42 protein-coding genes, 2 pseudogenes and 1 CRISPR repeat array (2 of these 45 running past the window's edge) are annotated in these 57,671 nt (G+C 64.1%); of the genes and pseudogenes, 28 read left to right on the top strand and 16 right to left on the bottom strand.

The annotated features are described in order from the left end of the window. The 5 genes in view from cas7e to cas2e are tightly spaced (at most 2 nt apart) and all read left to right on the top strand, a layout consistent with a single transcriptional unit that may run on beyond the window. Positions 1-619: the 3' portion of a type I-E CRISPR-associated protein Cas7/Cse4/CasC gene (cas7e, locus tag CATRI_RS12215; protein ID WP_290217973.1), read on the top strand. The gene continues 515 nt to the left of window position 1, outside the view; only the last 619 of its 1,134 coding nucleotides appear in the window; its start codon lies off the left edge, out of view; its stop codon occupies positions 617-619. A 2-nt stretch (positions 620-621) separates the two neighbouring features. Beyond that, positions 622-1,320: a type I-E CRISPR-associated protein Cas5/CasD gene (gene cas5e, locus CATRI_RS12210; RefSeq protein ID WP_290217971.1), complete on the top strand. Its 699-nt coding sequence runs from the start codon at positions 622-624 to the stop codon at positions 1,318-1,320. Beyond that, positions 1,317-1,967 carry a type I-E CRISPR-associated protein Cas6/Cse3/CasE gene (gene cas6e, locus CATRI_RS12205; RefSeq protein WP_290217968.1) on the top strand — a complete coding sequence of 217 codons (651 nt, stop codon included), beginning with the start codon at positions 1,317-1,319 and terminating at the stop codon, positions 1,965-1,967. The genes cas5e and cas6e overlap by 4 nt, the downstream gene beginning before the upstream one ends. 2 nt (positions 1,968-1,969) lie before the next feature. Further along, entirely contained in the window at positions 1,970-2,914 is a 945-nt protein-coding gene (cas1e, locus tag CATRI_RS12200; protein ID WP_290217966.1) for a type I-E CRISPR-associated endonuclease Cas1e, read from the top strand. Further along, the gene (cas2e, locus tag CATRI_RS12195; protein WP_290217964.1) at positions 2,911-3,246 is read left to right on the top strand and encodes a type I-E CRISPR-associated endoribonuclease Cas2e; all 336 of its coding nucleotides are present in this window, start codon (positions 2,911-2,913) and stop codon (positions 3,244-3,246) included. The genes cas1e and cas2e overlap by 4 nt, the downstream gene beginning before the upstream one ends. Positions 3,247-3,319: 73 nt before the next feature. Continuing rightward, a CRISPR array of direct repeats spans positions 3,320-16,102; the repeat unit is 28 nt; unit sequence GTGCTCCCCGCGCCAGCGGGGATGAGCC. A gap of 104 nt (positions 16,103-16,206) precedes the next feature. On the opposite strand, the gene CATRI_RS12190 is transcribed toward cas2e, so the two are convergent. After that, positions 16,207-16,338, bottom strand: coding sequence for a hypothetical protein (locus CATRI_RS12190; protein ID WP_290217961.1), 132 nt, complete (start codon positions 16,336-16,338; stop codon positions 16,207-16,209). A gap of 461 nt (positions 16,339-16,799) precedes the next feature. On the opposite strand from CATRI_RS12190, the gene CATRI_RS12185 reads away from it, so the two are divergent. Continuing rightward, entirely contained in the window at positions 16,800-17,225 is a 426-nt protein-coding gene (locus tag CATRI_RS12185) for a pyrimidine dimer DNA glycosylase/endonuclease V (RefSeq protein ID WP_290217959.1), read from the top strand. Between the two features lie 12 nt (positions 17,226-17,237). On the opposite strand, the gene CATRI_RS12180 is transcribed toward CATRI_RS12185, so the two are convergent. The 5 genes from CATRI_RS12180 to CATRI_RS12160 all read right to left on the bottom strand — a co-directional run bounded on the left by CATRI_RS12180 (position 17,238) and on the right by CATRI_RS12160 (position 23,423). After that, a complete protein-coding gene (locus tag CATRI_RS12180) occupies positions 17,238-19,193 on the bottom strand; it encodes an ABC transporter ATP-binding protein (protein ID WP_290217957.1) in 1,956 nt (651 codons plus the stop codon). Beyond that, positions 19,190-20,923: an ABC transporter ATP-binding protein gene (locus tag CATRI_RS12175; RefSeq protein ID WP_290217955.1), complete on the bottom strand. Its 1,734-nt coding sequence runs from the start codon at positions 20,921-20,923 to the stop codon at positions 19,190-19,192. Before CATRI_RS12175 ends, CATRI_RS12180 begins: the two co-directional genes overlap by 4 nt. Positions 20,924-20,988: 65 nt before the next feature. Continuing rightward, positions 20,989-21,399, bottom strand: a complete 411-nt coding sequence (locus CATRI_RS12170; protein ID WP_290217953.1) for a hypothetical protein — start codon at positions 21,397-21,399, stop codon at positions 20,989-20,991. Positions 21,400-21,462: 63 nt separating this feature from the next. Next, the gene (locus CATRI_RS12165) at positions 21,463-21,939 is read right to left on the bottom strand and encodes a hypothetical protein (RefSeq protein WP_290217951.1); all 477 of its coding nucleotides are present in this window, start codon (positions 21,937-21,939) and stop codon (positions 21,463-21,465) included. A 104-nt stretch (positions 21,940-22,043) separates the two neighbouring features. Next, the gene (locus CATRI_RS12160; RefSeq protein WP_290217949.1) at positions 22,044-23,423 is read right to left on the bottom strand and encodes an FAD-dependent oxidoreductase; all 1,380 of its coding nucleotides are present in this window, start codon (positions 23,421-23,423) and stop codon (positions 22,044-22,046) included. 324 nt (positions 23,424-23,747) lie between these two features. Between CATRI_RS12160 and CATRI_RS12155 the strand changes: the two genes are divergently transcribed. The 10 genes and pseudogenes from CATRI_RS12155 (at position 23,748) to CATRI_RS12110 (ending at position 34,042) form a co-directional block, all read left to right on the top strand. Next, positions 23,748-25,454: a nitrite/sulfite reductase gene (locus CATRI_RS12155; protein WP_290217947.1), complete on the top strand. Its 1,707-nt coding sequence runs from the start codon at positions 23,748-23,750 to the stop codon at positions 25,452-25,454. Continuing rightward, positions 25,451-25,711: pseudogene (locus tag CATRI_RS12150) on the top strand (hypothetical protein). The gene CATRI_RS12155 and the pseudogene CATRI_RS12150 overlap by 4 nt, the downstream one beginning before the upstream one ends. Continuing rightward, a complete protein-coding gene (locus CATRI_RS12145; protein ID WP_290217945.1) occupies positions 25,708-26,472 on the top strand; it encodes a phosphoadenylyl-sulfate reductase in 765 nt (254 codons plus the stop codon). Before CATRI_RS12150 ends, CATRI_RS12145 begins: the two are co-directional and overlap by 4 nt. Beyond that, positions 26,469-27,386, top strand: coding sequence for a sulfate adenylyltransferase subunit CysD (cysD, locus tag CATRI_RS12140; protein ID WP_290217943.1), 918 nt, complete (start codon positions 26,469-26,471; stop codon positions 27,384-27,386). The genes CATRI_RS12145 and cysD overlap by 4 nt, the downstream gene beginning before the upstream one ends. Continuing rightward, a complete protein-coding gene (locus CATRI_RS12135; RefSeq protein ID WP_290217941.1) occupies positions 27,386-28,663 on the top strand; it encodes a sulfate adenylyltransferase subunit 1 in 1,278 nt (425 codons plus the stop codon). The genes cysD and CATRI_RS12135 overlap by 1 nt, the downstream gene beginning before the upstream one ends. Then, entirely contained in the window at positions 28,660-29,379 is a 720-nt protein-coding gene (locus CATRI_RS12130; protein ID WP_290217939.1) for a sirohydrochlorin chelatase, read from the top strand. Before CATRI_RS12135 ends, CATRI_RS12130 begins: the two co-directional genes overlap by 4 nt. A gap of 8 nt (positions 29,380-29,387) precedes the next feature. After that, positions 29,388-30,314 carry a sulfite exporter TauE/SafE family protein gene (locus CATRI_RS12125; RefSeq protein ID WP_290217938.1) on the top strand — a complete coding sequence of 309 codons (927 nt, stop codon included), beginning with the start codon at positions 29,388-29,390 and terminating at the stop codon, positions 30,312-30,314. A gap of 137 nt (positions 30,315-30,451) precedes the next feature. After that, on the top strand, positions 30,452-32,065 hold the full coding sequence (locus CATRI_RS12120) for an AbgT family transporter (RefSeq protein ID WP_290217936.1): 1,614 nt from the start codon (positions 30,452-30,454) through the stop codon (positions 32,063-32,065). A 20-nt stretch (positions 32,066-32,085) separates the two neighbouring features. Further along, complete coding sequence (locus CATRI_RS12115; RefSeq protein ID WP_290217934.1) at positions 32,086-33,447, top strand: M20 family metallopeptidase; 1,362 nt, start codon at positions 32,086-32,088, stop codon at positions 33,445-33,447. Positions 33,448-33,466: 19 nt separating this feature from the next. Then, a complete protein-coding gene (locus CATRI_RS12110) occupies positions 33,467-34,042 on the top strand; it encodes a nucleosidase (protein ID WP_290217932.1) in 576 nt (191 codons plus the stop codon). 9 nt (positions 34,043-34,051) lie between these two features. Here CATRI_RS12110 and CATRI_RS12105 read toward each other — a convergent pair whose 3' ends face one another. Beyond that, positions 34,052-35,428 carry an AI-2E family transporter gene (locus tag CATRI_RS12105; protein WP_290217931.1) on the bottom strand — a complete coding sequence of 459 codons (1,377 nt, stop codon included), beginning with the start codon at positions 35,426-35,428 and terminating at the stop codon, positions 34,052-34,054. 8 nt (positions 35,429-35,436) lie between these two features. Beyond that, complete coding sequence (locus CATRI_RS12100; protein ID WP_290217929.1) at positions 35,437-38,853, bottom strand: proline dehydrogenase family protein; 3,417 nt, start codon at positions 38,851-38,853, stop codon at positions 35,437-35,439. Positions 38,854-39,310: 457 nt separating this feature from the next. Between CATRI_RS12100 and dnaK the strand changes: the two genes are divergently transcribed. From dnaK to exaC, 5 genes are all read left to right on the top strand, one after another. After that, positions 39,311-41,164, top strand: coding sequence for a molecular chaperone DnaK (dnaK, locus tag CATRI_RS12095; RefSeq protein ID WP_290217927.1), 1,854 nt, complete (start codon positions 39,311-39,313; stop codon positions 41,162-41,164). Beyond that, entirely contained in the window at positions 41,164-41,811 is a 648-nt protein-coding gene (grpE, locus tag CATRI_RS12090; protein WP_290217925.1) for a nucleotide exchange factor GrpE, read from the top strand. Before dnaK ends, grpE begins: the two co-directional genes overlap by 1 nt. 129 nt (positions 41,812-41,940) lie before the next feature. Continuing rightward, on the top strand, positions 41,941-43,125 hold the full coding sequence (gene dnaJ / locus CATRI_RS12085) for a molecular chaperone DnaJ (protein WP_290217923.1): 1,185 nt from the start codon (positions 41,941-41,943) through the stop codon (positions 43,123-43,125). A 23-nt stretch (positions 43,126-43,148) separates the two neighbouring features. After that, the gene (locus CATRI_RS12080) at positions 43,149-43,592 is read left to right on the top strand and encodes a heat shock protein transcriptional repressor HspR (protein ID WP_290217921.1); all 444 of its coding nucleotides are present in this window, start codon (positions 43,149-43,151) and stop codon (positions 43,590-43,592) included. 260 nt (positions 43,593-43,852) lie between these two features. Next, complete coding sequence (gene exaC, locus CATRI_RS12075; RefSeq protein ID WP_290217919.1) at positions 43,853-45,373, top strand: acetaldehyde dehydrogenase ExaC; 1,521 nt, start codon at positions 43,853-43,855, stop codon at positions 45,371-45,373. A gap of 56 nt (positions 45,374-45,429) precedes the next feature. Here exaC and CATRI_RS12070 read toward each other — a convergent pair whose 3' ends face one another. Beyond that, positions 45,430-46,593, bottom strand: coding sequence for an alpha/beta hydrolase (locus CATRI_RS12070; protein WP_290217917.1), 1,164 nt, complete (start codon positions 46,591-46,593; stop codon positions 45,430-45,432). Then, positions 46,593-46,850: a hypothetical protein gene (locus CATRI_RS12065; protein WP_290217915.1), complete on the bottom strand. Its 258-nt coding sequence runs from the start codon at positions 46,848-46,850 to the stop codon at positions 46,593-46,595. The genes CATRI_RS12070 and CATRI_RS12065 overlap by 1 nt, the downstream gene beginning before the upstream one ends. Positions 46,851-46,941: 91 nt before the next feature. Between CATRI_RS12065 and CATRI_RS12060 the strand changes: the two genes are divergently transcribed. Next, complete coding sequence (locus CATRI_RS12060) at positions 46,942-47,745, top strand: carbon-nitrogen hydrolase family protein (protein WP_290217913.1); 804 nt, start codon at positions 46,942-46,944, stop codon at positions 47,743-47,745. On the opposite strand, the gene CATRI_RS12055 is transcribed toward CATRI_RS12060, so the two are convergent. Continuing rightward, on the bottom strand, positions 47,731-48,912 hold the full coding sequence (locus tag CATRI_RS12055) for an FAD-binding oxidoreductase (RefSeq protein ID WP_290217911.1): 1,182 nt from the start codon (positions 48,910-48,912) through the stop codon (positions 47,731-47,733). The two genes, CATRI_RS12060 and CATRI_RS12055, sit on opposite strands and share 15 nt — an antisense overlap. A gap of 124 nt (positions 48,913-49,036) precedes the next feature. Here CATRI_RS12055 and CATRI_RS12050 point away from each other — a divergent pair, with 124 nt between their 5' ends. From CATRI_RS12050 to CATRI_RS12035, 4 genes are read left to right on the top strand one after another with little or no spacing between them, the layout of a single operon-like run. Continuing rightward, complete coding sequence (locus CATRI_RS12050; protein ID WP_290217909.1) at positions 49,037-49,843, top strand: ABC transporter ATP-binding protein; 807 nt, start codon at positions 49,037-49,039, stop codon at positions 49,841-49,843. Next, entirely contained in the window at positions 49,840-50,478 is a 639-nt protein-coding gene (locus tag CATRI_RS12045) for an ABC transporter permease (protein WP_290217908.1), read from the top strand. The genes CATRI_RS12050 and CATRI_RS12045 overlap by 4 nt, the downstream gene beginning before the upstream one ends. Beyond that, positions 50,475-51,122, top strand: a complete 648-nt coding sequence (locus CATRI_RS12040; RefSeq protein WP_290217906.1) for an ABC transporter permease — start codon at positions 50,475-50,477, stop codon at positions 51,120-51,122. The genes CATRI_RS12045 and CATRI_RS12040 overlap by 4 nt, the downstream gene beginning before the upstream one ends. Then, complete coding sequence (locus tag CATRI_RS12035) at positions 51,119-52,030, top strand: ABC transporter substrate-binding protein (protein WP_290217904.1); 912 nt, start codon at positions 51,119-51,121, stop codon at positions 52,028-52,030. Before CATRI_RS12040 ends, CATRI_RS12035 begins: the two co-directional genes overlap by 4 nt. Here the strand turns inward: CATRI_RS12035 and CATRI_RS12030 are convergent. The 3 genes from CATRI_RS12030 to CATRI_RS12020 are packed head-to-tail and all read right to left on the bottom strand — an operon-like array spanning position 52,027 to position 53,968. Continuing rightward, complete coding sequence (locus CATRI_RS12030) at positions 52,027-52,422, bottom strand: VOC family protein (RefSeq protein WP_290217902.1); 396 nt, start codon at positions 52,420-52,422, stop codon at positions 52,027-52,029. The genes CATRI_RS12035 and CATRI_RS12030 overlap by 4 nt on opposite strands. A gap of 19 nt (positions 52,423-52,441) precedes the next feature. Next, positions 52,442-53,437 (bottom strand): helix-turn-helix domain-containing protein, encoded by a 996-nt coding sequence (locus CATRI_RS12025; protein WP_290217900.1) that lies wholly within the window; start codon positions 53,435-53,437, stop codon positions 52,442-52,444. 30 nt (positions 53,438-53,467) lie between these two features. After that, on the bottom strand, positions 53,468-53,968 hold the full coding sequence (locus CATRI_RS12020; RefSeq protein WP_353959750.1) for an alpha/beta hydrolase fold domain-containing protein: 501 nt from the start codon (positions 53,966-53,968) through the stop codon (positions 53,468-53,470). A 44-nt stretch (positions 53,969-54,012) separates the two neighbouring features. Here CATRI_RS12020 and CATRI_RS12015 point away from each other — a divergent pair. Continuing rightward, positions 54,013-55,254: pseudogene (locus CATRI_RS12015) on the top strand (IS3 family transposase). Here the strand turns inward: CATRI_RS12015 and CATRI_RS12010 are convergent. Then, positions 55,241-55,825, bottom strand: coding sequence for an alpha/beta hydrolase (locus tag CATRI_RS12010; RefSeq protein WP_290217898.1), 585 nt, complete (start codon positions 55,823-55,825; stop codon positions 55,241-55,243). The pseudogene CATRI_RS12015 and the gene CATRI_RS12010 overlap by 14 nt on opposite strands. A gap of 359 nt (positions 55,826-56,184) precedes the next feature. Between CATRI_RS12010 and CATRI_RS12005 the strand changes: the two genes are divergently transcribed. Further along, the gene (locus CATRI_RS12005) at positions 56,185-56,649 is read left to right on the top strand and encodes an ASCH domain-containing protein (RefSeq protein WP_290217896.1); all 465 of its coding nucleotides are present in this window, start codon (positions 56,185-56,187) and stop codon (positions 56,647-56,649) included. Here CATRI_RS12005 and CATRI_RS12000 read toward each other — a convergent pair. After that, positions 56,646-57,671: the 3' portion of an HNH endonuclease signature motif containing protein gene (locus CATRI_RS12000; protein WP_290217894.1), read on the bottom strand. 336 nt of this gene lie beyond the right edge of the window; the window shows 1,026 of its 1,362 coding nt (coding positions 337-1,362); its start codon lies beyond the right edge, outside the window — the gene reads right to left on this strand; its stop codon occupies positions 56,646-56,648. The genes CATRI_RS12005 and CATRI_RS12000 overlap by 4 nt on opposite strands.

The raw sequence follows: 57,671 nt of genomic DNA, 5'->3' as shown, positions 1-57,671 counted from the left end.
TCGCATGGTGGCCGATGAGCCTGCCTACAATGTTGATGCATCCGTCCAGGTTGCACACGCTATTGGCATTCATGAGTCCGAGCCGGAGTTTGATTTCTTTACGGCGGTCGACGATGTCGTAGAAGACCGGGATGAGGTCGGTGCCGGCATGATGGGCACCGTGCAGCTCATGTCGTCCACGTTGTATCGGTTTGCCACCGTGGATCTTGATTCCCTCTCTGAGAACCTGGGAGATCGGGAAGCTGCAATTACTGCTTCCCTGGCATTCCTTCGTGCCTTCATCACCAGCCTGCCTACGGGAAAGCAAAACACTTTTGCCCACAATACGGTACCGGAGCTGGTCTACATCACTGTCCGTGATGGTCGATCAATTTCTCTAGTCAACGCTTTCGAATCTCCCGTCAGTGCTTCCGCGAACGTCGGACGTCGACAGGCCGGAGCGCAGGCGATGGCCGAAGAGGAAAAGTTCATCGAGTCTGAGTATGGGTTCAGTCCTTCTGCCGCCTTTGTGCTTGGTCATGGTGATTTGACCGGAGCATTCGAGTCTATTGCGACAAAGACGACGCTGCCGAGCCTCGATGATCACGTCCGTAACGCAATTTCCGGGTCGGGTGCCTAGCCATGCCCCATTCCCTTCTCTTGCTGCTGAAAGGCCCCATGCAGTCATGGGGTGATTCCAGCCGCTACAAACAGCGAACCACCGGACAGGTACCGACCAAGTCCGGAATCATTGGCCTTCTGGCTGCCGCCGAAGGACGCCGTCGCACTGATGCTGTTGAGGACTTGGCGGAGTTAACACTCGCAGTACGGGTTGACCAGCCCGGAAGCCTGCTGCGGGACTATCAGACGGCGCAAGCAGAGTCAGCGAAGCACGCAAGCCTGGTCACTCGCTACTATCTCTCCGATGCCACTTTTGTCGCTGCCGTGGAGAGCCCTCACCGTGAGATTCTTGATGGGTTGGCTGCGTCACTGCGGAATCCGCGCTACCCTCTTTACCTCGGTCGACGAAGCTGTCCCGCACCAGCGAACTTGGTGTTGAAGGTAGTTGATCAATCTGCGTCGGAGGCTTTGCGGTCAGAACCATGGCACGCCTCCGACTTTCACAAAAAGGCGCGAGCTAAGAACGTGGAACTTCCGATCTATCGGGATGCACTTCCCGGCGAAACCGGAGTTGCGCGTCAAGATGTTCCAGTCTCCTTTTCTCAGGAACACCGTATATATAGCTGGAGGGAGGTCATTCTCGAAACTCCGGGAGTGACCTTGTCGAATGATCTGGGCACATCAGTCGATCCGTTTTTTGAGACGGTGATCTCCGCATGAGTACCTTGACTCGTATCTACCTAAACCCACGGAAGCGGGGAGGTAGAAAGCTCTTGTCCAATCCCGAGGCGATGCATGCCGCTGTACGGTCAGCCTTCCCTCCCGATATTGATACTTCATCGTCCCGTATTTTGTGGAGGGTGGACTCCCAGGGTGACGAGCATGTTCTTTATATTGTCGGTCCGGAAAAACCAGATGCTTTTCATATCGTTGAGCAGGCTGGTTGGGAAACCCGCCCCCCACAAAGTGCTGACTACCAGCGGCTTCAGGATTCGCTTCTGCAGGGTCAACACTGGCGTTTCGGTCTAGTGGCAAATCCGGTGTCGTCAATTGCCGGTGCTCGTGGTACTCGCGGTAAGGTCACGGCGCATGTCACTGCTGATCAGCAACTGGCCTGGCTGGCGCGGAGGGCAGACGGTGCAGGCTTCCGCTTGCTTGACGACGCCGTCGTAGTCGGCCGTGAAAGAGTCACCTTCAAGCAGGTTAAAGGTGACTCCTCCCGAAAAGTCTCCCTCGCGACAGCTCGATTCACTGGGACACTAGAAGTGACCAACACAGATGCTCTTCGGAGGACGCTCACTCAAGGTATCGGTAGAGCTCGGGCTTATGGCTGCGGCCTACTCACCTTGGCTCGGGTTGAAAAATAGCCATGACGACTCCCAGTGAGATTCCCATTGTCCGTAAGGAACTGGCCCGAGTAGAGAGCAGAATCTGCTTCCTCTACGTCGAGCGTGCGGTGGTAAACAGGGAGAACAATGCCCTCACTATCACCGATAGGCGTGGTACAGCTCATGTTCCTGCCACTACCTTGGCTGCGTTAATGCTCGGCCCGGGTACCCGAATAACCTACGCGGCCATGGCATTGCTGGGAGACTCGGGCACTTCAGTGGTTTGGACGGGAGAAAAGGGTGTTCGCTACTACGCTCATGGTCGTCCACCAGCGAAAACCTCGAGGAATGCCGAAGCTCAAGCTGCAATAGTCAGCAACCAGCGACGGCGATTGGCATGTGCTCGAGAGATGTATTCCTTGAGGTTTTCCGGGGAGGATGTTTCAACGAGCTCAATGGCGCAGTTGCGCGGTCGAGAAGGTGCAAGGATGAAGCGCATCTACGCGCAGGAGTCGGAGCGCACTGGAGTCTATTGGAATCGGAGGAACTATGATCCGAACGATTTTGACTCGGCTGATCCTATTAACCGTGCTTTAACAGGGGCGAATGCCGCCTTGTACGGCATCGCGCACTCGGTCATCGCGGCCTTGGGCTTCATCCCATCACTAGGGATTGTGCATAGCGGGACAGATCGAGCATTTGTGTATGACATCGCCGATCTGTACAAGGCACAGATTTCCATTCCTGCAGCTTTTGATGCTGTGGCTGAAGCCAGCTTCGATGCCGTCACACAGGTTAGACGAAAGGTGAGGGAAAAGGTGGTCGAGTTCCGGCTGATGGAACAAATGGTGAGAGACCTGCACAACCTCATGCGGACAGAAGACGACCTGGACAGCATTGATGTCGAGCTGATGCTTTGGAATGAATTGGAGGTCATTGCGGCAGGAGTGAACTGGGCCGAACCCGAAGATGTCGATACTCAATGATCGTTCTAGTGGTGACTGCTTGCCCAGCAGGTCTGCGGGGTGATCTAACGAAGTGGCTAATGGAAATCACTCCAGGGGTCTTCGTCGGCCAGCCATCTGCACGTGTTCGAGATTTGCTCTGGGAGCGAACGATAGATCTTTGTCGGGATGGTCGCGCGTTACTGGTGCACAACTCGAATTCTGAACAAGGGATGGAGTTTCGCACTCACCGACATGATTGGACTCCCACTGACTTCGACGGCATGAGCTTGATGCTCAGGCCTGCCAAGAGAGCCGCTGAGAGACGAACTGGCTGGAGCAACGCTCGTAGGTATCGGAAGAACCGATCGTAACTTGCGCAACCTTCTGATGATAAAGTTAGACCGGCACGGCGGTTTCCTTACGTGAAACCGCAGGTAGGTAAGTGTGCTCCCCGCGCCAGCGGGGATGAGCCGTCACCTTCGATTATGTTGTGACGGTTTTGGAGGTGCTCCCCGCGCCAGCGGGGATGAGCCCTCCCCGGTGCTTGGCCTGGGTGATACTCGTGCGTGCTCCCCGCGCCAGCGGGGATGAGCCCTCTCCCCCGCGGCGCAGTGGCTGTACTTCCTGGTGCTCCCCGCGCCAGCGGGGATGAGCCCTGGCCGCCGACATGATCTTCGTCATCCCCACCGTGCTCCCCGCGCCAGCGGGGATGAGCCGTTGATGCGTTCTTCGATGGCGATGAACGCGGCGTGCTCCCCGCGCCAGCGGGGATGAGCCCCTGAGAAGTCATCTCGGAGAACTTTCACTGTCGTGCTCCCCGCGCCAGCGGGGATGAGCCCTTCCATAGCAAACAAGGGGAGCATGATAACAAGTGCTCCCCGCGCCAGCGGGGATGAGCCCGCTTCTCCATCGCCCCCTACCGGCTGGAAGGCGTGCTCCCCGCGCCAGCGGGGATGAGCCGGCCGTGGAGACTCAAACTGCGAAGGCAAACGCGTGCTCCCCGCGCCAGCGGGGATGAGCCTTGCTCGGTGCGAATGTTCCGGTTCAGATTCATGTGCTCCCCGCGCCAGCGGGGATGAGCCCCGGAGTCAGCGATCCACACCGTGGGATTGTCGGTGCTCCCCGCGCCAGCGGGGATGAGCCGCGCCCATCACGAACCGACTCATAGTTTGTGATGTGCTCCCCGCGCCAGCGGGGATGAGCCGTGTCCATTGAGGTTATGAAAACTCGTCAGGCGGTGCTCCCCGCGCCAGCGGGGATGAGCCGGCCCCAGACCAGGGGATCGGGCAGGCTATTGAGTGCTCCCCGCGCCAGCGGGGATGAGCCCCAATGCTGATCATCCCCGCACCCTGGGCAAGCGTGCTCCCCGCGCCAGCGGGGATGAGCCCTTCGTCACCGCCGTAGCATCATCCTCATTTTCGTGCTCCCCGCGCCAGCGGGGATGAGCCGCCGATGATGGTGCGCTCCCGGCGCGGTGTGTGGTGCTCCCCGCGCCAGCGGGGATGAGCCAGTTCACCACCGTCGGGCATGGTGAATTCTCTGTGTGCTCCCCGCGCCAGCGGGGATGAGCCGGTGAGGTTGTTCGCCTTGGTGCTATCGCGCTGGTGCTCCCCGCGCCAGCGGGGATGAGCCGCTCAAAGCCCTCATCCACTAACCCCTGTGTGGGTGCTCCCCGCGCCAGCGGGGATGAGCCCGAGCGGGAGATCATCGCATGGAAAAACCGACAGTGCTCCCCGCGCCAGCGGGGATGAGCCTTAAAAAGGTCGGCACCGGTGTCCTCTTGGGGGGTGCTCCCCGCGCCAGCGGGGATGAGCCCTCAAAGCGCCCGGACAAAAACCCCGACCCCTCGTGCTCCCCGCGCCAGCGGGGATGAGCCGTCAGCCCCGTGGTCTTGTTCCCAGTCGAGGATGTGCTCCCCGCGCCAGCGGGGATGAGCCCCCCTTCCAGGGCTTCGCCGAGCCACGTGTGAAGTGCTCCCCGCGCCAGCGGGGATGAGCCGAGATCCTCATGGTCGAGGATGTGAGGAAGCCAGTGCTCCCCGCGCCAGCGGGGATGAGCCGTCTTCAAAGACCGGCTGCAGGCGTGCTGACCAGTGCTCCCCGCGCCAGCGGGGATGAGCCCTTCCTTCAACCCGTTTTCACCGCCATCGGCGGTGCTCCCCGCGCCAGCGGGGATGAGCCGGCCCGCAGCGAATCAATTTCGGCACCGTCGAAGTGCTCCCCGCGCCAGCGGGGATGAGCCGCCATGAGCGTGGTCTTTTGGTCAGGCCGTACTGTGCTCCCCGCGCCAGCGGGGATGAGCCCCGGGAGGAGGTCTGAGGCAGTTCTTAGGCCCTCGTGCTCCCCGCGCCAGCGGGGATGAGCCGTGCGGGAACAGGCTGGTGGTGATCCAGTTGGGGTGCTCCCCGCGCCAGCGGGGATGAGCCGATCAAGACCATGCTTACCTACCTTATGCGACGTGCTCCCCGCGCCAGCGGGGATGAGCCCTCCGGAGGCGGCCGAAATTTTGAGGGTTTTTCGTGCTCCCCGCGCCAGCGGGGATGAGCCCCCTTCGGGGGGATGAGGGTGGCGAGCTGGTCAGTGCTCCCCGCGCCAGCGGGGATGAGCCGTCCAAGACCCCCGCAACAAGCCCGGCATTATCGTGCTCCCCGCGCCAGCGGGGATGAGCCCCATGACAGGCCGGGGTTGAGATCTTCGGCGAGGTGCTCCCCGCGCCAGCGGGGATGAGCCCGGCGTGTGGGCGGCCTGGTTGATGTTGAGGCAGTGCTCCCCGCGCCAGCGGGGATGAGCCGGAATGGGGAAATGGAACAGTTGATATAGCTAAGTGCTCCCCGCGCCAGCGGGGATGAGCCGTCGTCCCGCATGACATGCAAGCCACCTACGTGGTGCTCCCCGCGCCAGCGGGGATGAGCCGTGACCTACACCGTAATTGACACTGCAACCCGCGTGCTCCCCGCGCCAGCGGGGATGAGCCCGCATGGTGAAGTGTGTAAGTCAATTTCAAAGGGTGCTCCCCGCGCCAGCGGGGATGAGCCGGTCATTAAGGCCCTTAGGTGAGCGTCCGCCCAGTGCTCCCCGCGCCAGCGGGGATGAGCCCGTTCAAGTTCAAGAATCCGAGCGTTACGAACAGTGCTCCCCGCGCCAGCGGGGATGAGCCCCCGGCTTCGGGTCCGGGCAGGGCTGTTGATGAGTGCTCCCCGCGCCAGCGGGGATGAGCCGCGTTGGAAGGTGAGCTACGCGCCTGGCAATCAGTGCTCCCCGCGCCAGCGGGGATGAGCCCGGAATACCCGCCACAATCGCGGCCACCGTCGTGTGCTCCCCGCGCCAGCGGGGATGAGCCCACGGTGTCGGCGGTGGCGACCTGCAGGGCGGGGTGCTCCCCGCGCCAGCGGGGATGAGCCCGTTTCCATAAGAAGACGGTTCTGGTGCTTCAAGTGCTCCCCGCGCCAGCGGGGATGAGCCCAGGCAGAACGTCACCAATCGCCGCCTTCAGATGTGCTCCCCGCGCCAGCGGGGATGAGCCGTCCTCGAAGAGCAAGTCGGAGCCGAAACGGATGTGCTCCCCGCGCCAGCGGGGATGAGCCCTCAACCTTGCCGATGCCCTTAATTAGGGGCACGTGCTCCCCGCGCCAGCGGGGATGAGCCTACGCCGTCTGTGCTGGAAGATGATTTGTCCTAGTGCTCCCCGCGCCAGCGGGGATGAGCCCCCGTCGGTGGCGTTGGTGGATCCGACGATGATGTGCTCCCCGCGCCAGCGGGGATGAGCCCAGTCTGGGAGAACCTCGGTGATCTACCTGCTCGTGCTCCCCGCGCCAGCGGGGATGAGCCCTCACGGGTCACCGCCTTGCGGTAGATCAACCCGTGCTCCCCGCGCCAGCGGGGATGAGCCCCTCGCTTCAAAATCTTCGCGCGACTCACCATGGTGCTCCCCGCGCCAGCGGGGATGAGCCGGGATCAGCATGATTAAGCATGAGGTTGCGGTCGTGCTCCCCGCGCCAGCGGGGATGAGCCTGGCTGCGATTGAGCGGGCTGTCACTCTCATGAGTGCTCCCCGCGCCAGCGGGGATGAGCCCTCGGGCAGGTGCAGGACACCGTGGAGACGCTGGGTGCTCCCCGCGCCAGCGGGGATGAGCCGACCATTGGCTAGTTGACCTAGTCCTTACCGTCGTGCTCCCCGCGCCAGCGGGGATGAGCCCACCAGCCATCGAGATCCGCGATTGACGCTTTTGTGCTCCCCGCGCCAGCGGGGATGAGCCCGGGTCGCAGCAACACTGAAATTCTGAAAACATGTGCTCCCCGCGCCAGCGGGGATGAGCCGGAGTGCCTCGGTGTAGGGCGAGACACCTCGCTGTGCTCCCCGCGCCAGCGGGGATGAGCCCCAGCCCCAGACCCGCCGCCGCGTCAACTCCCGGTGCTCCCCGCGCCAGCGGGGATGAGCCTGTCTGAGCATCCATAGGCATGGCTCCTTTCTGGTGCTCCCCGCGCCAGCGGGGATGAGCCCGGCGGCCTCAACGGGATCGATGATCGGCGTGTGTGCTCCCCGCGCCAGCGGGGATGAGCCCGCCCTGGCATGAAATTCAAACCTTATCCCAGGCGTGCTCCCCGCGCCAGCGGGGATGAGCCCGTCGAGGTAGTAGGAAATCTGAATGACGCGCTCGTGCTCCCCGCGCCAGCGGGGATGAGCCCGCGCCACCGTAACAGGAAAAGTCCGGTGGGTTGTGCTCCCCGCGCCAGCGGGGATGAGCCCGGCGGATTGTCATCACGGGTAGCGCCCGAGGTGTGCTCCCCGCGCCAGCGGGGATGAGCCGTCTTGTGGGAGGCATTTGAAGGCGGCGCTATAGTGCTCCCCGCGCCAGCGGGGATGAGCCCAGAGTTCACGAACGCTTCGTAAGCGGCGCACCGTGCTCCCCGCGCCAGCGGGGATGAGCCGCACTCATTTCCCTTTTTGTTCACGGCGATTTTGTGCTCCCCGCGCCAGCGGGGATGAGCCCAATGTCACGCGAATTCATGGTGATGCTCCAATGTGCTCCCCGCGCCAGCGGGGATGAGCCCTGAGATGTGGGAGGGCGACGACACCGCCACCTGTGCTCCCCGCGCCAGCGGGGATGAGCCCGACACACCCAGTGAATTTAATAACATGCTCGCGTGCTCCCCGCGCCAGCGGGGATGAGCCGTTATCCGAATCCGCAGGGTACGAATGGTGCTGGTGCTCCCCGCGCCAGCGGGGATGAGCCCGCTTGGAACTTCTCATCGTGGATTTCACGCCAGTGCTCCCCGCGCCAGCGGGGATGAGCCCAGGTCCAGGGATTGGTTGACACAAATCTCGTAGTGCTCCCCGCGCCAGCGGGGATGAGCCCCCCACCCACGGCAAACGCGTGCTTGACGTATTGTGCTCCCCGCGCCAGCGGGGATGAGCCGGTAGTCGCCGACCTCCTGATATACAGCGGCCGGTGCTCCCCGCGCCAGCGGGGATGAGCCTGGGTAGCGTTCAACGCCGCCGCGATCGCCGAGGTGCTCCCCGCGCCAGCGGGGATGAGCCGGATGAGATTGACGGGGTGTTGGACACCACCCCGTGCTCCCCGCGCCAGCGGGGATGAGCCCCCCACCCACGGTAAACGCGTGCTTGACGTATTGTGCTCCCCGCGCCAGCGGGGATGAGCCCAAGGCGAGTGGGAGAACGCTTCAACCACATTCGTGCTCCCCGCGCCAGCGGGGATGAGCCCCGTCCAGAACCACTTGCGAGCGACTTTGACCAGTGCTCCCCGCGCCAGCGGGGATGAGCCTGGTCAGTCGTGCTGGTGGTGCGGTCTACCGATGTGCTCCCCGCGCCAGCGGGGATGAGCCGCCTAGACGCCTTGCCTACAGCATCCGCCGACGGTGCTCCCCGCGCCAGCGGGGATGAGCCCAAATATGAACCAAATTGCTCGCCGTATGCCCGGTGCTCCCCGCGCCAGCGGGGATGAGCCCTAGCCCAAGGACGTCATTGGCGATGCTTGCGCGTGCTCCCCGCGCCAGCGGGGATGAGCCCTAGCCCAAGGACGTCATTGGCGATGCTTGCGCGTGCTCCCCGCGCCAGCGGGGATGAGCCGCAAGCGCAGGGACATGAGCGTGATCACCTTCGGTGCTCCCCGCGCCAGCGGGGATGAGCCCAGCACCTGATCTGACCAGCCAAACTCGGCGGAGTGCTCCCCGCGCCAGCGGGGATGAGCCCGCTCCGAAATTCACTATTGGCACTGCTACATCGTGCTCCCCGCGCCAGCGGGGATGAGCCCCAGCTCACCGGAAAAGCAGCGTTGTCGCTGGTGTGCTCCCCGCGCCAGCGGGGATGAGCCGTCAGCCCCGTGGTCTTGTTCCCAGTCGAGGATGTGCTCCCCGCGCCAGCGGGGATGAGCCCGACAAGCTGTTTGTGTGGGATGTTGACCCCCGGTGCTCCCCGCGCCAGCGGGGATGAGCCCGCTAAGTCGGCGCACTTGGTGTACGCGTCGAGGTGCTCCCCGCGCCAGCGGGGATGAGCCCGTCTCCTTTGGCAGGTCGAAGCACTCATCAAGGTGCTCCCCGCGCCAGCGGGGATGAGCCGATTGTGGTGAAGTTGGTGAGGTCGTCGGTGAAGTGCTCCCCGCGCCAGCGGGGATGAGCCCTCGGAAACACTGATCGAGGCGTTCCTCGTCGAAGTGCTCCCCGCGCCAGCGGGGATGAGCCCGAAAGGACCACTTAATCATGCCCGATGTTTCCGTGCTCCCCGCGCCAGCGGGGATGAGCCGCCGCCGTCGAGACCGCTACCGGGGTGCGGGCGGTGCTCCCCGCGCCAGCGGGGATGAGCCCTGTCACCAGCGGCCTGGAGCATCTCCTCAACAGTGCTCCCCGCGCCAGCGGGGATGAGCCCCGGACAGGAGTGATGTGTGACACATGTCGGGGGTGCTCCCCGCGCCAGCGGGGATGAGCCCCTTGTCCCCGGCTTTGACCAAGATGCCGTCATGTGCTCCCCGCGCCAGCGGGGATGAGCCGAGTGGATCGCGGACAAGTCGAGGTGCAGCGTTGTGCTCCCCGCGCCAGCGGGGATGAGCCGGCTGCGGAAAATAGTCACGGGGTGAGGCCCTTGTGCTCCCCGCGCCAGCGGGGATGAGCCGCCTTGGCCTAGTGCGGCGCCGAGCCCGCCGGAGTGCTCCCCGCGCCAGCGGGGATGAGCCCAATCTCGACGACTTCTCGATCGAACTGCCCCAGTGCTCCCCGCGCCAGCGGGGATGAGCCGGCGAATCGGGCCATCTCATTTGTTACCTAAAGGTGCTCCCCGCGCCAGCGGGGATGAGCCCGCGATCTCATAGGAGTCGGCGCGTTTCATGGCGTGCTCCCCGCGCCAGCGGGGATGAGCCCGAGGTCCTCCATGCGGAGTGGGGGTGGCGGGCGTGCTCCCCGCGCCAGCGGGGATGAGCCGTCACTCACCACATTTTGCGGACGTGGATGGACGTGCTCCCCGCGCCAGCGGGGATGAGCCGGTCCGTGACACGCTCCGACAGCTTGCCAATACGTGCTCCCCGCGCCAGCGGGGATGAGCCCAACCAAACCTCCGGCTGTCCCGCGCGGCCCCCGTGCTCCCCGCGCCAGCGGGGATGAGCCGATGATAGGGACACGTTTGTCACCGTCGAGAGTGTGCTCCCCGCGCCAGCGGGGATGAGCCGGTGCCCGGGCCGATCAAGCTGGTTATCGGTGCGTGCTCCCCGCGCCAGCGGGGATGAGCCCGCCCTGCGGACCCGCCCACTGATAAGGCTTACGTGCTCCCCGCGCCAGCGGGGATGAGCCGTGGTGACGCTTATCAAGGTCCGTGACACGCTCGTGCTCCCCGCGCCAGCGGGGATGAGCCGAGCTCCGCGATGTCCGTGACCCCGGCTTGGCCGTGCTCCCCGCGCCAGCGGGGATGAGCCGAGGTGTTCACCACGCTTGATGTGACCACACCAGTGCTCCCCGCGCCAGCGGGGATGAGCCGGTTCAAGGTCCGTCTGGGACCTCACCGACACCGTGCTCCCCGCGCCAGCGGGGATGAGCCCGCAGGAGCTCGAGGTGAAGAAGATGATCATCAGTGCTCCCCGCGCCAGCGGGGATGAGCCATTGCCTTCAAGCCCGTCAGCGCCCTTTTGTACTGTGCTCCCCGCGCCAGCGGGGATGAGCCGGCCGTCGACGGGACGATGAAGCCAGTCACGATGTGCTCCCCGCGCCAGCGGGGATGAGCCTGCCCCGTGAGCGTGACCATGGAAGACGGCGAAGTGCTCCCCGCGCCAGCGGGGATGAGCCCTATCTGAAGCTAGTGAGGACGGCAATGATTACGTGCTCCCCGCGCCAGCGGGGATGAGCCGGACAGGGCGCATGCGCCGGTGGAGACCACGACGTGCTCCCCGCGCCAGCGGGGATGAGCCCCAGTCGAGTCCGGGGTTGAGGTCTTCGGCGAGGTGCTCCCCGCGCCAGCGGGGATGAGCCCGCTTCGTAAGCGGCACACCGGGCAGGATCATCGTGCTCCCCGCGCCAGCGGGGATGAGCCGTAGATCGCGTACCGCGACACGCAGGCCCTCCGGTGCTCCCCGCGCCAGCGGGGATGAGCCCTCACTGCCTGGTCCCCGCGTGCTCGATCACCCGTGCTCCCCGCGCCAGCGGGGATGAGCCGTGGGGCGACGTACACCGTCGCGGAATTTCGACGTGCTCCCCGCGCCAGCGGGGATGAGCCGGCCATGGACGCGGCGCACCGCCTCGCCACCGCGTGCTCCCCGCGCCAGCGGGGATGAGCCGCGCCACAATCCTGATTGGCGCTTGAACACCGTGTGCTCCCCGCGCCAGCGGGGATGAGCCGTCTTTGCCGCACGCTGTCTGGGCGTCGATCCAGTGCTCCCCGCGCCAGCGGGGATGAGCCGCCCTTCGGCCCGCCGGTGTGGCGGACCAGGGTGTGCTCCCCGCGCCAGCGGGGATGAGCCCGTCCCGTCCGCCCCCCTGGAGGGCGATCACCTGTGCTCCCCGCGCCAGCGGGGATGAGCCCATTGCGGCGCGAAGCCTTCGTTTTAAGATCCGGTGCTCCCCGCGCCAGCGGGGATGAGCCTCCCCCGTACCGTCCCCTCACCATTCGGGGACCGTGCTCCCCGCGCCAGCGGGGATGAGCCCGCTACGCCGCGACCCACACCACCGTCGACCTCGTGCTCCCCGCGCCAGCGGGGATGAGCCCGTTATTTTCGGTGCAGAACTATCAGGGACGATGTGCTCCCCGCGCCAGCGGGGATGAGCCCGCGGGCTACGGTGTCGTCGCCAATATCGTCGCGTGCTCCCCGCGCCAGTGGGGATGAGCCCACCCAGCCCGTTCGTACCCTGGGGATTTGGGTGTGCTCCCCGCGCCAGCGGGGATGAGCCGGAACTAGCGCCATGAGCATCACAGTCGCCCACGTGCTCCCCGCGCCAGCGGGGATGAGCCGCAAGATGAGTGGCCCCCATCGCACGCCCAGACGTGCTCCCCGCGCCAGCGGGGATGAGCCCGGGACGACGCGCCGACCATGCACTGTTTTTGGGTGCTCCCCGCGCCAGCGGGGATGAGCCCGCTCGTAACCCCTAAGCCGTCTGACCTCGCAAGTGCTCCCCGCGCCAGCGGGGATGAGCCCACCCCCTACGTCCACGCAGTCACCCGCAAAGCGTGCTCCCCGCGCCAGCGGGGATGAGCCCAACCGCAAGTCAAAATCCGGTGTCCCCTACGCGTGCTCCCCGCGCCAGCGGGGATGAGCCCCAGGTAAGCGCAGCGGGCACATCGTCTACGAAGTGCTCCCCGCGCCAGCGGGGATGAGCCCCGAACGCTTCATGTACTGGTCCGCCGTCACCAGTGCTCCCCGCGCCAGCGGGGATGAGCCCCGTTCCGTAGTCGAGCAGCGGGCTAAGCAGATGTGCTCCCCGCGCCAGCGGGGATGAGCCCCCCCAAGGCACCATCCAGCGCCGACGGCCCCGTGCTCCCCGCGCCAGCGGGGATGAGCCCGCCTCGGCCATGGCCTTCGTCCCATCAACGACGTGCTCCCCGCGCCAGCGGGGATGAGCCCGGGGCGATCGTCTATTTCCGCACCCGGACGAAGTGCTCCCCGCGCCAGCGGGGATGAGCCCGCTCTCACGTTGACTTGGGGCATGTCGTGGTTGTGCTCCCCGCGCCAGCGGGGATGAGCCCAAGGACACCAAGTAACCATGACTGTTTCTCAGGTGCTCCCCGCGCCAGCGGGGATGAGCCCACGTCCCAGATGCCCTGCTGGCGGGCTTTCGACGTGCTCCCCGCGCCAGCGGGGATGAGCCGGCGCGGAGCCTGGTCGCCGGGGAGCGCAAGCGGTGCTCCCCGCGCCAGCGGGGATGAGCCGGCCGAGGATGTTGCTCGCTGGCAAACCAACCCGTGCTCCCCGCGCCAGCGGGGATGAGCCGGCGCGGAGCCTGGTCGCCGGGGAGCGCAAGCGGTGCTCCCCGCGCCAGCGGGGATGAGCCGGCCGAGGATGTTGCTCGCTGGCAAACCAACCCGTGCTCCCCGCGCCAGCGGGGATGAGCCGCCGAAGCAGGTGTTTTGGACGGTGGAGAAGCTGTGCTCCCCGCGCCAGCGGGGATGAGCCTGGGTAAGACCAAGGACCGCGCTACAGCCCCGGGTGCTCCCCGCGCCAGCGGGGATGAGCCGTGGGGCGACGTACACCGTCGCCGCATTGCTCGGTGCTCCCCGCGCCAGCGGGGATGAGCCCGGCACCGACTACAACGCCCGCACCATCGCCGGGTGCTCCCCGCGCCAGCGGGGATGAGCCCCCACCTCAAGCCCTCGACCAGCTCCCTCACCGGTGCTCCCCGCGCCAGCGGGGATGAGCCGCACTAATCTCAAAGCGTGCGGCCAAATCCGCAGTGCTCCCCGCGCCAGCGGGGATGAGCCCGTCAACCCCTCGGATAAGCGAGCAATTTCAGCGTGCTCCCCGCGCCAGCGGGGATGAGCCCACCGTCCGCGCCAACGGCACCGTCGACGACTAGTGCTCCCCGCGCCAGCGGGGATGAGCCGCAGGCCCCGGCGTTCATGAGCGCCGATGTGGTGTGCTCCCCGCGCCAGCGGGGATGAGCCCTTGTGTGCACGCTCGATCAACTCATATTCGGAGTGCTCCCCGCGCCAGCGGGGATGAGCCGACCCGACACCATGACCAATGACCACGTCATCGGTGCTCCCCGCGCCAGCGGGGATGAGCCCCTGGCACGATCACCACTTCACCGCGATAGCGGGTGCTCCCCGCGCCAGCGGGGATGAGCCAGGACAGGCGAGACGTAGGCGTTCCACAGTTCGCGTGCTCCCCGCGCCAGCGGGGATGAGCCGGTTGACGTTGAATGTAGACCGGGGCGGTGTAGGTGCTCCCCGCGCCAGCGGGGATGAGCCAGCAGGTCGAGGCGCTGGGCCGGTTGCCGTTCAGTGCTCCCCGCGCCAGCGGGGATGAGCCCATGACCCGCAATCTCCGCGACCGCCACAAGGGGTGCTCCCCGCGCCAGCGGGGATGAGCCCCACTGATGACCACCACCACATCGAATAATGCCGTGCTCCCCGCGCTAGCGGGGATGAGCCCCCGAAAGACGGTCTACGACCTGGTGGGCCGCAGTGCTCCCCGCGCCAGCGGGGATGAGCCCGCACGCACGACATCCGCGCGGTCCAAGAATTGGTGCTCCCCGCGCCAGCGGGGATGAGCCTTAGGGGAATTGCCCCCGCCGTTACGTTCGGTGGTGCTCCCCGCGCCAGCGGGGATGAGCCCGCGATGACGGCCAGGACGACGATCATGATGGGGTGCTCCCCGCGCCAGCGGGGATGAGCCGTATCGACCGACCAACCGACCGACGAATGAAACGTGCTCCCCGCGCCAGCGGGGATGAGCCCAGCCGGTCAGGACAAGCGCCGTCGATGCGAGGGTGCTCCCCGCGCCAGCGGGGATGAGCCGGTGAATATCGGGTTGCGGTCAGAACCTCTCAAGTGCTCCCCGCGCCAGCGGGGATGAGCCCATCGTGACCGGGCGGCCTGCGACGCCGATCCCGTGCTCCCCGCGCCAGCGGGGATGAGCCGGCACGGGAATGGGCTTACGAACTCACTCAAGCGTGCTCCCCGCGCCAGCGGGGATGAGCCGTGGCCACGTCAAGACCGAACGGGACGACGCGCGTGCTCCCCGCGCCAGCGGGGATGAGCCGTTCTTGTCCGACTCCACCCAGCCGCCCAGGTCGTGCTCCCCGCGCCAGCGGGGATGAGCCCTGGTACAAGCCCAGCCCGGCGGACGGGCCGGTGTGCTCCCCGCGCCAGCGGGGATGAGCCCGCGGAGAAACGCCTGGAGAATATCACCGAGCTGTGCTCCCCGCGCCAGCGGGGATGAGCCCTCACCGCCGACCCCTGGACAAATGCCCCGGATGTGCTCCCCGCGCCAGCGGGGATGAGCCGGATACTTCCATGTAGACGAGTTCCCAAGCGCTGTGCTCCCCGCGCCAGCGGGGATGAGCCGGATCTGGATCTTATGGAGCTGCCGGTCGCTGAGTGCTCCCCGCGCCAGCGGGGATGAGCCGGATGAGGCCAGCATGTACATCACCTCCTTGACGTGCTCCCCGCGCCAGCGGGGATGAGCCCGGTGGCCACCTCCTCCCGCCTCAACCCGGCTTGTGCTCCCCGCGCCAGCGGGGATGAGCCCGGCCCAAACTCGATGGGCGGCCCCGGAACGACGTGCTCCTCGCGCCAGCGGGGATGAGCCATGATCATTGTCATCGGTGTGCCCAAAGTCGTTGTGCTCCCCGCGCCAGCGGGGATGAGCCCATTCAAACCGCTTTAGTGGCGCGGGGCCCGGCGTGCTCCCCGCGCCAGCGGGGATGAGCCTCGTCGTGCGCTTGCCGAGATACCCAATGGTAGGTGCTCCCCGCGCCAGCGGGGATGAGCCCTGGCCGTGTCCGTCGCCTAGCACCGTAGTGCTGTGCTCCCCGCGCCAGCGGGGATGAGCCGTACGAGGAAGAGCGCTCGAAGCAGGATGATGAGTGCTCCCCGCGCCAGCGGGGATGAGCCCCGCCGCGGCCCGGACTATGACGAAGACAGCAAGTGCTCCCCGCGCCAGCGGGGATGAGCCCGCGCGAAGTGTGAAGAACATCGTTATGGGCCTGTACTCCCCGCGCCAGCGGGGATGAGTCGGCGCGGCGACGAAGAACACCGGCGCTGTTAGTGTGCTCCCCGAGCTAGCGGGAATGGGCCCAATGTCGCATGAGTCCTTAATGCAATTGCGATCTGTAGTGGTGGGATATGATGGGGGCCGGGCCACGACGTAAGCCGTGGCCCGGCGCACCTGCCTATTTCTGCTAGGCAGGTGCGTTAGCGCGCACAAAGTCGCGGCATTCCGACATGGTGCCAACGAACAGCACCACCGTGGCACGGGTAGCGGTATAGCGGACTACCTGCCATGCGGACGCGCGCACATTTTCGATGTGCATGCGATCACCTCCCATCTAGGCCTATCGGCCCCATCAACCCGCCCCAAGTGATCGGCTCATGGGAGCCGCCCCGGCGAACCGGGGACGGCAATGAGGGGCGGGGCGCAAGGTGTGGCCGCGTGCTTTCCGCGTCGGCGAGGTAGAGCATACGAGCGCTTTCGTATCTCCCTTTGGTTCCCAGTGCTCCCCGCGCCAGCGGGGATGCCCTTTCACATGGGCAAGGAATGGATTGATGGAGTTGTCCGGGACAGGGGTCGTCTATCTCCCTGGAATCGAAGATGTTTAGTGGCAGACTACTCGGCCTCTGTGAAATGCGCCTGGTTGCAAGCTTTGGGGCGGGTAGACACTCGCCAGAGAGCTTCTCATGCCAGTCAGGATCCAACGTGTCGCAAGCTGAGGACGCAGCACCCACCCCGACCTCGATGCATAAGTCACTAGCGATATCCGGGTAGTCTCACGGCATGCGCATTTGGTCTTTCCACCCTCGGTATCTTGATCAGAAAGGTCTGGTCGCTTGTTGGCGGGAGACGCTGCTGGCTCAGAAGGTTCTGCAGGGGCTGACCAAGGGGTATACGAATCATCCGCAGTTGGAGCGCTTCCGAGCTCACCAAGATCCGCTGGCAGCGATTGGGGTTTATCTGCAGGGCATTCATGCGGAGGCGGTGACTCGGGGTTATAACTTTGACGGTTCGAAGATTGTCCACCCGGGGCCGGCTGAACTCATTGATGTCACTGACGGCCAGATGATTTTTGAACGTGGTCATCTGCTGACCAAGCTCACCGTCCGTGATCCGGAGCGGGCCGACGACCTCCCGGAGGGTGTGCTGGATGCGCACCCGCTGTTTCGGGTGGTCGTCGGTGGGGTCGCGAGCTGGGAGCGCCCTTAGCTCCAGGAACCTCTAGTCGTCCTCTGCGAATTGTGATTGGTGGAGGCGGTAGTAGGCACCTTCGGCATCGATGAGCTGCTGGTGGGTGCCTTGTTCGACGATGCGTCCTGCCTCCATGACGAGGATGAGGTCGGCGTCGCGGATCGTCGAGAGGCGGTGGGCGATGACGAAGGAGGTGCGGTCAGTGCGCAGCGCGTTCATGGCGCGTTGGACGAGCACCTCGGTGCGGGTGTCCACGGAGGAGGTTGCTTCGTCGAGGATGAGCAGGGCTGGCTGGGCGAGGAAGGCGCGGGCGATGGTGATGAGCTGGCGTTCGCCGGCGGAGAGGGAGCCGCTGTCCTGGTCGATGACGGTGTTGTAGCCGTCGGGGAGGGCATGGACGAAGCGGTCGACGTAGGTGGCGGTGGCGGCAGCGATGACCTCGTCATCAGTGGCGTCGAGGCGCCCGTAGCGGATGTTGTCCATGATGGTTCCTTCGAAAAGGATGGCATCTTGGAGGACCATGCCGGTTTGAGAGCGGAGGGCGTGGCGGGACATGGTGGCAATGTCGACATCATCAAGCAGGATCTCACCAGAGTCGAGTTCGTAGAAGCGCATGATGAGGTTGACCAGGGTGGTTTTTCCGGCGCCGGTGGGGCCGACGATGGCGACGGTTTGGCCCGGTTCGACCTGCAGGTTGAGGTCGTGGATGAGCGGTTCGTCTTTTCTGTAGCTGAAGGTGACGTCGCGGAACTCGACGCGGCCGCGGGCTTGTTCCGCGGGCTCCGGTGAGGTGGTGTCGGGGGTCTGGGAGGGGGCGTCGAGAAGCTCGAAGACGCGCTCGGCGGAGGCGACGCCGGATTGGACCATCTGCAGCATGCCAGCGACCTGCCCGAGGGGCTGGTTGAACTCGCGGGAGTATTGGATGAAGGCGGTGGCGTCGCCAAGCGTCATCTGACCTTGGGCGACGCGGAGGCCGCCGACGACGGCGATGCCAACGTAGGATAGGTAGGAGATGAACTGCATGATGGGCATCATCGTGCCGGAGAGGAATTGCGCGGAGGTGGCGGAGGAGTAGAGGTCTTGATTCCGCTCGTCGAACTCGTCGACCATGACTTCGCTGCGGCCGAAGATTTGCACGATATCGTGGCCGGAGAAGGCCTCTTCGACGTGGCCGTTGAGGTTTCCGGTGGCCTTCCATTGGGTGGCAAAGTGCTTTTGGGAGCGGGTGCCGATCACGGCGATGACCAGCCCAGTCAGCGGCAGGGAAAGGAGCGCGAGCAGGGCCAGTTGCCAGGACACCGAGAACATCATGATGATGATGCCGATGATCATGAGCACGGAGTAGAACAGTTGCGACAGTGCTTGCTGCAGGGCCTGCTGAATGTTGTCGACGTCGTTCGTGGTGCGGGAGAGGATGTCGCCGCGCTGACGGGAGTCGAAGTAGCTTAAGGGCAGGGAGTTGATCTTGTTTTCGACATCGGTGCGGAGGCCGTAGACGACCTTCATCACCAGGTCGTTGAGGATGCGCCCCTCGAACCACATGAATAGCGATGAGCCGCTGTACATGGCGATGACGGCGAGGATGAGCATGCCCAGGCGATCGAAGTCGATGCCGCTGCCGGGGGTGAGCGTCATCGCGGAGGCCATGTCGGCGAAGGTGTTTTGGCCTGCCGCGCGCAGTCCGGCGATGACTTCTTCCTGGGTGGCGCCGGCGGGCAGTTGGGCGGAGATAACGCCGCTGAAGATGACGTCCATCGCTTGGCCCATGACTTTCGGCGCCCAGACGGCGAGAACGACACAGATGATGACGAGGAAGAACACGAACGCCAGCGCTAAACGGTACGGGGAGAGCAATCCGATGAGGCGGAGGGCGGAGGGCCAGAACTGCTTGGCCCGGCGAGGGGAGGAATCGCCCCATTGGGAGGTGCCAACTTTGTCCTCGAGTTCCAGGATCTCCTGGTCGGTCAGTTGCGGTTCGGTGCTCATGGCGCGACCTCCGGTGCGATCTGGGATTCGACGATTTCACGGTAGGTGGGCGAGCTTTCTAGCAGCTCGAGGTGGGTGCCGCGGGCGACGATCCGCCCGGATTCCATGACGAGGATCTGGTCGGCGTGTTCGATGGAGGCGACTCGCTGCGCTACGACGATCATGGTCGCGTCCTTCATCCGCGGCACCAGCGCTTCGCGGAGGTTGGCATCGGTGATGAGGTCGAGGGCGGAGAAGGAGTCGTCGAAAAGGTAGATCTTTGGGTTGGCAACGAGGGTGCGGGCGATGCACAGTCGTTGGCGCTGGCCACCGGAAACGTTGGTGCCGCCCTGGGAAATCGGCATGTCCAGGCCGAGTTCGTGCTCGCGGACGAAGGCGGCCTGGGCGGTATCGAGGGCCTCCCACAGTTCGTCGTCGGTGGCATCGGGGGCGCCGAGCCGCAGGTTGCTGGCAACCGTCCCGGAGAAGAGGTAGGGCTTTTGGGGGACCATGGACACCCGCTCGACCAGGGAGGCCCGGGAGAGGTCGGTGACCTCGACGGCGTCGATAAGCACGGAACCGGAGGTGGCGCGGTGCAGCCGCGGAATGAGATTGAGCAGGGTCGTTTTGCCGGAGCCGGTGGCGCCGATGAGGGCGGTGACCTGGCCGGGGTGGGCGGTGAAGGAGATGCCGTCGAGGACAGGTTGGTCGGCGCCGGGGTAGGTGAAGGAGACGTCGCGGAGTTCGACATCGCCACGCAGGTAGGCGGGCTCGATGGGGTCAACTGGTTCGTTCATCGATGCCTCGTAGTTGAGCACTTCGTCGATGCGGCGGGCGCAGATGATGGCGCGGGGCAGCATCATCGCCATGAACGTGCCCATCATCACGGCGACGAGGATCTGCAGGAGGTATTGGAGGAAGGCAGTCAGGGAACCCACTTCGACGAGGCCCTCGTTGACGCGGTGACCGCCGAACCACAGCACGGCGCCGGTGGAGACGTTGAGAATGAGGGTGATGATCGGCCCCAAGAGGACGAAGAGCCGGCCGATGCGGACGGAGAGATCAGTGATGGAGCGGTTGGCGTCGTCGAAGCGCTTGGCCTCAAAATCCTCGCGGGTGAAGGCGCGGACGACGCGGATGCCGTTGATCTGTTCGCGCATGATGGCGATGATGCGGTCGATGCGCTTCTGCATGCCGGTGAACAGCGGGACCAGGCGGCTGATGAGCGTGACCACCACGACGGCCAGGACCAGCACGGATACCCACACGAGCCACGACAGCCCCGCATCCTCGCGCATGGCCATGACGATGCCGCCGACACACATGATCGGCATCGCGACCATGAAGTTGAGGATCATGAGGTAGACCATCTGCACCTGCTGCACGTCATTGGTGTTGCGGGTGATCAGGGTCGCGCTGCCGAAGTGGCCCATGTCTTCGGCGGAGTAGCCGGACACACGCTGGAAGATGTCGCGGCGGACATCCCGGCCGAGGCCCATTGCGGCGCGGGCACCGAACCACACGGCGATGACGGCAGTGATGACCTGGACGAACGCCACAATGAGCATGATGGCGCCGCGGTCCCAGATGTATCCGATATCGCCTCGGGCCACGCCGCCGTCGATGATTTCGGCGTTGAGGGAGGGAAGATACAGGGTGGCCAACGTTGACACGGTCTGCAGGATGACCAGGATGGCCACGTATCCGGCATAGGGCTTCGAGTGGGAAACAAGCAGTCGAACAAGTTCCACGGTGGTTCTCTTTCGGGCGGAGTGGAGGAACTAAGTCACCTCACTCTAGACCCGAGTACAGACATTTAATAGAAATAGACTGCGGCCCCCTCGCCGCCGGTGCAGCTGATGATGTCCTCGTCAATCGGCGCGCAATGCAGGTCATACTCGTGGCCGGTCACCGGGCTGGTCACCGCGATGCTCTCCCGAAGGTTGGCACGGACGGTGTCATTCGTGGCGTTGAGTCCGGTGATGAGCTCTTCGTGGACCGCGATGACGAACTCGCAGCTGGTATTCGCATTGCCGGCCCAGATGTTGGTACCCCAGCCGTCGCCGTGAATGCAGATGGTGGCGGGTTCGCCGAAGAGAGTGACTTTGGAGCCGACCGGTTCATAGGGAAGTGGCGTCGTCGCCGCTGGCGCAGTCGGTGCCGGGGGTTCTGCGCTGCAGCCGACCAGCACGCTGAGCGCTACGAGGGCAATTCCTATCGTGCGCATCGGTCTCGTCCCTTCAGGTTTCCAGGAGCAAACTAATCCACTGAAACCCGAGTATACGTCAATTTAGATGCAGGTAGGAACCTTGCGAGCCCGCTCGGCGGTGCCCGCCCAATCCACATCGAGGGCCACCGAGCCCTCCCAGGTAGTCACCGGGATGTGCAAGGACAGGAGCTTATCGACGACCGCGTCATGCCTGCCCTGCGTCCGGGGCGCCAGGTCGCCCGCCGCCGCGGCGGCCAGCAAGGTGTCGGTATCGCGGTCCTGCGGGGCGCCGGAGGCGAAAACTATGGCGTCGTAGAACTCCCGAAGGTCCTCGGCGACGAGGTCCGTTCCGAAGTGAACGTTGCCCAGCAAGCGCAGGGGAGCGGTTGCATGGCTGGTGCTGTTGCTGAGCAGCCCGAAGGGTGCGGGGGAGGGGGAGATGAGGTCCACGGCGATGTGGAAGTGCTCGTGGTTGAGCAGCTCTTGCGCGGCGCACATGCCCATGGCCCCGTCGCCGACGACAGCTACGCGCAGTGCGGGGGAGGAGTTCTGGGACATCAGCGTGCGCCCTTTCAATGATTGGTAGACCGTACTGTCTGCTAAAAATAGCAGCGCATAGGGATTTTGTAAAGGTTTTATTCGTTCAGGATGGACAAGTCAGTCTAGGTGGTAACCCCGACGGCGCGAGCATGGGTGACCATCTCGTCCCACTCGACGATCTTCTTGCGCTCACGCCCGGGCACCCCGGAGCTTTCGCCAAGGGCGCGCTCGGCGGCATCAAGCTGGTACCACCCCTCCCACGTCGTGTAGTCCACACCGCGCGAATCCAGCAGCTCGATGATCGCGCTGCTTTCGGCGTATGTCGGAGCAGTGAGCTGACCGGCCGTGGCATCGGCGAGGAGCATGTCTGTGGTCTGCTTGGCATCCGACTTGGTATTGCCAATGAGTCCGATGGGGCCCCGCTTGATCCAGCCCGTCGCATACAGTCCCGGCACCGGGGTTCCGCCCGGGGTGTGGAGAATGTGCCCGCCATCATTGGGAATGACGGCCGCTTCCGGGTCGAAGGGAAGGCCGGGGAGCGGGTCGGACTCGTAGCCCACGGCTCGGTAGACCGCCTGAACCGGCCAGTCGGTGAAAGAGCCGGTGCCCCGGACGTTGCCGGTGCCGTCAAGTTCGGTCCGTTCGGTGCGAAGTCCTACCACGCGTCCTCCGTAGTGAAGGATCTCCACTGGGGACTCGAAGAAGTGGATCTGCAGGGTATGCGGGGCGTCCTTGGGCTCGCGGATCGCGTATTGCTCGAGGATGGTGCACACCAGGTCCTGCGACTTAGAAGCGCGGCGGGCCTCCTCGGAGGCGGCGTCGTAGTCAATGTCTTCGGGACTTACGACGACGTTGATGGTGGGGGAGTGGTCGAGTTCCTTGAGTTCCTGCGGGGTGAACTTTGCCTGGGCCGGGCCGCGTCGGCCGAAGATATGCACCTCCTTGGCGGCGTTGCGGGAGAGGGACTCGTAGACGTTGTCGGAGATCTCGGTGACCAACAGCTCGTCGGCAGTCTTAGCGAGGACGCGGGCCGCATCGAGCCCGACATTGCCGACCCCAATGACCGCAACCTGTTCGGCCGAGAGGTCCCAGTCGCGGCTGAATCGAGGGTTGCCGTCGTAGGAGCCGACGAGATCGGCGGCGCCAAAGGAACCGGTGGTGTCGACACCCGGGATGGTGAGGGGGCGATCGCGTACGGCGCCGGTGGCAATGACGACGGCATCGTAATATTCGCGCAGCTCCTCGATGGTGATGTCCGTGCCGATGGTGACGTTGCCCAGCAGGCGAATCTCCGGCTTGTCCAGCACCTTGTGGAGCGAGGTGATGATGCCCTTAATGCGTGGATGATCCGGCGCGACTCCGTAGCGGATGAGTCCGAACGGCGCGGGCATCTGCTCGAAGAGATCGATGTGGACTTCGTGCTCGCTGTTTCGCACGAGGAGGTCGGACGCATAGATGCCGGCGGGACCGGCTCCGATGACGGCAACGTTGAGTGAGCTCATGGGTGAGGTTCTCCTTAGGTGTTGATGAGCCTGTGATACATAGACTGCCTGGTCTGCAAAAGTAGTCTCAGTGCCCTGATTGTTAAAGAAAAACCGCAGTTAAATTCAATCTGGGAAGAATATTTAAAGACCGATCGGTCTATTCTGGAATGGAGCTGATGGCTCATAAAAACCCAGGCCAGACCGCCAAAAACCGCACTACAGACAGGCTGTTGGGTACGAAACCATGAAATTAATCCTTGAATCCGCCTCCCTGGCACGCCTAGCTTCAATGGAACCGGCCAAATAATAGACCGAGTAGTTCATTAAATGAAGGGTTAAATCATGACACCCACCGCAACGGTGACTGAATCACGGGAGAAGGCGGCGCCTAGCGCGCGACCGCGCCGGGCGAAGAAGCCGGAAGGCCAATGGAAGATTGACGGCCGAGCGCCGCTCAACCACGCCGAGGAAGTCAAGCAGGAGGAAGACGCGCTCGCTGTGAAGCAGCGCGTGATCGATGTCTACTCCCAGCAGGGCTTTGATTCCATCCCGGCGGATGACCTAAACCCCAGGTTCAAGTGGCTGGGGATCTACACGCAACGCCGCCAGGATTTGGGTGGTGAACTGACGGGCCAGGTCTCCGATGAGGAGCTACAGGATAAGTACCTCATGATGCGGGTGCGCTTCGACGGCGGCCTGGCCTCCCCGGAGCGCCTCCGCGTAGTCGGCGAGATCAGCCGTGATTATGCCCGGTCCACGGCGGACTTCACCGATCGGCAGAACATCCAATTGCATTGGATTCGCATCGAAGATGTGCCGGCGATCTGGGACAAGCTCGATACGGTGGGGCTGAGCACCCTCTTGGGCTGCGGGGACGTCCCGCGCATTATCTTGGGCTCGCCGGTGGCCGGGGTGAGCGCGGAGGAAATCATCGATGCCACTCCGGCGATTGAGAAGATCCAACAGGAGCTGCTGCCCAACCCGGAGTTCCACAACCTGCCGCGCAAGTTCAAATCCGCCATTTCGGGCCACTCGCGCCAGGATGTCACCCACGAGATCCAGGACATTTCCTTCATTGGTTCAGTCCACCCGGAGCACGGCCCCGGTTTCGAGTGCTTCGTCGGAGGTGGGCTGTCCACCAACCCGATGCTCGCGCAATCACTGGGCGCGTGGATACCGCTCGAGGAGGTGCCGGACGTGTGGGCCGGGGTGGCGCGCCTGTTCCGGGACTATGGTTTCCGTCGCCTGCGCAACCGGGCGCGGTTGAAGTTCTTGGTGGCCCAGTGGGGCATCGAGAAGTTCCGCGAGGTCCTGGAGAAGGAATACCTGGGCAAGCCGCTCATCGATGGCCCCCATCAGCCCATCAATCCGGGTTACCGCGACCACATTGGCGCGCACCCACAAAAGGATGGCAAGTTCTATCTCGGGGTGAAGCCGACCGTGGGGCACACGACCGGCGAGCAGCTCATTGCTATCGCTGATGTCGCCGAGCGTTTCGGAATCGAGCGCATCCGCACCACCGCAGAGAAGGAGTTGCTCTTCCTCGACATCGAGCGCACGGACCTCACTGCGCTCTCCGCCGCGTTGGATGAGACGGGGTTGTTCTCGAAGCCCTCAGAGTGGCGGCGCAACATCATCTCGTGCACCGGCCTGGAGTTTTGCAAGCTCGCGCACGCCACCACGAAAGCCCGGGCCGTCGAATTGGTCGATGAGCTGGAGGAGCGGATCGGCGACATCGACGTGCCGGTGCGGATCGCGCTCAATGGCTGTCCCAATTCCTGCGCCCGCACGCAGGTCGCCGATATCGGTTTCAAGGGCCAGACCGTCACCGATGACGAGGGCAACCGGGTTGAGGGCTTCCAGGTTCACCTGGGCGGATCGATGAACATCAACGCCAATTTTGGTCGAAAGGTCAAAGGTCACAAGGTCATCGCCGACGAGGTCGGGGATTACGTCGTCCGCGTCGTCGGGCACTTCACCCAACAGCGCCACGAAGAAGAAACCTTCCAGGAATGGGTCCAGCGCGCCGACGAGGAGGACCTGAAGTGAGTTTCCGCCGTAAGCCCAATCCGAATCGCAACCACCCGCTGTTCTGCCCTTATTGAGCTGGTGAAATCCTCTTCCCTGCGGTCGAGGACGACTTCGCCTGGTCTTGCTCCGATTGCACGCGCGTGTTTTCGGTGCGCTACCACGGCCAGGACGAACCCCAGCAGCGCCCGGCACCAGCCCGCTCCACCAACCAAGCCATCCAAGAATCACTTCACCGACACGGAATCCAGCTCACCCCAGTGGGAGTTGCCCAATGAACCTACTCTCCGCCGCCACGCGCGACCCCCAAGTCAGCCCACCCGGCCCGCACACCACCGAACCACTCGATCCGGAGACGGCTCAGCGCAATGCCGAGCTCGTCGACACCTTCGCCGAGGACCTCAACAACGCGCCCGCCGAAACCATCCTCGCCTGGGCCGCTGAGCACGTTCCCGGCGCGGTCGCGGTGACCGTGTCCATGGAGAACACCGTGCTCGCGGAGTTGGCCGCGCGGCATCTGCCGCAGGCAGACTTCCTTTTCCTTGATACCGGTTACCACTTTGAGCAGACGCTGGCGGTAGCGGACGGCGTCGATAAGCACTACCCACAGCGACTTGTGCGAGTCCGGCCGGTGCTTACCCGCGCTGAGCAGGATGCCACCTATGGGGTGGCGTTGTACGGGCGCGACCCGGCGGCGTGTTGCCGGATGCGCAAGGTCGAGCCGCTGGCCGTGAGCCTGAGCCCCTATGCGGGGTGGGTGACCGGGTTGCGGCGCGCCGACGGGCCGACCCGCGCGCAGGCTCCGGCGCTGAGCCTCGATGCCACGGGGCGGCTGAAGATCTCCCCGATCATCACGTGGTCGCTGGAGGACACCGACGCCTTCATCGCGGACAACGACCTCATCCGGCATCCCCTGACCACGCAGGGCTACCCCTCCATTGGGTGCGCCACCTGCACCCTTCCCGTCGCCGATGGCGATGACCCCCGGGCCGGCCGCTGGGCTGGCAACGCCAAAACAGAATGCGGATTGCACACATGACCACTGCGATTGCCACCCAAAGACTTTCCCCTCACCTCAAGGACTTGGAAAACGAGTCCATCCACATCCTCCGGGAGGTGGCCGGCCAGTTCGACAAGATCGGCCTGCTGTTCTCCGGCGGCAAAGACTCCTGCGTGGTGCTGGAGCTCGCCCGCCGCGCGTTCGCCCCCGCCGCCGTGCCGTTGGAATTGCTGCACGTGGATACGGGCCACAACTTCCCCGAGGTCATTTCCTTCCGCGATCGCCTCGTCGAGCAGACCGGGGCGCGGCTGCGGGTCGCGCACGTCCAGGACTGGATCGACCGCGGTGACCTGCACGAACGCCCGGACGGTACCCGCAACCCGCTGCAGACCGTTCCCCTGGTGCAGACCATCGCCGAGCGCGGCTACGACGCCGTCCTCGGTGGTGCCCGCCGCGACGAGGAGCGCGCCCGCGCCAAGGAGCGCGTGTTCTCCGTGCGGGATTCCTTCGGCGGCTGGGACCCGCGCCGCCAACGCCCTGAGCTGTGGAGCCTCTACAACGGGGCGAAGCTGCCCGGCGAGAACATCCGCGTGTTCCCCATCTCCAATTGGACCGAAGCGGACGTGTGGGAGTACATCGGTGCCCGCAACATTGAGCTGCCGTCGATCTATTTCGCCCACGAGCGGGAGGTATTCCAGCGCGATGGCATGTGGCTGACCCCGGGGCCGTGGGGTGGCCCGCGGCGCGGCGAAGAGGTGGAAACCCGCCGGGTCCGCTACCGCACGGTCGGCGACATGTCCTGCACCGGCGCGATCGAATCCGTCGCCACCACGATCGATGAGATCCTCGCCGAGATCGCCACCTCCACCCTCACTGAGCGCGGCGCCACGCGGGCCGATGACCGCCTCAGCGAATCCGCCATGGAAGACCGCAAGAAAGAGGGATACTTCTGATGAACGCCTCCACCCTCATCGCCACCCGCGAAACCCTGCGCCTGTGCACCGCCGGCTCCGTCGACGACGGAAAGTCCACCTTCGTCGGCCGCCTCCTTCACGACACGAAGTCCGTCCTGGCCGACCAGCTCGCCTCCGTCGAGGCCACCTCCGCCGATCGCGGTTTCGACGGCATCGACCTGTCCTTGCTGGTCGACGGCCTCCGCGCCGAACGCGAGCAGGGCATCACCATCGACGTCGCCTACCGCTACTTCGCCACTGACCAGCGCACGTTCATCCTCGCCGACACGCCCGGCCACGTGCAGTACACCCGCAACACGGTCACCGGCATGTCGACGTCCCAGGTGGTGGTCCTGCTTGTCGACGCCCGCCATGGCGTCGTCGAGCAGACCGTCCGCCACCTGACAGTGGCCGCCCTGCTCGGTGTTCGCACCGTCATTTTGGCGGTGAACAAGATAGATCTGGTCGACTACTCCGAGTCCGTGTTCCGGGACATCGAGGCATCGTTTTCCGCGGCGGCCGATCGCCTCGGAGTGGCCGATACCCACGTCGTGCCCATCTCCGCGCTGCGGGGCGACAACGTGGCCGAGAAATCCACCGCGATGCCCTGGTACACCGGACCGACCGTGCTGTCCCTGCTCGAAGAGGTGGAGGTGACTCGCGGCCGGGCGCACGAGCTCGACCTGCGTTTCCCCATCCAATGGGTCATCCGCGAGCACGCCAGCGACTACCGCGGCTACGCCGGGCGCGTCGAATCCGGATCGGTCCGCGTGGGCTCGACGGTGAGCCTGCCCCACGGCCGGTCGAGCGAGGTCATTGGCATCGATTCCCCTGATGGCGCGGTCGAAGAGGCCGTGGCGGGGGACTCGGTCACCCTCCTGCTCGCCGACGACGTCGACCTCGCCCGAGGCGACCTCATCTCCGGTGCCGAGCGCCCCGCAGAAGTGCGCCACTTCGCGGCCACCGTCGTCGGGTTGACCGACAAGCCGCTGCGCGCCGGGGCCCCGGTGAAGGTCCGCTACGGCACCTCGCTCGTGCGCGGCCGCATCGCCTCCCTCGACCGGCTGCTGGACATCGACGAAGTGGCAGATGTTGATGCTCCGGAGTCCTTCCAGCTCAACGACATCGCCCACCTCAGCGTCGAGACAGCCGCTGAGCTGCCCATTGATGGCTACGCCGCACGCGGGGCCATCGGCAGTTTCCTGCTCATCGACCCCGCCAACGGCGCCACCCTGGCCGCCGGCCTCGTGGGCACCCGGCTCAGGAGGCAGCCATGACCGCGCTGATCACCCTCTCCCACGGCTCGCGCCACCCTAGCGCGAGCGGCGGTATCCGCCGTCTCACCCGGGCTGCCGGGCAGCTTATCGACGCCCCCGCCTTCGACGCTCACCTCGACTTCACCGAGCCCACCCTCCCGGATGTTGCCCTCCAGCTGGCCGCCGCCGGGCATCGGGAAGCGGTCGTCGTGCCCTTGCTGTTCACCGATGCGTTCCACGCGCGGCACGACGTGCCCGCGGTCGTGTCCGTCGCCGCGGAGGTGAGCGGGCTCGCCCTCCACGTTGCCCCCGGCCTGGGTACCGGTGAGGAGGTCGCCGGTGTGCTCTCCCAGCGCGTGGCCCTCGATGCACCCACCGGTGCCCACGTCGTGCTCTACCCGGTGGGCACGACTGATCCAGCAGCGCACGGGCGGCTCGTTGAGCTGGGTGCCCGCGTGGCGGAGCTGTCCGGGCACTCCGTTTGCGTGGTCCCGGCCACCGGCCCGGCTGGCAGCGGGGGAGCGGGCGTCATCGAGGCGGCCATGGGACGTCGGGCGGTACACGTGCTTCCCCTGTTCGTTACCGACGGCCTGCTGCTCGACCGCCTCCGCGAACAGCTCCCTCGCATCGCCGCCGCTACCGGGGCCCGGTTCACCTCCTCCCCGCCGCTGAGCATCGACCTCGCGGCAGTCGTCGCCGCCCGCTACCAAGCCGCGCTTCCCCTTCCGGCCGTCTAAGGAATCCCATGAAAACGCTCATCCTCATCGCCCTGGCAGGCCTCGCTGCCCAGCTTGTCGACGGGGGCCTCGGCATGGGCTTCGGCGCGACCTCCACCACCATCCTCATCCTCCTCGCCGGGCTCGGCCCCGCGCAGGCCTCCGCGGTCGTGCACGTCGCCGAACTGGGCACGACGTTCGTCTCTGGCGTCAGCCACTGGCGCTTCGGCAACGTTGATTGGCGGGTGGTCTTCCGCCTCGCCATCCCCGGCGCCCTGGGAGCCTTCGCCGGTGCCACCGTCCTATCCTCCCTGTCCACCGATGCCGCGCGTCCCCTCACCGCGGCCATCCTTGCCGCAATTGGGTTCAACCTCATCTGGCGCTTCTCCCGCGGCCGGGTCCGCCACTCCGTCAACGCCCAACCCCACTGCACCGGCTTCCTCGGCGGTCTGGGCTTGTTCGGCGGCTTTATCGATGCCTCCGGCGGGGGCGGTTGGGGGCCGGTGACCACCTCGACGCTGCTCTCGCTCGGGCGGACGGAGCCGCGCCGGGTCGTGGGCACCGTCAACACCGCGGAGTTCCTGGTCACCCTGGGGGCGACCCTCGGCTTCGTGTTGGGCCTGTGGGAGGAACTCGTGGCCAATTTCCCGGCCGTGCTCGCCCTCCTCATCGGCGGCACCATCGCGGCCCCACTGGCGGCCTGGTTGGTTACCCGCCTCAACCCGGTCGCACTGGGCGGGATCGTGGGCACGCTGCTGTTGCTGCTTAACCTGCCGGTGGTGCTAAATTTCCTCTCCGCGACGCAGCCGCTGGTGTGGTCACTCCAAGCGGTCACCCTGGTCCTCGGCCTGGCCTTGACGGGAGTGGGTGTGCAGCGGGCCCGCCGAAATCAGCTCGACGCGGCGGTGGTTACGGGCGTGAAGGAGCATCCCAGCAGTGAGACCGTGAGAGTTTAAATCCACCTCACACCCTCAGGTTGGCATGGGGGGAAATAATCAAAAATGAATGCTTCTCGCCTCATTCGAGTGTGATCTATGGAACAGTAAGGGAATCCCTACTCCCTGTGATGAGTCACTGCCAAGGATGTGAGCTTATGAGTAATACCGCAGAGAAAGACCGTGAACAGCAGAAAGAGAAGAAGGGCGGCTTAGGGGACCGGCTCCTCAACGGAATTGAGTACGTGGGCAACAAGCTGCCCGAGCCTTTTACCCTCTTCCTCATCCTCTTCCTCATCACGGGCGTGGCCTCCACCATCATGGCGGTCCAGGACATCAGCGTTCCCGTGCCTGGTTCGGAAGATGAACTCACCATCCGCGGCCTGTTTACCGGCGAGGGAATGACCTGGCTGACCACCACGATGGGTTCCAACTACATCGGCTTCCCGCCCCTGGTCACCGTGCTCCCGATCCTGTTGGCCACGGGAGTGGCCGAGCGCTCGGGCATGCTCTCGGCGCTGATCCGCAAGCTCTTCGGCTCGGCTAAGCGCTGGATCCTGCCCTACGCCGTCGGCATCGTGGGTGTCACCGCCTCGATCATGGCCGACGCCGCCTTCGTCGTCGTCCCGCCACTGGCCGCCATGGTGTTCAAGGCGGCGGGCCGCCACCCGGTCGCCGGCCTACTAGGTGGCTTTGCCGCCGTTGGCGCGGGCTACTCCACCGCATTGTTCCCGACCAGCCTCGATGCCCTCTTCGCTGGCATCACCAACGCCGTCATGGCTACCCTGCCCGGCCTGGCCACCACCGAGGTCAACCCGGTCTCGAACTACTACTTCAACATCGCCTCCGCGATTGTCCTGGGCCTGCTCGCCGGTTTCATCACCGATAAGGTCCTCGAGCCGCGCATGGTGCGTCAGGGCGTGCCCACGGAGGAGACCCTCAGCGACGAGGATGCTTCCCAGCGCGGCGATCGCGATGCCGAAGGCAACGAGCTCTCCGCCACCTTGACCAGCGAGGAAAACCGCGGCCTCGTCGCCTCCCTCTTGGCCGCCGTCGCCCTCACGATCGTGTTCCTCTGGGCCTTCCTCATGCCTAGCTCCCCCTGGCGCAATGACGCCGGCAACTTCCTGCCGCAGTCCCCGCTCCTGCAGTCGATCGTGTTCATTGTCTTCTCCTACTTCATGGTCATGGGCATCGTCTACGGCCTCTACGTGGGCACCGTGAAATCGGTATCGGACATCGTGAAGATGATGGGCCTCGCGCTCAAGGACATGATGGGTTTCCTTGTGCTGGCGTTCATCCTCGGCCAGTTCGTCGCCCTCTTCGCCTGGACCGGCATCGGCACGTACACCGCCGTCAAGGGTGCGGCCTTCCTCGAATCGATCGGGCTCACCGGTTTCGGCGCCATCCTCGCTTTCATCGTCCTCGCCTCGCTGCTCAACCTGCTCATCATCTCCGGCTCCGCCATGTGGACGCTCATGGCGGCGGTCTTCGTGCCCATGTTCGCGCTCATCGGCTTCGAGCCCGCCTTCACCCAGGCAGCTTTCCGCGTCGGTGACTCCGCGACCCAGGTGATCACCCCGCTGAACCCGTACATGATTGTCATCCTGGGGCTGCTGCGCCGTTACGAACCGAATGCCGGATTGGGCACGCTCATGTCCCGTCTCGTGCCCTTCGTCATTCCGTTCTGGCTCTCCTGGGCCACCCTGCTCGCCATCTGGTACTTTGCCGACCTGCCCCTTGGCCCCGGTGCCCAGATCTTCCTCCAATAAAAGGTATGAAAATTTCCCCTATGAACGAGCCAGACCGCACGACCCCTTCGACCGCTTTCCTTGACCACGCCAGCGCCGGCATTGAGGCCCGCATGAGGGAAGTTGAAGAATCCGACACCGGTTTGCCGGTGTCTCTGGACGCCTATCCGGGACAGGAAACGGTGTGGGCGACGGCGTCGACAAGCGCGGAAGCGCTGGAACCGGAACTGACCGCCCTCCTGCAGAACCTCCATGCCCATCCGGAGGTGGCGTTCGAGGAGGTCCACGCTCAGCGGACCATCGCCGAGCTGCTCGAAGCCAAGGGCTTCGCCGTGGAGCGTGGCGTGCACGGAGTTGATACCTCGCTGCGCACGCTTTACGACGCCCCGGGCTACGACCCCGCCCGCCACCGCACCGTCGCCATCCTGGCGGAATACGATGCCCTGCCGGGCATCGGGCATGCCTGCGGGCATAACATCATCGCCGCCGCCGGCGTCGGTGCCTTCCTGGCAGCCGTCGACGCTCTGCGCGAATCGAGCCTCGGCGGGCGCATCGTTTTCCTGGGAACGCCCGCGGAGGAGGGACATTCCGGCAAGGAATACATGATCCGCGGCGGCATGCTCGATGGGATCGACGTGGCCATCATGATCCACCCTTTCGGCTACGACATTTCTAGCCACTACTGGCTCGGCCGCCGCACCCTGGAGGCGACGTTCCATGGGGTGGCCGCGCACGCCAGCTCGCAGCCGTTCATGGGCCGCAATGCACTCGATGCCGCCACCCTTGCCTACCAGGCGATGGGATTGCTGCGGCAGCAAATGGCGCCGAGCGATCGCCTGCACTCCGTCATTACCGACGGCGGGCACCGTCCCTCCGTCATCCCGGAGAAGGCCGCGCTAAACATCTACGTCCGTTCCCTACTCACTGATTCACTCGTTGATCTCTCCGCACGCGTGGGCAATATCCTCGACGGCGCCGCGCTCATGACCGGGTGCACCGTGGAGAAGAGGTGGGACATCCACCCCGCCACCCTGCCGATTCGCAATAATGAGACCCTCCTTGGGCGCTGGACCCACACCCAGGCGCTGCGCGGCCGGACCGCGGCACCCGCCGGGGTAGTGCCCGACTCTTTGGCCGCGTCCACCGACTTCGGCAATGTGTCCCAACTCGTTCCGGGGATCCACCCAATGGTCAAGGTCTCCCCACCGGATGTCGCCTTGCACACGGCGGCATTCGCGGAGTGGGCCTGTTCGCCCGAAGCCAGCCGCGCCGCAGTCGATTCTGCCACTGGCCTGGCGCAGGTCGCCGTCGACGTCCTCGGCGATGATGCCCTCGCCGCGGCCGCCCTCGCCGAGTTCGAGGCCAACGGAGGTAAGTTCAGCGTCGCAGACCAATTGGGGTGAGCGGCTATGCTCTGAAAGCATGAATCAACCCCTCTTCGTCGCCGCAGTTCCCGGTGAAGTCACCCAGCTCCCCGAGGGCACCACGTTGCTCATCACCGGTATCGGCACCCTGGCCGCAGCTATCTCTCTCACCGAGTACCTGGCTGCGGCCCGCGCCGCCGGCGAGCTGCCCTCCCGGATTATCAACGTTGGTACCGCCGGGGCGCTGCGCCCGGAGCTGGGCGATGGGGTGTACGAAATCACGTCGGTGTTCAAGCACGACTTCGACTCCGATGTCGTCCCCGGCGTTGCCGAGCGATTCAGCCCCGACGTCATTGAGCCCGCGGCTTCCGGGCTTTTCCCAGTCGCCTCCCTGGCCACGGGCGACACCTTTGTCAATGACTCCGCCAAGAAAGAAGCCCTCGCCGCCCGCGCCGAACTCGTTGACATGGAGGGCTACGCCATCGCGGCGGTAGCTCTGCACTTCGGCGTGCCCGTCACCTTGCTCAAGCAGATTTCTGATCACGCTGATGAGGCCACCGCCTCCGGTTGGGCCGACTCGCTCGACGAATGCTCTCGCAAGATCGCCGACGCCGTAGCCAAGCTCAGCTTCTAAGCCGTCAGGCTACTCTGGGTCGGTTTCCACAATCTTGCGGAACCGCGGCAGGATGCCACCCGACTCGGCCTTCTCCCCTGAGGAATCCTCATTCTTCCGGCGGCCCATCGACATGAGCTTGTCGCGCACCCCCTCGAAAGCTTCCCGGGACGTGACGTTCGTGCCCTCCGCGGTGGCAATCTCAATGTCGTCGATGCTGATCTCACCGGCGCGAAGAGCGACCAACTCGGAGTGGTAGCGAATCCAGACGGCGATGGTAGCGGCGACGGGGACCGCGAGGAAGGCACCGATGATGCCGAACATCGTGGAGCCCACGGTGACGGAAAGCAGCACAATCGCAGCGTGAAGGTTCATGGCCTTCGACTGCAGGATCGGCTGGAGAATGTTGCCCTCGATCTGCTGGACCAAGAGGATCAGCGCCAGCACGAGCAGAGCATTGGTCAGGCCGTTAGTGACCAGTGCGATGATGACGGCCAGGGCGCCGGCGGTGAACGCACCAACGATCGGGATGAAACCGGCGAAGAAGGTAATCACGGCTAGCACCAGCGCGAGGGGGACGCCGAGGATGAGCAAGCCGACACCGATGAACACGGCGTCAACCAAGGACACCAGCGCCTGCGCTCGGATGAACCCGGCCAGGGTGTTCCACGTGCGGGTGAGGACCTCAGTGAGGTGCCACCCGGCATTGGCGCCGGTGTACTTGCGCACGAAGGGCAGGAACTTGGAGCCGTCCTTGAGGAAAAAGAAGGTGAGCACCAGCATGACGACGAGGGTCACTACGACGGAGGTCGCCGCGGACAGCCCGCTGAACACACCTGAGGCGATGTTGGCGGACTGCTGGCGGACGTAGTTGACCACGTCATCGAGCGCCCCGCTGAACTGACCGAGGTCGAGATTGAAAGGTCCGCTCTGGACCCAGGCGGTGATCCGATCGATACCGTTGGAGGCTTCCGTCACCAGGGAGGCACCTTGGTCGCGGACAGTCGGGGCCATGGCGGCGAAAACTCCGATGATGATGGCGAAGAAGCCCACGATCGTGGAGATGGCTGCCAAGGCCGAGGGGAAGTGCAACTTGTTGCGGAAAAAGCTGGACACCGGCCACAGCACCGAGGTGACCAGAATGGCGAGCAAGATCGGTAGGAGTCCTACCCACACCTTCCCCAGTAATTGCAGGGCCAGGTAGCCGGCCACCACCATGATGATGAAGCGCAGCGCCCACCCCGCAGCCCAGCGACCATCGCGGCCGATGATGACGCCGCGATCCGTAACCTCGTCGGAGCTGTGCGAGATCGGTTGGTCTTCCGCTATCTCCGCGATGGAGTCGGAGAGATCCCGGGTATCGGTGCCGTGCATCCCGGGCTTCTGGGGATCAAGTGGTGTGCTCATAAGAGTTTCTATTCTGCCAGAGAAACCTTCTTTGTTCCTAGTACGCCAAAACGGTGCATGGTCTGGGAAATTGCCTGCTCCAACAGGAAGGGGAGGAGTTCGCGGCGCCCGTCGGCGATTACCGGACTATCCAGGATCACTGACCCCGATTCGGCGGCCGCCGAGTAGAGCTCCGTCCCCGCATCCCCCAGCACTCGAACTCGTGCTCCCTTGAGCCCTTCCAGCTCGACTGCAAAGGAATCGTTGCTGATAGCGCGGGCGTGGATCCCGGCCTGGGACAGCTCGCGGGCCACCGAGTCGCGGGCAGAGATGTCCACGGTAGTGCCGGTGCGCAGCGCGGCGAGCTGCAAACGCAGAACGTCGCGGAGGGCGAAGTTCTCGCCGACGCGGATGTACAAACGGTCGAGCAGCGGGCGGTAGCGGAAGATGTTGGCCTCGGAGCGCAAAGCCGTGAGATCGTGGGTGGCGCCGAATTCTTCACGCCACGCCACCTGGTCGAGCTCGGCGGCAGTGGTGAGCCAGCGGAGATCGTCATCGCTTAACAATTCAGTGGCGCGGCGCAGGAAATCAGCGGTTGTGCTGGGCAGTTCCACCTGGGCGACCTCGAGGGAACCGTCCGACCAGACACCCTGCTGGGCGACGTAGTTCGGGCCGCCAGCCTTGGCGCCTGCACCAATGACGGAGTCCTTCCAGCCGCCGAAGGACTGGCGCTGGACGATCGCGCCGGTGATGCCCCGGTTGATGTAGGCATTGCCAACCTCGACGCGATCGCACCAGAAATTGATCTCCTGGGGATCGAGGGAATGGATGCCGCCGGTGAGGCCGAACCCGGTGGAGTTCTGCCATTCGATGGCCTCCTCCAGGGTGGAGGCGTGCATGATGCCGAGGACAGGGCCGAAGCACTCGTGGGTGTGGAACCAGGAACCGGGGGCAACGTTATCGCGGATGCCCGGGGTCCAGAAGCGGCCCTCATCGTCAAGCTGGCGGGGCTTGAGCAACCAGGATTCGCCCTCATCCAGCTGGGTGAGGCCGCGCTGCAGCTTCTCGCCGGGGGGAGAAATCAGCCCGTTCATGGTGGTGGTGATGTCGGTGCCGGGGCCGACGCGGAGGGTGGAGACGGCGTCGATAAGCTGCTCTCGCAGGCGGCGGGACTCGCCCGCGGCGCCGACGAAGATGACCAGCGAGGAGGCTGAGCATTTCTGGCCGGAGTGGCCGAAGGCGGAGCGGTAGATGTCGGCTACGGCGAGGTCTGGGTCGGCCGCCGGGGTGACGATGATGGCGTTCTTGCCTGACGTCTCCGCAGAAATAGCCATCTCCGGGCGCCAGGAGCGGAAGAGCTTTGCGGTCTCGGACGCCCCGGTGAGGATGACGTGGTCGACGTTCTCGTGGGAGATGAGACGCTGGCCGGCATCGGCCTCGTCGGTTCGCAGGAGCTGCACCAGGTCGCGGTCAATGCCGTGGGCGTCGAGGCCGCGGTGAATGGCGTTGACCAGCACCTGGGCGCAATCGACGACCTCCGGGGCGGGGGAGAGGATCACTGCCGAACCGGCCGCGAGGGCCGAGGTCACGCCGCCGCAAGGGATGGCGACGGGGAAGTTCCACGGCGGGACCACGACGGTAACGGCATGCGGGGTGAACTCCGAGCGTGCCTCGTCGAGCAGGCGGGCGGACTGCCCGTAGTAGGTGGCAAAATCGATGGCCTCGGAGATCTCCGGATCGGATTGATCGACGGTCTTACCAGCCTCATGGGCCATGACGGTGATGAACTCGCCGCGGGCCTTCGCCAGCTCGTCGGCGATGGTGTCCAACACGGCGGCGCGCTCGGCGCCGCTCCGGCCCGCCCACCCGTGAGATAGCTGGCGGGCGGTGGCAACGGCGGCGTCGACAAGCGCCGGATCGGTGATTTCCTCCTGCTCGATGGTGATCGGCTCGGCGGCGAGGGCGGCCAACGCCCATTCGCGGCTGGCGCGCAGAGCCGGATCGGTGTCTGGCTCGTTGATAAAGCGCCCGGTATCGGGGGCCTGGCGGGACTGCTCAATGCGACGATCCTGGGTACGTCGGGGCCGGTCAGAGACCTCCCAGCGGTCCTCAACGGCGCGCTTGAAGGCCTCTTCCTGGCGGTCCATCGGTGTGGTGCCCGGCGCGAACAGTGAGTGGAGGAAGTTCTGCTCCTCGGCGTTTTCCTCCAGGCGGCGAACGAGGTAGCTGACGGCGACGTCGAAGTCCTCGGCGTGCACGACCGGGGTGTAGAGGATCATTCGGCCGATGGCCGCTTTGACCAGGCGGGACTGCTCCGGGGACATGCCCTGGAGCATCTCGGCGTCGACCTGCTTCTCGACGCCGCGGGCCACCGCCAGCTCCCATGCCGCCGCGACGGTGAAGAGATTGTGGCTGGCGATGCCGATGCGCACGTTGGCGGCGTGTTCGGGGGTGAGGATCCAGTCGACGAGGCGCAGGTAGTTGGCATCGACGGCATGCTTGGTGGCGTAGGGGGCCTGTGGCCAGCCGTGCACCTCGGCCTCGACCTTCTCCATGGAGAGGTTCGCGCCCTTGACCAGGCGAATCTTAATGGGGGCGCCACCATTGCTCACGCGCTCGGCGGCAAAGGAAGCCAACTCTTGCAGGGCCTCGAAGCTATCCGGCAGGTAGGCCTGCAGCACGATGCCGGCCTCCAAGTGCGTGAACTCCTCCTCGCTGAGTAGCTCGGTGAACAGGCGGATGGTCAGGCGTAGATCCTTGTACTCCTCCATGTCCAGGTTGATAAACACGCCGTTGTATTTGGCGGCCTGGTACATCGGGCGCAGCTGGTCCTTGAGCCGGGCCAGCGATCCCTCCAGGTCCCAGGGATTGAGCTGTGCGCAAAGGCTGGAGGCCTTGACGGAGACATAGGTCACGCGCGGGTTCGAGATGAGGGCGAGGGTGCGCTCGGCGCGGCGCTCTGCTTCGTCGTGGCCCAAGACTGCCTCGCCGAGGAGGTTGAGGTTGAGCTGAGTATCGTCCTTCGCGGACTTGTCCAGCAATTTGTTCAAGGCTTTGCCGTCCGCGTCGAGGACGAGGTGGCCGACCATCTGGCGAAGGCGCATCCGGGCGATGGGCATGACGATTTGCGGGAAAAGGGTGCCGAGCTTGCCTCCGAGCTGCAGGGCCGACTTGTTCAGAGGTCCGAGGAATTTCGGTCCTTCCGGCATCTGCGCCAGGGCGTTGGCGGCGGTGGCGTTGTCTTCGGGGCGGGCAACGCGGTCGACGAACTGCATGGTGAAGGCCACGCCCTTGGGGTCGCGCACGAGCTCCGCAAGTTCGCGGGTGCCCTTCGCGGCGCTTTTCGACGTCCCCGCGGCACCGGGGGCACTGGCCTCCAGCCAGCCGCGGGCACGGTCGATGGCGGCGGGCATGACGGACTCGAGGGTTGGCTGAGATGGTGACATGAGAATGGGGTCCTTTTGAGGTAGTGGGCTGAAACGTTTGGGGGAAGTTTCAGGCGACTACCGGAGGACGGTCGCTACTACGCCGAGTTCGGGTGTGCTCGCGGTTCATGGCAGTGGGCACCGCCTTTCAGTTCTCCCGGCACGCTAGCGCGCCCCAGGGTGTGGGCGGCATTTGTGACGGTGGTCTCTCACGGGTGAGTACCTGTATTAACTCACAAGGGTGAGATGCCGTCAAGATCGAGGCCCTCTAGGGGTGTGAGGGGGCTAATTTATGGGTTGTTAGCAGGGAATTTAAAAAAGTTGAGCGAAGAGGGAACAACTCTGAAGGGTGCACCGTTGTAGAAAGTGTCAGATTGAGTGACCTTGGCTCAAGGCTTGCTGGTACAGTAGGTCCCGATAAGTTGAGTCACTCGCAATCAACTTCACAAAATCCCTAACAACATGGAGGAAAAACAACATGGGACGCGCAGTAGGAATTGACCTCGGTACCACCAACTCGGTGGTCTCCGTTCTGGAAGGCGGCGAGCCCGTCGTCATCGCTAACGCCGAAGGCTCCCGGACCACCCCGTCCGTCGTCGCCTTTGCCAAGAACGGCGAGGTCCTCGTCGGCCAGTCCGCCAAGAACCAGGCCGTGACCAACGTCGACCGCACCATTCGCTCCGTCAAGCGCCACATCGGCACCGACTGGAGCACCGATATTGATGGCAAGAAGTACACCCCGCAGGAGATCTCCGCTCGTACGCTCATGAAGCTGAAGCGGGACGCTGAGGCCTACCTCGGTGAGGATGTCACCGATGCAGTCATTACCGTCCCCGCCTACTTCGAGGACGCACAGCGCCAGGCTACGAAGGAAGCCGGCCAGATCGCCGGACTCAACGTTCTGCGCATTGTCAATGAGCCCACCGCAGCAGCTCTGGCATACGGCCTGGAGCGCGGCGACAAGGAGCAGACCATTCTGGTCTTCGACCTTGGCGGCGGTACCTTTGACGTCTCCCTGCTGGAGATCGGTGACGGTGTCGTGGAGGTCCGCGCCACCGCTGGCGATAACAAGCTCGGCGGCGACGACTGGGATCAGCGCATCGTCGACTGGTTGGTCGACAAGTTTAAGGCTTCCCAGGGCATTGACCTGACCAAGGACAAGATGGCCCTGCAGCGTCTGCGCGAGGCCGCTGAGAAGGCCAAGATTGAACTGTCCTCCTCCCAGCAGGCAACGATCAACCTGCCGTACATCACGGTGGACGCTGACAAGAACCCGCTCTTCCTGGACGAGACCCTGACTCGCACCGAGTTCCAGAAGATCACCCAGGACCTGCTCGATCGCACCAAGGAGCCGTTCAACCAGGTCATCAAGGACTCCGGTATGTCCGTCTCCGACATCGACCACGTTGTTCTCGTGGGTGGTTCCACCCGCATGCCCGCCGTCACCGAGATGGTCAAGGAACTGACCGGTGGCCGCGAGCCGAACAAGGGCGTCAACCCCGACGAGGTCGTCGCTGTCGGCGCTGCCCTGCAGGCCGGCGTTCTGCGCGGCGAGGTCAAGGACGTGCTGCTGCTAGACGTCACCCCGCTCTCCCTTGGTATTGAGACCAAGGGTGGCGTGATGACCAAGCTCATCGAGCGCAACACCACCATCCCGACCAAGCGCTCGGAGACCTTCACCACCGCTGAGGACAGCCAGCCCTCCGTGCAGATCCAGGTCTTCCAGGGCGAGCGTGAAATGGCTTCCGCCAACAAGCTGCTCGGTTCCTTCGAACTCGGTGGCATTGCCCCGGCACCGCGTGGTGTCCCGCAGATCGAGGTCACCTTCGACATCGACGCTAACGGCATCGTCCACGTCACCGCCAAGGACAAGGGCACCGGCAAGGAGAACACGATCAAGATCCAGGACGGCTCCGGCTTGTCCCAGGAAGAGATCGACCGCATGGTCAAGGACGCCGAGGCTCACGCTGAGGAGGACAAGAAGCGCCGCGAGGAGCAGGAGACCCGCAACAACGCTGAGTCCATGGTCTACCAGACCCGCAAGTTCATGGAAGAGAACTCCGACAAGCTCTCCGAGGACATCAAGTCCAAGGTGGAAGAGGCTGCCAAGGGAGTCGACGAGGCCCTCAAGGGCGAGGATCTCGACGCCATCAAGGCTTCCGTGGAGAAGCTGTCCACCGAGTCCCAGGAAATGGGTAAGGCCATCTACGAGGCAGAGGCTAATGCCGGTGCCACCCAGGCCGGAGCCCCGACCGCTGACGCCGATGACAATGTCGTCGACGCCGAGGTGGTCGAGGATGACGCTCCTGAGGCAGACGAGGAGAAGAAGTAGTGACCAACCCCAATCCGTCTATGCCCGACAACCCGGGCGACCCGGAGCACACCGATCCGGAGGCAACGTCGGCCGAGCAAGCCGAAGCTGCCGCCGAGGAGGCTGCCCAGGCCCACGGTGCGGGTGAGTTCGATCCGGCCCTGGAGGCGGAAATCGAAGAGGCCTTTGCCAACGTCGATCCCGATCACGACGGCGATGGTGAAGTCTCGGACATTGAGGCCCAGCTGGCGGAGCGCACCGAGGATCTGCAGCGCATTAGCGCCGAGTACGCCAACTACCGTCGGCGTACTGAGCGTGACCGCCAAGGCATCATCGATGCCGCCAAGGCAGCTGTCTTGACCCAGCTCGTGCCCATTCTGGACGATCTGGATCTGGCTCGCCAGCACGGTGACTTGGAGGAAGCTGGCCCTCTGCGGGCCTTCGCCGACAAGCTCACCACCACGCTGGATAGCCAGAAGCTTGCTGCATTCGGAGTTGAGGGCGATGCCTTCGATCCCGAAATCCACGAGGCCGTGCAGGACTTGTCGTCCGGCGAGGAGAAGGTGATCGGCACAGTGTTGCGCCGTGGCTACCGCGTCGGTGATCGCCTGGTCCGGAATGCGATGGTCATCATCGCTGACCCGGCTGGTGGGGCCGACAACGCCTAAACCGCACCGCTACCGTGAGACATCGCCGCTCTACCTGGGAGTTGAGGGAAAGCCCCGACCCCGGGGGCGGCGATGCGCACGTTTCACGCATGATATTGATAGAGACTTTTTGGAAGGAGGAGATGCCCAGTGACTGTTCAACGTGAATGGGCAGACAAGAACTACTATGCGGATCTGGGGGTCTCCTCGTCCGCGAGCACGGAAGAGATCAAAAAGGCCTACCGCAAGCTGGCCCGGGACAATCACCCGGACAAGCATCCCGGTGACAAGGCCGCTGAAGAGCGCTTTAAAAAGGTGGCCGAGGCCTATGACGTCGTCGGCGACGAGACCAGGCGCAAGGAATACGACGAGCTAAAAGCCATGCTTCGTAGTGGCGGTTTCGGAGGTGCCGGGTTCCCGGGCGGGTTTCGGCAGACGCAGCAAGAAGACTTCGACGTCTCGGACCTCTTCGGGCAAGGATCCCGAGGATCCGGTGGAGGATTTTCTGCGGACGGCGGCCTGGGCGATATCTTCGGTGGCCTTTTCAACCGCGGCGGCGCTCCTCGCCACTCAGCTCGGCCGACGCGGGGCCAAGACGTCGAAACTGAACTCACTTTGGACTTCCGGGAAGCCGCGAAAGGGACCACGATCCCCCTCCAAATAAGTGGAGTGGCACCCTGCAACACCTGCCACGGCTCAGGGTCCAAATCGGGCAACCCCACGACCTGTCCTGTGTGTTCCGGATCCGGCTACACCTCGGAGAACAAGGGAGCCTTCGGGTTCTCAGCTCCGTGTACCAACTGTGACGGAACCGGTCAGGTCATCACCGACCCGTGCACTACCTGCCACGGCTCCGGGACGGTGCACCGTACTCGTTCGATTACGGTTCGCATCCCCGCTGGCGTCATCGACGGGCAAAAGGTCCGCCTCGCTGGGCAAGGTGAGGCGGGTCCGAACGGCAAGCCGGCGGGCGACCTCTTTGTCACCGTCCACGTCAAACCGGACAAGGTGTTTACCCGTTCGGGCGACGACCTCGAAGTCACCATCCCGGTGTCCTTCGCGGAACTCGCCCTCGGGGACACCATCTCGGTCCCGACTCTCGACGCCCCCGTGAAGGTCAAGGTCCCAGCGGGGACACCGAACGGCCGCACGCTGCGCGTGCGGGGCCGGGGCATACCCAAGCGCGGCGACTCGGCCGGTGATCTCTTAGTCACCGTTGAGGTCGCGGTTCCAAAGAACTTAGACGCCGCCGCGAACAGTGCCTTGCGCACCTACGCGCAGGCGGAAAAGAGCTCTGGGTTTAGTCCCCGCGCGGACTGGCCCGGCAACAAGTAACTCAAAGGAGGTGGACGAACGTTATGAGTAACAGGGATAAGTCGGCAACGAATGACCTCGGTGAGGTGTTCGTCATCTCGGTGGCCGCCGAACTCACCGGCATGCACGCGCAGACCTTGCGTACCTACGATCGCATTGGTCTGGTGAGCCCAGCGCGCACTTCCGGTGGGGGGCGCCGCTATTCTCGGCGCGATATCTCCATGCTGCGGACCATTCAGCGGCTCTCCCAAGAGGAGGGTGTCAATCTGGCGGGCATCAAGGCCATCATCGAGCTCAGCCGGGAGAATGAGCAGCTCCAGGAGAAGCTCGAAGAAACCTTGAAGGTAAACCGCGAGCTGCGTGCCCGGGTGGAAAACGCCACCTCTCCGCGGCGTGGTGAACTCGTTCATGTGCCGCGCTCGACGGCGCTAGTTATGTGGGAGCCGCGCCTGGGGCGTCGACAAGACAGGATGACTGTCACCCCCTAGCGGTTGGGCATCCGGAACCCCGGGTCGAAAAGTGTCTTAAGGACATTTTTCGACCCGGGGTTTGGCGTTGGGGAGATGGCTGTGGGGTGGAGCGGGGGGAGGAGCGTGGAGCAACCATGCTGGTTGTGGCTTGGCTAACCTTGCTAGGTTACCCCTTTGCAAAGGTGTGGATACAGATCTTCGCATCTGTGGCAGGGGACACAGTACGGTGTGGGTAGCACCACAATCATGCCTCCCCACCGTGAAAGGACACACCAATCATGACCGTTTACGCCAATCCAGGAACCGAAGGCTCAATCGTCAACTTCCGGGACCGCTACGACAATTTCATCGGTGGACAGTGGGTCCCGCCGGTGGATGGCGAGTACTTGGACAACATCACCCCGGTGACGGGCGAGGTCTTTTGTCAGGTGGCGCGCGGCAAAGCGGCTGACATCGAGTTGGCCCTCGACGCTGCACACAAGGCGGCTCCCGGGTGGGGCAAGACCTCCCCGGCCGAGCGCGCCCTAGTCTTGCACCGCATCGCCGACCGCATCGAGGAGCACCTTGAGGAGATCGCCGTCGCCGAGACTTGGGAGAACGGCAAGGCCGTCCGCGAGACTCTCGCTGCCGATATCCCGCTCGCTGTCGATCACTTCCGCTACTTCGCCGGTGCCACCCGCGCGCAGGAGGGTCGCCTCTCGCAGATCGATGAGAACACTGTGGCCTACCACTTCCATGAGCCGCTCGGTGTCGTTGGGCAAATTATCCCTTGGAACTTCCCCATCCTCATGGCGACCTGGAAGATTGCTCCGGCCCTGGCTGCGGGCAATGCCATCGTCCTCAAGCCTGCGGAGCAGACTCCGGCTTCCCTGCTTTACGTGATCGACATCATCGCCGACCTCCTGCCTGACGGCGTACTTAACATCGTCAACGGCCTCGGCGAAGAAGCTGGCGTGGCCCTGACCGCCTCGGACCGCATTTCCAAGATCGCCTTCACCGGCTCCACCGCCGTGGGCAAGATCATCAACAAGTCCGTCGCGGAGCGCATCATCCCCGTCACCCTGGAACTAGGTGGCAAGTCCCCGTCGATCTTCTTCCCCGACATCATGGAGAAGGACGACGCCTTCCTAAACAAGTGCGTCGAGGGCTTCGCCATGTTCGCCCTCAACCAGGGCGAAGTCTGCACCTGCCCGTCCCGCGCCCTCGTCCACGAGTCCATCGCCGACCAGTTCCTCGAGCTCGGCGTTGAGCGCGTGAAGAAGATCAAGATCGGCAACCCCTTGGACACCGAAACCATGATGGGCGCTCAGGCTTCCCAGGAGCAGATGGACAAGATCACCGAGTACCTCGACATCGGACCTGCTGAGGGTGCTCAAACCCTCACCGGCGGCCACGTTAACAAACTCGATGGCCTGGAGAACGGCTACTACATTGAGCCGACCGTGTTCAAGGGCGACAACACCATGCGGATCTTCCGCGAGGAGATCTTTGGCCCCGTCCTCTCCGTCGCCACTTTCAAGGATTACGAGGATGCTATCCAGGTGGCCAACGACACCAACTACGGCCTCGGTGCCGGTGTCTGGTCCCGCCACGTCAACCTCGCCTACCGCGCCGGCCGCGACATCCACGCTGGCCGCGTCTGGGTGAACCAGTACCACAACTACCCAGCTCACGCCGCATTCGGTGGCTACAAGGAGTCTGGTATTGGCCGCGAGAATCACCTCATGATGCTTGGTCACTACCAGCAGACCAAGAACCTTCTCGTGTCCTACTCGGAGAATGCCGTCGGCTTCTTCTAAGCCGGTTCAACCGGGTGCCCTCCCCGGCGGGGAGGGCACTTCTGGTTAGCAGGTCCCTAGCTCCGAGAGCTGAGGCCTCTTAGTTTGTCGAGGAAATGCGGGTCCTCCCAGTAGGAGGAGTGATCACCGCTGGGGGTGCCTGGCCAGACCTCTGCCCCGAAGCCTGGAGAGGTCGGGTCCGGGCCCTGGACGCCAGCTGCCCAGCCGACGATGTCACCGGGGTTGGTCATGGCGTGCACCCGCGGAGCATCTCCCAGGAGTCGCAGTTGGGACGCATCGGACACCCCTGCGCCGGGGCTTCCCACCAGCACGACATCATCGGCATGCAGGCCCGCCTCGGATCTGGCCGCGTTGCCCACCACCACCGACCCGTAGCTGTAACCGACGACGATGCGCCGCTGCCCGGGATGTCGTCGGGCCAGTTCTTCCTGGAAGCCGCGGAGCTGGGGTCCGGCCATTCGCGCGGCGGCCGGATTGAGCGCCTCGGCGGCGTTGCTGGGTGCCGGGTAGCCCAACCACAACACGGCCGCGCCACCGGTGGCTCCCGCCACGGCGCGGGCGCGAGTAACTTGAGTTGCCCACCCGGCCGGGTCGGATGAGCTGACGCCGGCGACGACGGTGGTCACTGACTCGGAGGTGTCGATGTCGCCGATGGCGGCGACTAATCGGCCGTCGGAAGCTTCTAGAAGTCGCAGGTCCGGGTTGGCCTCAGCGAGTTCGCTTAGGTGGGGAGGGGCAGTGAGTAGGCGCAGCTCATGAACGGCGTCGATGGGCAGGTCGGGTAGGTCGGCGAGGCGCTCCCCTGGATCAAGGGTGCCAGCCCCGTCCGCACACAAGATGCCGATTTGGCGGGCGCACGCCCAGTCGAGGGCCTCGCCGAGCATGCGGAGGGAGGTCAGGGTGCGTTGAATACTGGGGTCGTGTTCGCTGAGCGTTCCGATGGCTCCCAATACGCGTTCGCGCATTTGGTCGAGGTGTTCCTGGAGTCCGGCGGTGGTGCTTAAGACAGAGGCGACGCGGACCATCTGACCGGGAGGTGAGTTCAGGCCTTCGCTTAGTCGCCCGAGGCGCGCTATGGCGGCGTCGGCGCCCTCGCCGCGAAAGCCGGCATCGTGGAACTGCGACCAGCCGCGAGAGACCCAGGCAGCTTGTTCCCACAGCTGCCCGGCGTCGGAGGTGAGGAGGCGGGCGTTGTGGCGGAGGGTAGGGGCGCTGAGCATCAAGAACCACCCAGGGCCCGGGCGAGCCGCAGATCTTCCGCGGCCGCCCGCTGGCTGAAGTGGCGGATGTCGAGCAGTTGAGAATGCAGGGAGTTTTCCGTGCGCCGATGGCCTTCCCGCCATCCGACAGTGGCCCGCGCCAGGGCCGCTCCTGTCCGCGTGGCCGCTTCGACAGGAATGTCAGAGGGAGCAAGCAGGCGGCGACTGAGAAAGGTAGCCAGTAGGTCGAGGGCAATGGGGTGGATTACTAGGTTCATGGGTCCAGTTTCACCAGCGTGTGGCCCAATGCTCAAGCGTCGGACGAGCCAGCCTGTGGATAACTTTCGGCTATCCACATATCGTGGGGCCATGAAAATTGGAGTGGTGCAATTCGAGTCCGGAGCGGATATCCTCGACAATTTGGCCCGTGCCCAACAAGAGATCCGCGAGGTCGCCGAGCAGGGAGCCCAACTCATCGTGTTTCCCGAGGCCACGAGCCAGGCCTTTGATACCGGACGGCTGGACACCCAAGCCCAGGAACTCGATGGCGAGTTTGCCACCGGCATCCAAGAAACCGCCCGTGAACTGGGAGTAACGGTCGTCGCGGGGATGTTCCGCCCCGCCGACACCGTCGAGCGGGATGGAAAGCAGATCAATCGCGTCACCAACACCGCGCTGATCACGGGGCCGGACATTCACACCGGCTACGACAAGATCCACACCTTTGATGCCTTCAACTATCGCGAGTCCGACACCGTCAAGCCCGGCACGGACTTGTCGCTTATCGACGTCGGCGGGGTCACCGTCGGCATCGCCATCTGCTACGACATCCGCTTCCCCGCGCAGTTCCAAGAACTAGCGCGCCGAGGCGCGCAGGTCATCCTCGTTCCCAACAGCTGGATGGATGGGCCCGGCAAGCTGGAGCAATGGCGCATCCTCACCGCCGGGCGTGCGCTCGATTCCACGGCGTGGATCGTGGCGGCCGGGCAAGCGCGCCCGGGAGGGGAGGACGCAGCTGGCGAAGCCAGCGGGCCGACCGGCATTGGGCATTCGTGCGTGGTGGGGCCAACGGGGCGTCGAGAAGCGGAGGCCGGGTACGGACCGGAAACCTTTGTTGTTGATCTCGATTTAGAGCAGGTCAGCCAAGCTCGGCGCTCACTACCCATCCTCTAGGCGAGGCCACTGGTCCGCGATTTCCCACGCCTGCGTCTGGATGTTCTCAGGCGGGGTCTCGCCGGCGATGAGGGCGGCGACGGTGCGGTGGACCCTGGCGGCCTCGCCCACCACGAGCACCTGGCGATCCGCCCACGCACCATAGGAAGCGACGACCTCGCCAACCTGGCCCGAAACCCGAAGGTGGAGGCCGCGGGGGACCTCGGGGGTATCGCCCGGGATGCCCACCCACCACGGATCGGTGTCATGTTCCACGACGGGAACCACCGACAGCCACGACGTCACCATCGCGAGATTCCACAATCCCATGAGGTCATAGAGCTCGCCCGGGTACTCCGCGGCCACGAACAGATGAACGCGGGGGCGGTGGCGCTCGGGCGGCCAATCGAGCATGTCAAAAAGAATGGCGCGCAGGGGAGCGAGGCCGGTGCCATGCGCGATCATCAACACATCTCGCTCACCGTCGATGCTCAAGTCGCCGCCCGGCGCGCCGAAGTTCCAATAATCGCCCGGCTTCGGCGTGGCCAGAAGCTGGGAGACGTGGCTGCCCTCCACCGTGCGGACGTGGAACTCCAGCTGCCCGAAGTCGTTGCTGGGCAGGGCGGGGGAGAGGGTACGCCACACGCCCGGCAGATAAGACGTGGTCACTGGCAGGTACTGGCCGGGGCGGTAATCCACCGGCAGTCCGGCCTCCAGGCGCACGACGCTGATGCGGCGACTACGACGCTGCACGCCCTGGACCTCGGCGGAAAACACCGGCGCGATCCCCTCCCGATCCGCCTCCTGCGCGGCCGCCGCCATGACGGAGCAGACCAGCTCCACGGCCCGGCTCGCGGCGTCGACCTCCGGGACCTCCATCACGCGCAATCCGTGCTGCAGGGCGGTGGCAAAAGCGGGATAGATCTCGGCGGGGAAGCCGTGCCGTCGGTGATCGCGGCCCAGGTGACGGAGCTTGTCCAGGAGCTCCGGCGGCAGGGCGCCGGTGCGTGGGGTGCGTTCCATCACCCATGCCACCGCACCGGCCAAATCCCGGTGGGTATCGCGCAAGGAGATGGGAAACACTTGCCGGGCCTCTAGAACATCCTGGTAGAAGCGCTGCTGAACGGCATCGCGAAACTCGTCACTTCGGGCGCGCAAAATCTCACCGACAGATTCGAGGGTTTCCATGCGCTCCATTGTGCCTTGGTCAGTTACGGCAGGAGGATATTCGTTCCCACGCATGGGTGAAGTGGGTACAATCGGACCCTTATCGCGTTCACAGCCCCTTAAATCCCACCAGGAAGATTCCACGATGATCGAGTTCGACGCCGTGACCAAGGCCTACCCGGGTTCTCCTGCACCGGCCGTCGAGGGCTTTTCCCACCGCGTGGTCGCCGGGTCGATCACCGTCTTTGTTGGCCCTTCGGGATGCGGCAAGACGACGCTGCTGCGCATGGTCAACCGAATGGTATCCCCCGACTCGGGGCGGATCTTGGTCCGTGGTGAGGACATCGCGGGGGTTGATCCGGTGACGTTGCGGCGCTCTATCGGCTACGTCATGCAGCACTCCGGCCTGCTGCCGCATCGCACCGCCCTGGACAACGTCGCCGCTGTTGCCCGCCTCAATGGTGCGACAAAATCCCAGGCGAGGACGCGAGCGGCCGAGATGCTCGAGCTCGTCGGCCTCGATCCCGACCTGGGATCGCGCTATCCCGCAGAGCTCTCCGGCGGACAGGCCCAGCGGGTCGGGGTCGCTCGCGGGCTGGTATCTTCCCCGGACATCTTGCTCATGGACGAGCCCTTCGGCGCCGTCGATCCAGTGGTTCGGCGGGGGTTGCAGGAGGAGATTCTCGCCCTCAAGGAAACGATGCAAACGACGATCCTCATGGTCACCCACGACATCGACGAGGCATTCCTGCTTGGCGACGAAGTGGTCTTGCTCGGCGAGCGCGCGGAGGTTCACCAAGTCGGCGTCGCCGAGGACTTTCTCCTGCGCCCGGCCTCCGACTACGTCCGGGACTTCGTGGGTGCCGATTCCCGCGCATTGTCGGTGGAGGTGCGCGACGGCCGCGACGTCGTCGTCGATAAGCATGGCCGCGTCAAAGGCATCCTGCAATGAACTGGCAATGGATAGCCACCAACACCACCAGGATCGGCGAACTCACCCTGGACCACCTGGCCCTATCGTGGCCGGCGATCCTCGCGTCCTTCCTGCTCGCGCTACCGATCGGCTGGCTGGCGCACCGTTTCCGCCCCGCCCGCGAAGTCGTCGTCGTGGCCGCCGGCCTGCTCTACGTCGTGCCCTCGCTGGCCTTGTTCGTGGTCATGCCGCTGTTGTTGGGAACCTCGATCCTCTCCCCGCTCAACGTCATCGTCGCCATGACCCTCTACGGCCTCGCCCTGCAAATCCGCTCCACCGCCGACGCCTTCGATACCGTCCCCGGAGACGTCCGCCAAGCCGCCATTGCGATGGGCTACCCCACTTGGCGTCGCATCCTCGGCGTTGAACTGCCGCTCGCCGGACCCGGCCTGCTGGCCGGGATCCGGGTTGTCGCGGCGTCGACAATCTCTTTGGTCTCCGTCGGTGCGCTCATCGGCGTGTCCTCCCTGGGCACGCTGTTCACCGAAGGTTTCCAGCGATCGTTCCCCACGCAGATCATCGTCGGCCTGCTGGGCACGGTGTTGCTGGCAGTGCTTATCGACGCCGCCCTCCTCCTCATCGGCCGCCTCACCATGCCGTGGAGGCGTTCATGATTTCCTACCTCACTGATCCCGCCAACTTCTCCCTCATTGCCTCCCGCACCGTCGACCACCTGGCGTATACCGCGTTGGCCGTGGGACTAGCCCTCGTCATCGCTTTGCCCCTCGGGCTCTGGGTGGGACACACCGGCCGCGCCGCGAACGCCGTCGTCGGGGTCGCCGGGGCTTTGCGAGCCCTCCCGTCCCTCGGCCTGCTCACCTGGCTCACCGTGCAACTGAGCTTCGGCGTAAGCCTTCCATTAATCCCCGCCACCATCGTGCTCGTGATCCTGGCGGTCCCGCCCCTGCTCGCTGGGATTGTCACCGGGCTCCAGGCAATTCCCCGCCCTGTAGTCGACTCCGCGCGAGCCTCCGGGTTCAGCGAGAGACAGATCCTCACCGGCGTGGAACTCCCCCTCGCCGCCGCCACGATGATGGGCGGCCTCCGCTCCTGCGTCGTCCAAGTCCTAGCCACGGCGACAGTTGTTGCCTACATTGGTTTATCGGGACTCGGTCGCTTTCTTATTGACGGACTTGCACTACGCGATTACCCGCAGATGCTCGCCGGAGCACTCCTGGTGACGGTCCTAGCGCTCATCGTCGATGTGGTTCTCGCCTCGCTGCAACGATCACTTCAACCTCAAGGACGTGTGACATGAAGAAACGTTTAGCCGCTATCGCCGCCTTCGCTCTGGTACTGACCGCCTGCTCCTCCCCATCCGACCCGCTGGCCACCGAATCCAGCGATGATGTCATCACCATCGGCACCGCCAACTTCCCCGAGTCCGAAATCATCGGCCAAGTCTGGGCGCAAGCCCTCGAAGATGCCGGCTTCCAGGTTGAAGTCACCTCTGCCATCGGCTCCCGCGAGGTTTACCTCCGCGCGCTTGAAGAGGGCAGCGTCGACCTCGTCCCCGAATACGCTGGCAACCTGGCACAATTCTACGGCGCTGACTTGCCAACCGGCGCCACCCCCGCAGACGTCGACACGGCCTTGTCCGAGGTCCTGCCCGAGGGATTGTCAACTGGAAACCTCGCCGAAGGGGAATCCAAAGACTCCTACCGCGTCACTCGCTCGCTTGCCGACGACCGCGGCCTCACCACCCTCGCCGACCTCAGCAAACTCGACCAGGTCCGCATCGCCGCCAACCCCGAACTCGCCGAACGACCCTACGGCCCCCGCGGCCTCACCTCCGTCTACAACGTCGACGCCTCCACCATCACCATGGTCCCCATCTCCGACGGCGGCGGACCCCTCACCATCGCTGCTTTGACCAGCGGATCAGCTGACGTCGCCGACATCTACACCACCTCGCCGCTCCTCGACTCCGCCGGTAACGAGATCGACCTCGTCACCCTCGACGACCCCGAGGGTCTCGTCCTCCCCCAGAACGTCCTCCCCCTCATGCGCTCAGGTGCCCTCCCCGACGGTGCCGTCGACGCCATCAACGGAGCTTCCGCCCTCCTGACCACCGACGCCCTCGTCGCCATGAACCTCCGCAACATCGGCAAAGAAAAAGCCGAAGCCCCGGTCATTGCCCGCGAATTCCTGGAGGAGAACTCCTAAGGCTCCTGTGTCGCGAAGAGGTCGACGGAGTTGCCATCCGGGTCCAACAGGGTGGCATAGCGCTGCCCCCAAAACGCATCCCACGGAGCGACGTGGCCCGAGAATCCGGCATTCACCATCGTCTGATATGCCGCATCCACCTCGGCCGGGGAGTCCTTCTTAAACGCCAGCGCAATGCGGTGGCCACCCGTCGGCGGAACATAATTCGGATCGAAGGTCCGGATCGTATCCACGGTATCCCACGCCAGCGCAGTTCCGTCGGCCAACTGCGCATCAACATGCGGAGCGCCATCCTGATCGGCGGCGATCTCCACCCCGAGCGCCCGATAGAAGTCCAATGAAGCAGCCATATTTGACGTCACAATTCCGATGAATCCCAGTCGTAGTGTCATGGCTTCGACTATAGGTCTGCTACTGGCGGTGAAGTCGACGCATGACGAGCGCCAGGTGCAAACGCATCCTGCCTTCGGTGTCACGAATGTTCCACCCAAGCAATCGCTCCGCTCGGAGGAGACGCTCCTGCAACGTTGAATGATGGACTCGCAAAAGGTCGGCAGCAGCACGAACGCTTGTTGCGATTGAAAACGTATCCAACGTCTGGATCATCCACGGAACTTCACGGCCGGCAACTTCCAGGGCATTGACGTCCGGGTGTCGCGGGGATTCCGGACCAAGAGTCTGCGCAAGAACCAAGAAACCGCCCGCACTCTCGGCGAAAACGACCCGCGGTCCCGGATCCAATTCCGTCCCATCGGCCGTGAGACGGAATGCCAATTGCGCCGCCAAGGCAGACTCAGGAAGCTCCTCGACTGGAGCCGTGTACCCGATTGCCACCCGTTTTCTACCTTGCCGCGAGATGAAGGACTGAGTTGTGGACTCCTCGACGATCTTCACCTGTCCTCCCGTGAGGACAATAGGTCGCAGACGTTGGGGATTTAAACCCAATTGTTTGACAGCGTGACGACGATCCTCCAACGCAACCCCAGCATCGATAGCCAATTCGCACCAGGCATCCGCATCTTTTCGGGCGTTCGCCGATACCCTCTTACGTGACAAAATGTGGTTGACCGCACCCGCAGCTCGCTCCAACACCAAAGGATCCAATGGCTGAGGCGGACCGTCTCGCTCAATCCAAATAGTGCCGACTACTACATCGAGGGAAGTACTGAGCCACTCTGGATCAAAAGAAGTCCCCATCGTGGGAATTCCATCGGCGGTAACTCTGATTTGGGTCTGTTGATCGGCGTAGGAAATCCCGACGCCGCATCCCGTGAGCTTTGCGGCCGCCCGCGCAATGGCATGCACGCCTACTTCTTGAGCGAGAAGTTCCTCGAAGTAAGAAATGACCCGCAAGGCCGCGCCTGCCTCCGGGTCAAGGCTATCCAGCCAGATTGTCAGATCGCGCATGGGTACATACTGTCACGAGTCACAGGGCCCCTAAGACTGATAGAGGCGCCGAAGCCAGTCCAAGCGTGCCGCTTTCGCGGTCTGGGAAAGCGCAGTATGTGGAGCCAAACCGTCAAAACCGTGGAAGCCACCAGGCCACACATGCAGCTCAGCAGTACCGCCTGCCTGCCAGATGCCATTGGCATAAGCGACATCCTCGTCGCGGAACGTCTCCGCCGAGCCGACGTCGATGAATGTGGGCGGGAGTCCAGATAGGTCTGTCGCTCGGGCTGGTGCAGCGTATTGCGACACATCATCGCTGCCACGTGCTTCGCCCAGCAATGCCGTCCAGCCCGCCAGATTGGAACTACGATCCCAGAATCCAAGTCCCTCCATTTGCAGGGCTGAATACGAGTTGTTGCGATCGTCGAGCATAGGACATATCAGCAGCTGGCCGAGCAGGGTGGGTCCCTGACGATCGCGGGATAACAGTGTTACTGCGGCGGAAAGCCCTCCCCCGGCGCTGGGGTCTGACCCCTTAGTGGTGGACACACTGAACCCAGCATCACGCTGGGAAAGTGAGGTACCTTTCCACCATGCCACGCAAGACCTACACCGAGCACTTCAAACGAGACGCAGTCTCGCTCTACGAGTCAACACCGAAAGCCACGATCAACACGATCTCCTCCGACCTCGGGATCAACCGCAACTCGCTACGCGCCTGGCTTGACACCTTCGGAACCGGGACAAAAACCAACACCGACGGCGAGAAAATTGCCAGCCCAATCGCCGCAGCAAACAGCGCACGCACCAGCATGGAAGGACTCTCCGATGTAGAACGCATCCGCCTGCTGGAGCGTGAGAACGCCAAACTCCGGCAGGAACGAGAAATCCTGCGCAAGGCGGCCAAATATTTCGCGGAAGAGACGAACTGCTAAGCCGCTTCCATTTCGTTGACGACTACCGAGACCTCTACGAGGTCAAGCGGCTATGTGAGGTCCTCAAAGATCAACCGGTCCTCCTACTACGCATGGAAGCAAGCTGCCCCTTCCCGCCAGCAACGCCTGATCGTTGATGCGGTCCTGGGAGCAGAAATCAAGACTGTGTTCGCGGCCAACAACGGCTGCTACGGGATCAAACGCGTCACGGCCGCCATCAACTCCGTTGATGGCCGTGATCCCTCCCGTGTCAATCACAAGCGTATCGCCAGGCTGATGCAACAGATGGGATTGCGTGGATACACCAAAAAACGCCGGGTTAAAACCACCGTTTCTGCGACACGTGCACCGAGGTTTCCTGACCTGCTCACACGGCGTTTCACTGCGGAGAAACCGAACACGGTCTACGTCGGTGACATCACGTATCTGCCGGTCGCGGACGGGTCGACTATGTACCTGGCCACGGTCATCGACTGCTATTGGTGTCAGTTGACTGGTTTCGCGATCGCCGAGCACATGCGCGTGGAGTTGGTTGAGGAGGCACTGACGATGGCCCGCGGTGTGCGAGGCAGTCTTAAGGGGGCGGTCTTTCACTCGGACCACGGCAGCGTCTACACCAGTCACCAATACCGACGCTTGTGTACCCGGTTCGGTATCACCCAGTCGATGGGTGCGATCGGGACAAGCGCGGACAACTCGCTGGCGGAGTCGTTCAATGCCACGATGAAACGAGAAGTCCTGCAAGATGACCGTGTTTTCGCTAGTCAGCTCGTGTGTCGTCGGGATGTGTTTAGGTGGTGTAGTCGCTATAACACCATGCGTTTGCATTCGTGGTGTGGCTATCGATCGCTCAACGACTTCGAGGCCACGGAATCCGCTAAGATCACTATTGCATCTTGATTAAACCCTGTGTCCACTTTCCAGGGTTCAGGCCCCTGGCTCCAACGACAACGATCTGTGCAGGATTAATGCCCAGTATTTCAGCGTTCTCAACTGTCCACACCAGTCCGGCGTAGCAATCCTCCACAGGGCCCGGGTATGGCGTTTCTGGAGCCAGTCGGTACTCCACGGAAACTACTGCGAGCCCTAGTTCTTTAGCCAACTCGAGCACATATGGAGTTCCGGTCCTGTTATCTCCAATAACCATCCCTCCGCCGTGGATGTGGTAAAGTGCGCCGACCGGGGAAGAAAGTCCCTGTGGCAGACAAATGAGCAGGGAGACATCTGGCGAGCCCTCAGGGCCGGGAACGAGCCGTTCCTCAACTGTGAAGTGGCCTTCCATTGAGAGGAGCTTAAAAATCTCCTCTTCGGTCGGTGTTTCAACGCCAGGGAAGTCACCTCGAAATGTCTCGAGGGTCTCCAACTGAATGGCGTTTGGCGGCATAACCTCGTTGATTTGCTTGAGTACGGAGGCAAGCTCAGCATCGAAGGGAGGTGGCGGACCAATCTTGGGCGAGGATGAGGTAGTCACTCTTAGGCTCCTTAGGTACTAGCTAGTGTGAATTACCTCATTGTTGGCTGGTGTCCTGGATCGCACAACCCTTCTGGCGGCGGGGCTTTTCCGCCAAGTGGCGGGTGGGTCTATCAGCACTTCACTTTGTACTGTTGCGTCTCGAAGGGCACTCGCTCATGCTTGCCGTGGCTCTTAGGCTCATTGCTTATCGAAGTTCGTGACTCAAGTTGCTGTCACGAGAGTGTTTATCCCTTAAGTGCCACGGCGAAGCTCCTCAGAACGGTGTGGTCGGCGAGCAGACCAAGAGCCGCCTGGATTTCCTCCCGGCTGTGTGCAGCGACGGGGTGAAGAAATCGCACTAGATGTAGGCTGACTGCGTGGACAACAGTTCGCTAGTCGAAGAGTTCTACCGCTCGTGCCGGTCGTCCAATCCTGGACTTCCTGATGGCATCCCGGAATCTTGGGCTTTCGGAGCGACTCCCCAGCTTGCCGATGAGCTGTTGGCATTAGTTCAATCAGGGGTGAAGACGGCGACTGCGTCATCGTTGTGGGACTACCAGTACGCTGACGACCCCATTCCGAAAGTGGGGGAACTGAGCATCATTCTCGACGGCCGCGGAATTCCCCGAGTTCTCATTGAAACGACCTCAGTGGAAGTCATGCCCTTTGAGGAAGTCTCTGCTTCGCATGCCTATGCCGAAGGAGAGGGCGACCGAACCCTCAAGCACTGGCGGGAAGTCCATGAGCACTATTGGCGAACCTACTCTGAAAGTCCCAGGGGTTTTGAGCCTGGCATGCCCGTGGTGTGTGAGCATTTCCAGGTTCTGCAGGGGGCCTTCTAAGTCTCCTTGCTGTCAAGGGGGCGTCCCCATTCGGAGCAGCTAGGGCGTTCGTGGGGCGGTGGTGGCCCTTCCCGCTCGATCTGCTCTGTCTTCTGGGCTTGGGACTCCGAGCGGATCCTCGCCCTGCGCTTGGCTATCCGTTGGGACACCGTTTGCAGCCACCGCCGCTCACTAGCAGCTAACGGCCCGTCTCCTTCGGATTCTGCCCAGGACCCGTCATCAAACAAGAAGTACTTCCGCCTCGTCAGCGGGTCCATCACGTAGGTCACCCGACGATCAGTCTTGACCGCATGGTGCTTGACACACAATGGGGCGAGGTTGGCTGCTGTGGTGGGCCCGCCATCGGCGTGATTGATCCGGTGATCCATCTGTGCTCGATGAGCAGGGGCATCACACCCACCGACTGCACACGTCCCATCAAGGCCGATGACGAGGGAGCGGATATTCGCGGGGGTGGCATACGCCGACGAGACTTTCTGAGCAATCGCATCGAGATCAATCTCCACATCAACTCGGTTGAGGAGATTTTCGGTCTGCTTTGCGGTGAGGTACCCGACCCCGGAGACCCATGCTGGGGCGTTCGGGATATCGGATGCTCGGTAGATGTTGAGGGTGACATTCGTTGACCCCTCACCCCTCATCAAGGCCACGAAGGCGTCTGCCTGACTGATCCCATGGGCGATGGCGTGCTTGCGGATACGGAGGTCGATTTCTTGGGCGACGACCCCATCAAGATCAGCGTGGAGGAGTCCTCGGCCGTCGTCGAAGGAGATGGAGACACTATCAACCGGTTGTGGTGCGGGATCCTCGGAGGAGATCGACTCATCGAGCATGGTGATGATCGCATTCAGTCGGTTTTTGATCTTGCCTGGGGTGGGCAGGATCTGATTCGTCCGAGTAGGCGTGAGGAATTCGGCTAGTTCGGTGTCGATGAGGTCGAGGTGTTCGGTGATGGTGGTGTCTGCTTTACACAACACACCGTCAATCGTCTTCAAGCGGACAAGGTCGAGGTGGAAGTACTC

The organism is Corynebacterium atrinae (assembly GCF_030408455.1).
GTDB classification, from domain to species: Bacteria; Actinomycetota; Actinomycetes; order Mycobacteriales; family Mycobacteriaceae; genus Corynebacterium; species Corynebacterium atrinae.
The sequence above is the reverse complement of the archived record's forward strand: the minus strand, read 5'-3'. Positions and strand labels throughout refer to the sequence as shown.

Coding starts and splice junctions, on each gene's coding strand:
- CATRI_RS12100 (WP_290217929.1), bottom strand. CDS start 38,853: ATGTCACCATCTCAGCCAACCCTCGAGTCCGTCATGCCCGCCGCCATC.
- CATRI_RS12035 (WP_290217904.1), top strand. CDS start 51,119: ATGAAGAAACGTTTAGCCGCTATCGCCGCCTTCGCTCTGGTACTGACC.
- cas6e (WP_290217968.1), top strand. CDS start 1,317: ATGAGTACCTTGACTCGTATCTACCTAAACCCACGGAAGCGGGGAGGT.
- cas5e (WP_290217971.1), top strand. CDS start 622: ATGCCCCATTCCCTTCTCTTGCTGCTGAAAGGCCCCATGCAGTCATGG.
- CATRI_RS12190 (WP_290217961.1), bottom strand. CDS start 16,338: ATGCACATCGAAAATGTGCGCGCGTCCGCATGGCAGGTAGTCCGCTAT.
- CATRI_RS12080 (WP_290217921.1), top strand. CDS start 43,149: ATGAGTAACAGGGATAAGTCGGCAACGAATGACCTCGGTGAGGTGTTC.
- CATRI_RS12105 (WP_290217931.1), bottom strand. CDS start 35,428: ATGAGCACACCACTTGATCCCCAGAAGCCCGGGATGCACGGCACCGAT.
- CATRI_RS12040 (WP_290217906.1), top strand. CDS start 50,475: ATGATTTCCTACCTCACTGATCCCGCCAACTTCTCCCTCATTGCCTCC.
- CATRI_RS12155 (WP_290217947.1), top strand. CDS start 23,748: ATGACACCCACCGCAACGGTGACTGAATCACGGGAGAAGGCGGCGCCT.
- CATRI_RS12160 (WP_290217949.1), bottom strand. CDS start 23,423: ATGAGCTCACTCAACGTTGCCGTCATCGGAGCCGGTCCCGCCGGCATC.
- CATRI_RS12030 (WP_290217902.1), bottom strand. CDS start 52,422: ATGACACTACGACTGGGATTCATCGGAATTGTGACGTCAAATATGGCT.
- CATRI_RS12050 (WP_290217909.1), top strand. CDS start 49,037: ATGATCGAGTTCGACGCCGTGACCAAGGCCTACCCGGGTTCTCCTGCA.
- cysD (WP_290217943.1), top strand. CDS start 26,469: ATGACCACTGCGATTGCCACCCAAAGACTTTCCCCTCACCTCAAGGAC.
- CATRI_RS12065 (WP_290217915.1), bottom strand. CDS start 46,850: ATGAACCTAGTAATCCACCCCATTGCCCTCGACCTACTGGCTACCTTT.
- CATRI_RS12060 (WP_290217913.1), top strand. CDS start 46,942: ATGAAAATTGGAGTGGTGCAATTCGAGTCCGGAGCGGATATCCTCGAC.
- CATRI_RS12145 (WP_290217945.1), top strand. CDS start 25,708: ATGAACCTACTCTCCGCCGCCACGCGCGACCCCCAAGTCAGCCCACCC.
- CATRI_RS12025 (WP_290217900.1), bottom strand. CDS start 53,437: ATGCGCGATCTGACAATCTGGCTGGATAGCCTTGACCCGGAGGCAGGC.
- CATRI_RS12045 (WP_290217908.1), top strand. CDS start 49,840: ATGAACTGGCAATGGATAGCCACCAACACCACCAGGATCGGCGAACTC.
- CATRI_RS12170 (WP_290217953.1), bottom strand. CDS start 21,399: ATGCGCACGATAGGAATTGCCCTCGTAGCGCTCAGCGTGCTGGTCGGC.
- CATRI_RS12135 (WP_290217941.1), top strand. CDS start 27,386: ATGAACGCCTCCACCCTCATCGCCACCCGCGAAACCCTGCGCCTGTGC.
- CATRI_RS12180 (WP_290217957.1), bottom strand. CDS start 19,193: ATGAGCACCGAACCGCAACTGACCGACCAGGAGATCCTGGAACTCGAG.
- CATRI_RS12120 (WP_290217936.1), top strand. CDS start 30,452: ATGAGTAATACCGCAGAGAAAGACCGTGAACAGCAGAAAGAGAAGAAG.
- CATRI_RS12070 (WP_290217917.1), bottom strand. CDS start 46,593: ATGCTCAGCGCCCCTACCCTCCGCCACAACGCCCGCCTCCTCACCTCC.
- CATRI_RS12165 (WP_290217951.1), bottom strand. CDS start 21,939: ATGTCCCAGAACTCCTCCCCCGCACTGCGCGTAGCTGTCGTCGGCGAC.
- exaC (WP_290217919.1), top strand. CDS start 43,853: ATGACCGTTTACGCCAATCCAGGAACCGAAGGCTCAATCGTCAACTTC.
- cas2e (WP_290217964.1), top strand. CDS start 2,911: ATGATCGTTCTAGTGGTGACTGCTTGCCCAGCAGGTCTGCGGGGTGAT.
- CATRI_RS12185 (WP_290217959.1), top strand. CDS start 16,800: ATGCGCATTTGGTCTTTCCACCCTCGGTATCTTGATCAGAAAGGTCTG.
- cas1e (WP_290217966.1), top strand. CDS start 1,970: ATGACGACTCCCAGTGAGATTCCCATTGTCCGTAAGGAACTGGCCCGA.
- dnaK (WP_290217927.1), top strand. CDS start 39,311: ATGGGACGCGCAGTAGGAATTGACCTCGGTACCACCAACTCGGTGGTC.
- CATRI_RS12115 (WP_290217934.1), top strand. CDS start 32,086: ATGAACGAGCCAGACCGCACGACCCCTTCGACCGCTTTCCTTGACCAC.
- CATRI_RS12130 (WP_290217939.1), top strand. CDS start 28,660: ATGACCGCGCTGATCACCCTCTCCCACGGCTCGCGCCACCCTAGCGCG.
- CATRI_RS12055 (WP_290217911.1), bottom strand. CDS start 48,912: ATGGAAACCCTCGAATCTGTCGGTGAGATTTTGCGCGCCCGAAGTGAC.
- CATRI_RS12110 (WP_290217932.1), top strand. CDS start 33,467: ATGAATCAACCCCTCTTCGTCGCCGCAGTTCCCGGTGAAGTCACCCAG.
- CATRI_RS12125 (WP_290217938.1), top strand. CDS start 29,388: ATGAAAACGCTCATCCTCATCGCCCTGGCAGGCCTCGCTGCCCAGCTT.